This window comes from Agromyces kandeliae (genome assembly GCF_009674665.1).
GTDB classification, from domain to species: Bacteria; Actinomycetota; Actinomycetes; order Actinomycetales; family Microbacteriaceae; genus Agromyces; species Agromyces kandeliae.
The window spans coordinates 113859-171529 of the sequence record NZ_WKJD01000009.1 but is presented as its reverse complement, the minus strand read 5'-3'; the positions used below and the strand labels follow the sequence as shown (position 1 = coordinate 171529).

Genomic DNA, 57671 nt, shown 5'->3' with positions numbered 1-57671 from the left:
GTACCAGTTGGAGGTGAGCACCCGCACGTCGCGGACCCGCACGCGCGGGTTCCGGTCGAGGTCGCGGCCGACCCGGTCGAGGCCGGTGCGCCCGCGACGATCGGGCACGTCGACGCCGGGCTGCGGCGCGGGCGTCTCCGCTGCGACGCCGGCTCGCGGCATCCGCTCGCTCTCGCTCGTCATGAGGTGGTGGTCGGGTCGGTGGGTCGGTGGGTCGGTGGGTCGGTGGGTCGGTGGGTCGGTGCGTCAGTGCGTCTGCGCGTCGCGCGTCAGCGGAAGTTGACGAACTGGAGGTCGACGTCGAGGTCGGCGGCCTTCAGCACGCGGATGGTCTCCTGCAGGTCGTCGCGGCTCTTCGACGAGACGCGCAGCTCGTCGCCCTGGATCTGCGACTTGACCGACTTGGGCGCCTCGTCGCGGATCAGCTTGTTGATCTTCTTCGCGTGCTCCTGGTCGATGCCGTTCTTCAGGCCGATCTCGATGCGGAACTCCTTGCCCGACGGGTAGGGCTCACCCGAGTCGAGCGACTTCAGCGAGATGCCGCGCTTGATGAACTTCGACTGCACCACGTCGAGCACGGCCTTCACGCGCTCGTCGGTCGAGGCCTTCAGCAGGATCTTCTCGCCCGACCACTCGACCGACGCCCCCACGCCCTTGAAGTCGTAGCGCTGCTCGACCTCCTTGCGGGCCTGGTTGACGGCGTTCTCCGCCTCCATCTTGTCGACCTTGCTCACGATGTCGAACGTCGAATCAGCCATGCGCGTCAGTCTAGCGAGGGGGTGCTGGGCCGTTGGAGTGCGGATTCTGGGTTCGAGGTCCGTTTCGAATCGCACTCGAACCGAGAAGCTGCACTCCGATGCGCGCCACCGCAGGCAGGTCCCGTGCCCGGGTGGGGCCCGGGAGGCGGCGGGGGACTCGGCCTGCACACGTGGATGGTGCGCCGCGCGATCCCACCCCGGACACCGCCCCGGCGCCATCTGCCGCGGACGGTTCACGATCGGTGCGTGGCCGAGACGTTTCCGATGACCGCGCACGGGTTCGTGCTGGCGCGCGACGCGCGCGCGGCCGGTCGCGAGGCCGAACTGTACGCCGCTGCAGAGGCGGGGCGACTCAGTCGCGTCCGGGTCGGCGTGTTCCGTGAGGTGGAGGGCGAGGTGGCGGCATCCGGGCCCGAACGCGACGCGGCACGCTATCGCGACCTCGTCCGAGCCGCGGGCATCTCGCTCGCCGCGCCGGTCTTCACCTCGTACGCGGCGGTCGCACTCGCGGGCCTGCCCATCGTGGGCGCCTGGCCGTGCGTCGTCCACGTCATGTCGCGGGACGAGCATGGAAGTCGCCGCGGCGACATCGTCAGGGTCGCGCGCACCGCCGAGATCCAGACCGTTCCGAGCGACGGGCTGACGGCCACATCGATCGAGTTCAGTCTCATCCAGTTGGCGCGTCACGCTTCGCTCGCAGCGGCGCTGGTGGCGACGGATGCCGCGCTGCACGTGTCGCGGTCGGCCGCCGCACCGCCGCCGCTCATCACGCTCGCGGCGCTCCGGGCGGAGCACGAACGACTCCTCCCGTACCACGGGAGCCGGCGAGTGGGAGAAGTGCTGTCGCGTGCGACGACCGACGCCGACAGTCCGCTCGAGACGATGAGCCGGCTCGTCGTCGAGGAGTGCGGCCTTCCGGACCCCGTGCTCCAGCACCGGATGCGCCTGGCCGACCTCGATCGCGACGCGTACCTCGATTTCTGGTGGCCCGACCACGGAATCGTGGGGGAAGCCGACGGGCGTGGCAAGTACCTGAGCGGCGATGCCGGCACGGCGGTCGCCGCGGTGCTCGCCGAGAAGGCGCGCGAGGACGCCATTCGCGCATCGGTCGTCGGCTTCGTGCGGTGGGACTGGAGCGACATGTGGCGGCGCGCCCCGATCCGCGATCGACTGGTCGCGGCGGGGCTCCCGATCGTGCGGAAGCCGGTGCGCCTCATCGTCGTGTAGGCCGTGGCTCGCAATGGAGTGCGATTTGTGGGGTGGAGTGCGAGGCCAATGCGTACTCCACCCCAGAAATCGTGCGCGAACGGTGTGCGGGGCGCGAGGCGCGAGGCGCGGGGCGCGAGGCGCGGGGCGCGAGGCGCGGGGCGCGCGCCCCGCGGGTCAGCGGAGCCAGAGGGTGGCCTCGGCGGGGACGACGGACGGGGCGCCGGCGGGGCGAGGGGCGCTCGAGAGGAGCACCTCGAGGCCGGCGAGTTCCGCGGGCAGCGCGAACGGCGTCGTGCCGAAGTTCGTCACCACGGTCCATCCGGTCGGGCGCTGGAAGGCGAGCACGTCGGCCGCGGAGGCCGTGCCGGCCGCCCCCGCGGAGGCGGCGTCGTCCGCGTCGGCGCCCGCGTCGAGCGAGATCCACGCGAGCTTCTCGGCACCCTGCAGCTCGTGCCGAAGCGCGAGCGCCCGGCGGTACATCGAGAGCGTCGACGAGGGGTCCGCCTCCTGCGAGGAGACCGCGTACGACGCGAACCACGACGGCTGCGGCAGGTGCGAGGCGTCCGACCCGGCCGGCCCGAAGCCGAACGACGGCGCGTCGGCGATCCAGGGCAGCGGCACGCGGCATCCGTCACGCCCGACCTCGACGCCGGCGTTGCGGAAGAAGGACGGGTCCTGTCGGTCGTCCGGAGCGATCTCGCCGACCTCGGGCAGCCCGAGTTCCTCGCCCTGGTAGAGGTAGGCGCTGCCGGGCAGGGCCAGCAGGAACAGCGTCGCGGCGCGCGCTCGCCGCAGGCCGAGGGCCGCATCGACCTCCGCCGGCGATCCGCCGCGCAGCAGCCACTCCCTGCCGACCGAACCGTCACCGTCGGGGTCGGCGGGCAGCCCGTACCGCGTCGCATGCCGCACGACGTCGTGGTTGGAGAACACCCACGTGTTCGACGAGCCCGTCTCGGCGGAGAAGACCATGTTCCGGTCGACGATGTCGTGGAACTCGGCGGCGTCGAAGTTCGCCCGCAGCAGGTCGAAGTTGAACGCCTGTCCGAGGCTCGTCGGCGCCGCGTAGCGGTGCCGGCGGGTGGGCTCGACCCATGCCTCGGCGACCGCGATGCGCGGCGGGTCGTACTCGTCGAACACCGCGCGCCACTCGGCGTAGATCTCGTCGAGTTCCTCGCGATCCCAGAGCGGGTGCGAGCCGTCGGTCGCGAGCTTCGTCGCCTCGAGCTCGGCGTGCGAGCGGAGCGGGTAGGTGAGGTCCTTCGCGAGGGCGTGCGCGACGTCCACGCGGAAGCCGTCGACGCCCCGGTCCGACCAGAAGCGCAGGGTGCGCAGGAAGTCGTCGCGCACCTCGCGGTTCGCCCAGTTGAGGTCGGGTTGCTCGGGCGCGAACAGGTGCAGGTAGAACTGCCCGTCGCCGACGGGCTCCCACGCCGAGCCGCCGAAGATCGACTGCCAGTCGCTCGGCGGCTCCGTGCCGTCGGGGCCCTCGCCGTCGCGGAAGAGGTAGCGCTCGCGCGCCGCCGAGCCGCGCGGCGACGCGAGCGCCTCGCGGAACCACTCGTGCCGGTTCGACGAGTGGTTCGGCACGATGTCGGCGATGAGGCGGATGCCCGCCGCGTGCAGTGCCGCGATCATCTCGTCGAACTCGGCGAGCGTGCCGATCCTGGGGTCGACGTCGCGGTAGTCGTCGACGTCGTACCCGCCGTCGGCCAGCGCCGACGGGTAGAACGGCGAGAGCCATACCGCGTCGACGCCGAGCTCGATGAGGTAGGGGATGCGCGACGTGATCCCGCGGAGGTCGCCGATGCCGTCGCCGTTCGCGTCGGCGAAGCTGCGCGGGTAGATCTGGTAGACGGCGGCCTGGCGCCACCAGTCGGGGTCGGCGGCGAGCACGGTGGCGTCGGCGAGCGAGGAGGTCGTGGCGTGCGCGGCGAGCGCGGCGTGCGCGTCGAGCCCCGACGGGCGGGCGTCGGTCATCGGGATGGTTCCTTTCGATGCGGTCGAACGGATGCCGCGGGGCGGGGCCTGCACGAGAGGCCCGCCCCGCGGCATCCGCGCAGGTTACTTGATGGAGCCTCGGGTCACGCCCGAGATCACCCAACGCTGGCTGAAGACGTACACGATCAGCAGCGGCGCCATCGCCATGAGGTACGACGCGAATGCCACCGTGTAGTCGGTGTTGAACTGCCCCTGGAACACGTACTGCGCGAGCGGCAGCGTCCGCGCGGCGGGGTCGGTCAGCACGACCAGCGGCATGATGAAGTCGTTCCACGCCCAGACGCACGTGAGGATGCCGACCGTCGCGTTCATGGGCGTCAGCAGCGGGAAGATCACCTGCCAGAACACCCGCCACGTCGAGGCGCCGTCGACGCGCGCCGCCTCCTCGAGCTCGATCGGGATCGAGCGGATGTAGGCGGTGTAGATGAAGACGTTCAGCGAGAGCCCGTAGATCGTGTAGAGCACGATCATGCCGGCCTGGTTGTCGAGGCCGAGGATCGCGGTCTGCTTCACGAGCGGAAGCATGATGATCGGGAACGGAATGAACAGCGCGGCGAGCAGGTAGAAGAACACGCCCTTGAAGAAGGGCCGATGGATGTTGCGGGCCAGTGCGTACGCGACGATCGAGCTCGTCAGCAACGTGAACACGACCGAGCCGACCGTGATGAGCGCGGTGTTCGCGAGCGCCTGCGGGAAGCTCGTGCGCTCCCACGCCTCCGCGAAGTTGCCCCAGTTCACCGGGTTCGGCCACTCGAAGCCCGTGCCCGACACCAGCTGGTCGGGTGTCTTCAGGGCCACGACGACCGCGAGGTAGAGCGGGACGAGCACGGTGAGCGAGCAGACCGCGATGAGCGCGGTGGCCCACCAGTTGATGCGGCGCGTGTCGTCGTCCTCGCCGGCGCGACGTCGCCGGGGGCGACGCCCGCCGCCGACGGCGTCGGTGCTGCCCGTGGGCAGGGCCTCCTCGGCCTGGGCGAGCGTGGTGGTTGCGGTGGTCATCAGAAATCGGCCTCTCTGCGCTGAAGGACCCGGAATTGGAAGAGCGAGACGACCGTGATCACGATGAAGAAGATCACCGCGTTCGCCGTCTGGTAGGCGAACTCGCCGCCCGAGAAGCCGCCCCGGAAGATGAGCAGCGTCACCGACTCGGTGGACGTGCCCGGCCCGCCGTTGGTGAGCGAGACGATCGGGTCGAACACCTGGAGGAAGCCCTTGAGGCTCAGCACGACGTTGATCGTGAAGAACGCCCCGATGAGCGGGAACGTGATCGACCGGAACTGGCGCCATGCGCCCGCGCCGTCGAGCGACGCGGCCTCGTAGAGCTCGCCGGGGATGGTCTGGAGCCCCGAGAGGTAGATGATGATCGCGAACGCGCAGGCCTGCCACACGGCGAGCACGACGATCGCGGTCCAGGCCCAGTCGGGGCTCGTGAGGATGTTGTCGCGGAACAGCGGGATGCCCGAGAGGATCTTCGGCAGCGAGTTCGAGAAGAAGAACTGGAACACGTAGCCGATCACCAGGATCGCGAGCACGTAGGGCACGAAGTACACGCCGCGGAAGAAGTTCCGCCCGATGATCTTCGAGTTCAAGCCGAGCGCGATCGCGAGCGAGATCACGTTCGTGAGGATCGTCGCGACGATCGCGAACAGGAACGAGAACCCGTACGCCGCGAGCACGCGGTCGTCGCGGAACAGGTTGGCGTAGTTCGACAGGCCCACGAAGTTCCACGCGCCGTAGCCCGCGTAGTTCGTGAAGCTGAAGAAGATCCCGATCAGCACCGGCAGGGTGTGGAACGCGGCGAACGCGATCACGGCGGGCCACACCATCCAGTAGAACGCGGGCATCGCGCGGCGGGTCTCGACGCGCGTGCGCGTGGCCCGCCGTCGCTTGGTGCCGCCCGTCGAGGACGTGCGCACCGCTTGGGTCAGCGTGGACATGGTCACTCTCCCGTCACGGGGATCGTGCGAGCGGCGACCTTCGCCCACTCGCGGTCGAGGGTGGCGAGCGCGGACTGCGGGTCGCCGGTGAAGAGGGCCTCCTGCACCGTGGCATCGAGCGGGATGCCGGGCGGGACCTGGTGGTCGATGAAGCCCGTGATGCGGCCGTCCTCGAACCACGGCGCGACCGACTGGATCGCGGCGGAGTCGCTGAGCTCGGCGCCCTCGACGGAGGGGACCATGTTCTGCGATGCCGCGAACGCCTCGATGACGTCGGGCCGGAAGAGGTAGTCGATGAAGCGTTGGGCCTCCGCCTGGTGCGGTCCGTCCTTGCCCATCGTCACGACGACGTCGACGCCGGAGACGAGAAGGCGGTCGTCGGGGTCGTCGGTGCCCGGGTACGGGAAGATGCCGAGGTTCACGTCGGGGTTGATCCCCTGGATCGGGTTGACGGCCCAGATGCCCTGCATGAGCATCGCCGCATCGCCGTTCGCGAACGCGGCGTTGCCGTCGTCGTACGTGCGGCCGCGGTATCCCTCCTGGGCGTAGGAGTAGAGCTCGGCCTGCTGCTCCATCGCGGTCGGGAAGTCCTTCTCGAACGACACCGGCGAGTCGGGACCGACGTCCTCGCCCTCGGCGCGCATCTCGTCGAAGAACCCGCCCTGCGCGGGGTACGCGCCGAGCGCGTTCCACGACGGCAGCACGGTCCACGAGTCGGCGAGCGTGCCGTAGAACGGCGTGATGCCGGCGTCCTGCAGCTGGTCGCACACCGCGATGAGCTCGTCGAACGTCTCGGGCACCTCGAGGCCCTGCTCCTCGAAGATGTCGCGGTTGTAGATGATGCCGTTGGCGTTGTTCACGTAGCCGAGCCCGTTCACCTCGTCGTCGTACGTGCCGAGGTCGGCGAGGATCTGCTGCACCGCCGGGTTGATCGTGTCGAGCAACGGGTCGCCGGTGAAGTCGTGGAACACGCCCGCCTGCGCGAGTCGGCCGAAGTTGCCGTTCGCGTTGAGGGTGATGACGTCGGGGGTGCGGTCCTTCACGAGCAGGGTGCGGATCAGCGTGTCGGCGTCGGCGACCTGGTTCTGCACGACGTCGATGTCGGGGTTCTCGGCCTCGAAGTCGGCGATGATCTGCTCGAAGTCCTCGAGGGCCTCGCCCTTGAACTGGAAGAAGTCGAGCTTCACGCGGTCGTCGCCGGGGCTCGCGCATCCGACGAGCCCGAGGCTCACGGCGACGGTCGCGACGACGGATGCCGCGGCGAGCGCTGCGCGTCGGCGTGGGCGTCGTCTCCGATGCGGCTGCCGGCGGGTGGGGTGGTCGGTCATGTCAGCGCCTCCTTGCGCGAGGTGGTCGGTTCGGTCGGTCCGTGCGGTGCGGGTGTCGGGTCGGTGCGGTCGGGCGGGGTGAGTTCGAGCAGCACGAGCTGCGCGGGGAAGAGCACCGGGGCCTGGAGGCCCACGGTGCCGAGCTGGCGACCGGTCAGCGTGGTCGGATGCTCGGCCCAGGGCAGCGGGGACTGGCCGGGACCGTCGTCCGGGCTGCCGGCGGCGACGCGCACGGTGTAGCGGCGGTCGGGGTCGAGGCCGGGCAGCGTGAAGCGGCCGGGCGGGTGGGTCACGCCGGTGGTCACCTGCGTGAACGTGAAGATGGCGGATGCTCCGTCGCGCGCGACCACGCCGCGGACGTCGGTCGCGGCATCCGTCGTGTCGCCGTGGACGAGCGCACCGGAGTGGATCAGGTCGCGGTGGCGCGTGTGGTGCGCGACCCACGCCGCGACGGCGTCGAGGCCGTCGTCGTCGAGGTCGGTGAGGTTCCACTCGATGCCGAGGTGCCCGAGCAGTGCGACGCCCGCGCTGAGGCCGAGGCTCACCGAGCGCCCGGTCGAGTGGACGTCGGGGCTCGTGAGGTGCGCGCCCATCATCTCGGCGGGCACGAGCAGCCCGGTGTACTTCTGGATCTGCAGGCGCTCGATCGGGTCGAGCGTGTCGGAGGTCCAGATCCGGTCGGTGTGCTCGAGGATCCCGAGGTCGACGCGCGCGCCGCCCGACGCGCACGACTCGATCTCGAGCCCCGGGTGGCGGCGCTTGAGGGCCGCGAGCAGGCGGTAGAGCGCGAGCACGTTCTCGTGCACGCGCGGGCGGCCGGTGTCGGCGGCGCCGGCCTCGAGCAGGTCGCGGTTGTGGTCCCACTTGAGGTAGGCGATGTCGTACTCGGCGAGCAGCGCGTCGAGCCGATCGAGGAGGTACTGCCATGCCTCGGGGTTGGCGAGGTCGAGGACGTGCTGCTGCCGCGCGGGCACGGGGAGCTCGTCGCGGCCGCGGAGGATCCAGTCGGGGTGCTCGCGGGCCAGGTCGCTGTCGAGGTTGACCATCTCGGGCTCGACCCAGAGGCCGAACTCCATGCCGAGCCCGCGGACGCGGTCGATGAGCGGCCCGAGCCCGTCGGGCCAGACGTCGGCGTCGACGCACCAGTCGCCGAGCCCCGCGGTGTCGTCGCGGCGCCCCCGGAACCAGCCGTCGTCGAGCACGAACCGCTCGACGCCGACCCTCGCCGCCCGGTCGGCGAGGGCGCTCAGCGTGTCGAGGTCGTGGTCGAAGTAGACGGCCTCCCACGTGTTGAGCGTGACCGGGCGGGGGCGGCGCGGATGCTGCGGCCGGGCGCGGAGCTCGTCGTGGAATCGCTTCGACAGCTCGTTGAGGCCGTCGCCCCACGAGCCGATCGCCCACGGCGTCGTGTAGGACTCGCCCTCGGCGAGTTCGATCTCGCCCGGCACGAGCAACTCGCCCGCGGCGAGGAACGCCTCGCCGGTCGGCGTGCGCTCGGCGAGCAGGCGGTGGTTGCCGCTCCAGGCCGTGTGCACGGCGAACACGAGGCCGCGCTCGAAGCCGAAGCCGGTGCGACCGGCGGCGAGCAGGAGGCTGGCGTCCGCTCCGGGTCGGCCGCGCCGGCTCTCGCGGAGGTGCGTGCCGATGGTGAAGGCGTGACGCTGCGGGCTGCGCTCGCGGAGGTGCCTGCCGGTCGTGTCGAGGAGTTCGTCCGCGTCGAGCGGGACGGGGAAGGTCGGAGTGAGCGCGGTGAGCGCGTAGGCCTCGGGTGCGAGGTTCTCGAGCGTGATGCGCTGGCGGAGGAGTCCGGCGTCGGTCACGTGCATCTCGACCGTCGCGGCGAGGCCGGCCGAGGCATCCGTCGCTCGGATCTCGGCTGACGCACCGTCGACCTCGATGGCCTCGGTGACCAGCTTCGTCGAGAACACGCGGCCGCCTCGGTGGCCGGCGAGCCCGGGGGTGCCGAGCCAGCCCGAGGATTCCTGGGGGATCACGGTGAGCGGGGCGGGGTGGTCGAGTCCGCCGGAGACGCGCTGGGGCAACGCCGCGAGCGCCATCGCGGCGAGGTCGTCGGTCGAGGCGGCGCCGAGGTCGGCACCCCAGTGCACGATCGTGGGCAGCGCCGAACGGGCTGGGTCGAGCACCACGCTGGTGCCGCCGTTGCGGAGGTGGATCGGCGCTGATCGGAGCATGCGTTATTTCTACGACAGAAATAACGGAGTGTCAATACTCACTTCGTTCTGGCTTTTCGCTCCGTGGAACACGTCGGTTCATGCCATGATGGAAGGAAACGCGGTGAGGAGGCGGCGTGACCCAACTGGAACTCGGCGATTCCGCCCGCGAACTCGCCCGCGAGGTGCTCATCCACGGCCCGATCTCCCGCGCCGACCTCGGCCGCCGGCTCGGACTCTCGCCGGCGAGCCTCACCCGGCTGTCGAAGCCGTTCCTCGACCGCGGGCTGTTCGTCGAGGCCGCCGAGGCCGTGCAGGGCGCCACGGGCAGGCCCGCCAGGCCGCTCGACGTACGGGTCGATGCCCAGCGGTTCATCGGGATCAAGCTCACGGGCGAGGCGGCGCACGGCGTGCTCACCGACCTCCGCGCGAGCTCGCTCGCGCAGGCCGAGCAGCCGCTCGACGGCCACGACGTCGACCGGGTGGTCGAGGCGATCTCGCGACTCGTCGACGGGCTGCGCGGTGTCGCCGGAGCCGGAGCCGTCGGCGGTGTCGGACTCAGCGTCGGCGGCAACGTCGCCGGTCAGCGCGTCGTGACCCGTGCGCCGTTCCTCGGCTGGCGCGACGTCGCCCTCGCCGACCTGCTCGAGGCGAGGCTCGGCCTGCCGATCGACATCGAGAACGACGTGACCGCGCTGACGACCGCCGAGCAGTGGTTCGGACCCGCCCGCGCGCACGACGCGTTCGCGGTCGTCACCGTCGGCGCCGGCGTCGGCTACGGCCTCGTGATGCACGACCGCGTCGTCACCACCCCCGACACCGGCCTCGGCCTCGGCGGGCACCTGCCGCTCGACCCGAACGGTCCGCTCTGCCTCGACGGACATCGCGGCTGCTCGACGGCGATGCTGTCGATCCCGAGCATCTGCGCGCAGGTCGGCATCGCGCTCGGGCGCGAGGTCGCCTACGACGAGGTGCTCGACCTGGCCGCGGCGGGCCACCCGGCGGCCCGATCGGTGACGGATGCCGCAGGCCGCGCCCTCGGCCGCATGATGGGGTACATCGCGAATCTCACGATGGTCGAGGCGATCGTGCTCTCGGGCGAGGGTGTCGGGCTCTGGCGGGTCGCCGGGGAGACGGCGCTCGCCGCGCTCGCCGCAGACCGCGACCCCGAGGCGACCCCGGTCGAGGTCCACGTGGATTCGGCCGGGTTCGGGTCGTGGGCCCGCGGCGCAGCCGCGGTCGCCATCCAGGGCTCGCTCGGCCGGCTCCGTCTCTCCGCCTGACGCGTCCGTCGCCCGGCGCCCCGCGTTCACCCGCCCCGCCCGCGCGTGCTCGCGATTCGAGTCCCGATTCTCGGGTGGAGTTCGGGCTCCGGGCGTACTCCAGCCCGGAAACCGCCCGTGAATGTGTGCGACCCGAGCCGTCAGCGCTCGGGCGGGACCGCCGTGGAGGAGCGCACGCGGAGCTCGAACGGGAGGGGCGTGGCGGCCGGCGGCGCGGCATCCGGACCGGGCTCGAGCTGCTCCATGAGGATCTCGACCGCCTTCTCGCCCTGGCCGCGCGGGAACTGGGCCACTGTGGAGAGGCCGAAGAACTCCGACAGGTCGTAGTCGTCGATGCCGATCACCGAGACGTCGCGCGGCACGACCATGCCGAGGTCGCGAGCGGCGAGGATCGAGCCGATCGCCATCTCGTCGGACGCGGCGAAGATCGCGGTGGGCCGGTCGTGCGGGACGCCGAGCAGCTGCTTGGCGGCGTGGTAGCCGCCCTGGATCGTGAAGTCCGCCGGGGCGAAGATGCGGGGGTCGGGCTCGACGCCCGCGTCGCGCAGCGCGGCCTCGTATCCGAGCCGCCGGTTCGTCGGCAGGTGGAAGTCGAGGTCGAACTCGAGGTCGCCGCCGATATGGGCGATGCGGCGGTGCCCGAGGGCGATGAGGTGCTCGGTCGCGAGCCGGGCGACCGCGGCGTCGTCGATCGTGAGCGTGCGGACGCCCGGGATCGGGCCGCCGACGCCGACCAGGGGCTTGCCGAGGTCGTGCAGCCGCTGGACCTCGTGCTCGGTGAGCTCGAGCGAGACCGCGACGACCGCATCGACGCGCTGGCGGAGCAGGAAGTGCTCGAACACGCTCGAGCGCTCGCGGCCGTCGCCCGAGAGGTTGTACAGCGTGACGTCGTAGCCGTGCCGGAGCAGCGCCTGCTGCGCGCCCTCCAGCACCGATGCGAAGAACCACCGGTTGAGGAACGGGATCACGACGCCCACGTTGCGCGTGCGACCCGACGCGAGGCTCGACGCGTTGGACGAGACGACGTAGCCGAGCTGCGCCGCGGCATCCACGACCTTGGCCTTCGACGCGGGCGAGACGTGGCCACGACCGCTCAGGGCGCGCGAGACCGTCGCGGTGGAGACCCCCGCGAGCTTGGCCACCTCTTCGATGCCGACCATGGATTCCTCGCCTGACGCCGTCCGCCTGGAGCGCGGACCGGGACAGCCGATCCTATCGCCGAGCGGAGTGGCGCGTTGAGGGCCGCCCCGGCGTGCGGTAGAAAAGAGCGGGTCCGGGGCGGGCCTTCGGGGGGCCTGGCTTGCCCACACCCACCTCTACTCGAAGGGACCACCGCCGTGAAGTGGGTCAAGCGCATCGCCATCGGGCTCGTCATCGGGTTCGCCCTGTTCTACACGATCACGAGGCCCGAGGATGCCGCGAACGCGGTCCAGGGCGCCTTCGCCGCCGTCTGGGGCGCCGCCGAGGCGGTCGGCCGGTTCTTCACCTCGCTCGCATCCTGACGGAGCGCACGTGACCGCCGACGCCCGCAGCATCTTCGACCCCCGCGTCGAGCGGTTCCTCATCGCCGACGAGGGCGAGGTCGTCGTGGACGAGGTCGCGAAGCACTGGGCGGCGATCGTCAAGCCCGTGCTCGGGCTCGTGGCATCCGTGCCGCTGCTGCTGCTCGCGTTCGTGGTGCCGCCGCAGGCGTGGTGGCTGCCGGCGGTGCTCGCGATCGGCCTCGCCTGCTACTGCCTGTGGCGCATCCTCCAGGCGCAGATGGACCGGTTCGTCATCACCAACATGAGGGTGTTCCGGGTGCACGGGATCCTGACCCAGAACATCGCCACGATGCCCCTCTCGCGGATCCTCGACATCTCGGTCCACCGGCCCGTCCTCGGCCGCATCTTCGGGTTCGGCCACATCGTGTTCGAGTCGGCCGCGCAGCGGCAGGGGCTGAACGAGATCCGATATGTAGGCTCGCCGAACGAGCGCGACCTCACGATCCAGCGCGTCATCGCCCGGGCCGGCCTGCGCGGGCCGGTCAACCGGGCGACGGGGGTGCCGCTGGGCGGCGGGCCCGGCGCGGCGGGCGGCGGGTCGCAGGCGTCGTCGGCGACCGGATCGGCGCCCAGGGTCGCCCCGGCGACGAGCGAGCGCGCCGACGGACTCGGCCCCAACGACACGGTCCCGATCGAGCGGATCTGACGCTCGCGGGGCCGCGCCGGGCTCGATTTCTCGCATCGGCCGACCGCGGGTATCCTTGTGTGGCCCCCGGTCATGTGAACAACGTGGTCGGGCGTTCGGCGAGTTACCCAAGCGGCCAAAGGGATCTGACTGTAAATCAGCTGTCTACGACTTCGGGGGTTCGAATCCCTCACTCGCCACCATGTCGAAGCCCCGGTTCGCCGGGGCTTCTTCCGTTGGCGGGCTGCTGACGTCGCTTCGCCGGCGCCCGCGCCCGCCCGCGCCCGGGCCCTCGTCTCGCCGCCGGCTCGCGGCGCCTCGGCCCGCGCGTCGCCGCGCCGCGCCGCGACGCGCCTGTTGCGATGTCGTCCACCGATCGTCTACGCTGATCAAACGATTGATCTGATCAACCGATTGACCATCCATCCGACCTCCACGGCCGACGCACTGCCGCGACCGAGCCGGGCGGTCGAAGACACCCGAAGGCCCTTGCATGAACGCACCGCAGCCCCTGCCGCTCGACGGCATCCTCGTGCTCGACTTCAGCCAGTTCCTGGCCGGGCCGGTCGCGGCGATGCGGCTCGCCGACCTCGGCGCGAGGGTGATCAAGATCGAGCGACCCGGTACCGGCGACATCGGTCGGACCCTCGCCTTCGCGGGCCGCACGGCCGACGGCGACACCGTCTCGTTCCACGCCATGAACCGGAACAAGGAGTCGATCACCGCCGACCTCAAGTCGCCCGTCGACCTCGCCTACGTGAAGCAGCTCGTCGCGCGGGCGGATGTCGTCATCCAGAACTTCCGCCCGGGCGTGATGGAGCGCATCGGGCTCGATTACGAGTCGGTGCGCGAGATCAACCCGTCGATCGTGTACGCGAGCGCCACCGGATACGGCACCGAGGGTCCGTGGAAGGACCGCCCGGGACAGGACCTGCTCGCGCAGTCCGTCTCCGGCCTGCCGTGGCTGAGCGGCGGCCATGAGGACGGCCCGGTGCCGGTCGGCCTCTCGATCGCCGACCACCTGCTCAGCTGCCACATCGCGCAGGGCGTCACGGCGCTCCTCGTCCGGCGATTCCGCACCGGTGAGGGCGGTCACGCCGAGTCGAGCCTCCTCGAGGCGATGCTCGACCTGCAGTTCGAGCTGCTCAGCACGAGGCTCAACGACGACAGCATCCACGTGCGGCGCGGCGGCCCGCACTCCGCACATGCGTTCCTCGCCGCTCCGTACGGGACCTACCCGACCTCCGACGGATACCTCGCGCTCGCGATGAACCCGATCCCGAGGATCGGCGAGCTCCTCGGCCTGCCCGAGCTCGCGGCCATGGTCGACCCGCAGGAGGCGTGGGACCGCCAGGAGGAGATCGAGGCCGTGCTCGCGGCCCGCTTCGCGACCGGCACGACGCAGTCGTGGCTCGACATCCTCGATGCCGCCGACGTGTGGTGCGCGCCCGTGCTGACGCTCGACGAGCTCCTCGAGTCGGACGGCTTCGCCGCCATCCGGATGACGCAGCAGGTGCGACGCGGAGAGACCACGCTCGCCACGACGCGCGGGCCGATCCGCATCGACGGACAGGTGCTCACGAGCGCGAAGGCGGCGCCGCGCCTCGGAGAGGACGACGCGAGGATCCGCGCCGAGTTCCCGCCCGTCGAGGTGACCGCATGACCACGGTGCTCCGCGGCATCACCTGGGAGCACGAGCGCGGATACGGCAGCGTCGCCGCGGCAGCCGCGGCGTACCGGGCAGTGGCCCCCGAGGTCGAGGTGACCTGGGAGTACCGCTCGCTCCTCGCCTTCGGAGACCAGGGGCTCGACGAGCTCGTCGAGGGCCACGACCTGCTCGTCATCGACCACCCGCACATCCCGTTCGCGGCGGAGCGCGGGCTGCTGCTCCCGCTCGACGGCCAGGGCCACGACGACGAGCTCGCCGTGCTCGCCGGGCAGTCGGTGGGTGCCTCGCACGCGTCGTACCGGCATGAGGGGCGGCAGTGGGGTCTGGCGACGGATGCCGCGGCCCAGGTCGCGGCATGGCGGCCCGACCTCCTCGACGCACCGCCGACGACCTGGGAGGAGGTGCTGGCGCTCGCGGCCGAGGGTCGCGTGCTCTGGCCGGCCAAGCCCGTCGACGCCTTCTCGAGCCTCGTCACGATCGCGGCGAGCCACGGCACCGAGCCGATGCGGCAGCCCGGCGTCTTCCTGCCGCGCGAGGCGGCACTGGAATCGCTCGCGCTCATGCGGCGCCTCGCCGAGCTGACGCCCGAGGACAACCTCGGCCTCAATCCGATCGACGTCGCCGACCGGCTCGCCGAGGGGGATCGGTACGCCTACAGCCCGCTCCTGTTCGGCTACACCAACTACTCGCGCGCCGGCTTCCGCGAGCATCGCCTCGCCTACGTCGACATCCCTGCGGGATCGGCCGGGGTCCGCGGGTCGCTGCTCGGCGGCGCCGGCATCGCGGTGTCGGCGCGCACGCGGCATCCGGAGGCGGCGATCTCGCACGCGTTCTGGCTCGACTCCGCAGCCGTGCAGGAGGGCGTCTACTTCGACGGCGGCGGGCAGCCCGGCAACGCCGTCGCGTGGGACTCCGACCGGGCGAACGAGGCGACCCTCGACTTCTTCCGCGGGACGCGGGCGACCCTCGAATCGGCGTACGTGCGACCGCGGCACCCCGACTATCCCGAACTGCAGAACGAGATCGGGCCGCTCATCACTGCCGCCCTCGCCGGGCGGCTGACCGACGACGACCTCATCGCACGCCTCGACGAGGCGACCGAGCGCCACCTGGAGGGCTGACATGCAGACCATCGACCGCTGGTTCGAGGACATCGAGCTCGGGGAACGCCGGGAGAGCGTCGGGCGGACGATCACCGAGGCGGACATCGTCCTGCACGCCGGGCAGACCGGCGACTTCTTCCCGCACCACATGGACGCGGAATGGATGGCGACGCAGCCGGCCGGGCAGCGGATCGCCCACGGCACGCTGATCCTGTCGGTCGCGGTCGGCATGACGGCGGGCGACATCAACCCCCAGGCGATGAGCTACGGGTACGAACGGATCCGATTCATCCGCCCGGTGTTCATCGGCGACACCATCACCGTCACCGCGGAGATCACGGACAAGTCGGACCATGCGAAGCGGCCGGACGAGTTCGGGTACGTGCACGAACTCGTGTCGGTCGTGAACCAGCGCGGCGAGACGGTACTGGTGCTCACGCACCTGTACCTCGTCAACCGTCGTGTCGGGGTCGAGTCCCTACACTGAGCGCATGGCCACCCTGAGCGATGTCGCTGCCCGGGCGGGAGTCTCGGTCTCAGCCGTCTCCCGCGTCCTGAGCGATGCGCCGAGCGCACGGGTGAGCGCCGCCACGAGGCAGCGGATCCACGAGGCCGCGCGCGAGCTCGGCTACCGCCCGAACTTCGCGGCCCGCGCGTTGAAGTCGGCGCGGACGAACGTGATCGGACTCGTCGTGCCGGACGTCACGAACGCGATCTTCGCCGAGCTGATGCGCGGCGTGGAGGAGGAGGCGCTGCGCCGTGGGAACATGGTGCTGATCGCCCGGACCGAGGGCATGCCCGACGGCGAGGACACGATCCCACGGCTCATCGGCGAGGGGCGCGTCGACGGCGTGCTGCTGCAGGTCGGAGACGCGATGCGCGCGGAGGACATGCGCGCCCTCGTCGAGGCGCCGCTGCCGCTCGTCTTCATCAACTCGATCCATCCCGATCACGTCGGGTCGGTGACGCTCGAGGACGCCCGGGGCATCAGGATCGCGACCGAGCACCTGATCGGGCTGGGGCACCGGCGCATCGGGTTCGTGGGCGGGCTCCCGCGCTCCGACTCGGGGCAGCGGCGCGAGGCGGGATTCCGGGCGGCGATGGCGGATGCCGGCCTCGAGGTCGCCGGCGAACTCGTCACGCGCCTCGGGTACGAGCCGAAGCAGGGCGGAGCCGCCATGGCGGCCCTCGCCGCGCTCGAGGAGCCGCCGACCGCCATCGTGGTCGCGAACGTCAACGCGGCCCACGGGGCGCTGCTGGAGGCCCGGCGCCTCGGTCTCGGCGTCCCGCAGGACCTGTCGATCGTGGCGATGCACGACGCCTGGACGGCCGCGAACGCGTGGCCGCCCCTGACGACGGTGCGGATGCCGCTCGCGGAACTCGGACGTCGCGCGGTCGAGGACCTCCTGCAGCGGATCGAGACCGGCGTCCTCGCCGACCACGTCGTGCGCGAGCCCGCGCCCGAGCTCGTCATCCGCGAGTCGACCGCGGCTCCGCGCCGATAGAGCCGATCTATTTGCGACCTGGCGGGTCGTCGTGTGGTCTGCTGCCCGAAAAATCCGCGAATTCATCCAATGAATCCGCTAGAGTGAACGCACTGCCGAACGCCGCACGATGCGTGACCCCGCGAAGAGGCGCGGTCGCGCGGCCCGTCGGCATCCCGCATGACCCCAATCGCCCACCCCGACTCGCAGTGCAGCGACCCCGCCGCCCCGGGCCAGATCCAGGAAGTCCACGACATGACCACGATCACCGCCGTGACCGCCCACGACGTCAGGTTCCCCACCTCGCTGAGCATGGACGGGTCCGACGCCATGAACAAGGACGGCGACTACTCCGCCGCGTACGTGGTCATCCACACCGACGACCCCGAGGTGCGCGGCTACGGCTTCACGTTCACGATCGGCCGCGGCAACGACCTGTGCGTCGAGGCCGCGCGCCAGCGCGGTCTGCCCCTCGTCGGCCGTTCCGTCGACGAGGCCGTCGCGGACCTCGGCTCCGTCTACCGGGAGCTCTCGTCGGACTCGCAGCTGCGCTGGCTCGGTCCCGAGAAGGGCGTCGTGCACCTCGCGATGGCCGCGGTCATGAACGCGATGTGGGACCTCGCGGCACGCGTCGCGAAGAAGCCGCTCTGGCGGCTGCTCGCCGAGATGACGCCCGAGCAGCTCGTCGACGCCGCCGACCTCCGCTACCTCTCCGACGCGCTCACGCGCGAGGAGGCGATCGCGATCCTCGCCGAGAAGGCGCCGACCCGTGCCGCCCGCATCGCCGACCTCGAGGCGCGCGGCGGCTACCCCTGCTACACGACCAGCGCCGGCTGGCTCGGCTACTCCGACGAGAAGCTGCGTCGTCTGCTCCAGGAGGCGGTCGACGAGGGCTACCGCCACGTGAAGCTGAAGGTGGGCTCCGACGTCGAGGACGACATCCGTCGACTTCGCATCGCCCGCGAGGTGATCGGCTGGGACGCGAACCTGATGATCGACGCGAACCAGGTGTGGGACGTGCCCGAGGCGATCGAGTGGGTGGGCCGGCTCGCGGAGTTCCGGCCGATGTGGATCGAGGAGCCGACCAGCCCCGACGACGTGCTCGGGCACGCGGCCGTGCGGCGCGCGGTCGCGCCGATCGGCGTCGCCACGGGCGAGCACGGTATGAACCGCGTGCTCTTCAAGCAGATGTTCCAGGCGGAGGCGATCGACTACTGCCAGCTCGACTCCGCGCGGCTCGCGAGCATCAACGAGATCCTCGCGGTCTACCTCATGGCGCAGAAGTTCGGGGTGCCCGTGTGCCCGCACGCCGGCGGCGTCGGGCTGTGCGAGCTCGTGCAGCACCTGTCGATCTTCGACTACGTGTGCGTGTCGGGCACGCTCGAGAACCGGGTGACCGAGTTCGTCGACCACCTCCATGAGCACTTCGTCGACCCGTGCATCGTCGAGAACGGCCACTACGCGATGCCGTCGCAGCCGGGGTACAGCGCCGAGATGCACGAGGCGTCCGTCGCGCGGTTCGCGTTCCCGACGGGCGGCTACTGGGCGGAGGCCGTCGCCTAGCTCCCCGACCGGGCCCCGACCGTGCGGGTCGGAGGGCGCGTCCGGGGCGGGCGTCGCGATCGGCTCAGCCGGCCTCGGGATCCTCGTCGGCGTGCTCGGCGCTGAACTGCTCGACGCCGAGCAGGTGCGTCGACATCCGGATGCTCGCCCTGCCGGGGTCGCGCCTCGCGAGCTCGTGGAGGATGGCCCGATGCTCGCGCTGGGCCTCGCGCACCGAGCCGCGGTTGCTGATCGCGCGCCAGAGGCGAGCGCGGAACGTCCGTCCGACGAGGGCGTCGACGAGCGCCGCGAGGGGCGGGTTCCCGCTCGCCGCAGCGATGGTCCGATGGAACTCGGTGTCCGTGTTGATGAATTCCTCGAGGTCCATCCGGTCCTCGTCCTCGAGCGCGCGGTCGACGCGCGCGAGGATCGCCTCGAGGTCGGCGAGCTGGTCGTCGGTGATCCGGGTCGCGGCCAGGGAGACGCTCTCCGCCTCGAGCACGCGCCGCACGGCGAGGAGGTCTGCGGCATGCGCGGGCTGCTGCAGGTCCGCGAGGAAGCCGAGCGGGCTGAGGAGCGCCGCAGGATCGAGCGCCGTGACGTAGGTGCCGTCGCCCTGCCGGGTCTCGAGGACGCCGAGCGTCGCGAGTGCGCGGACGCCCTCTCGGAGCGACCCGCGGGACACGCTGAGCTGGGCGGCGAGGTCCTTCTCGATGGGCAGCCGGGACCCGGGCTTCAGGTCGCCCCGCGTGAGCATGTCCTTGATGCCCTGGATGACGACATCGGTCTGCGAACGAGTGGGCACGGGCACGTCGGACATGGCGCCATCCTAGGTGCGCGGGGCGTTTCATCCGATCAATTCTTGCGATCAAACGTTTGAGCAACTATCGTCGCAGCGAAACGTCCGATCTGATCCCTAGGAGCGCCTCGACGATGAGCGACCATTCCGCATCCGTCCGACATGTCAGAGCCGTGCTGCTCTCGCACCGCTACGACCCCGGCGACGAGCTCGTCTGGGTCGGCGGCACGATCCGTTCGTGGGACGCCGCGCTCGTCGAGGTCGAGCTCGCCGACGGCACGCGCGGCATCGGCGAGGCCGGCGCGGGCATCATGGCCGCGACGGCCGTGCCCGGCATCCTGGACGCGTTCCGCCCCTACCTCCTCGACGTCCCGTTCGCGTCGCCGCTCGACGTGGGCGACCACCTCCGCGCCTACACCGCGTTCTGGTCGCGCGGGGGCATCCTGAGCGGCGTCGCCGGCGCCATCGAGACCGCCGTGCTGGACGCGGTCGCACTGCGCGAGGGCGTGCCGGCGTACGAGGTCCTCGGCGGTGCCGCGCGCGAGCGCATCGAGGCGTACGCGAGCGGCGGTCTCGGCACCACGTTCGAGGAGGTCGCCGGCTGGGCCGCGTCCCAGTTCGACGCCGGATTCGGAACCGTGAAGTTCCGGGCGATGTCCGACCCCGACACCACGATCGAGCTGCTCGATCACGTCGTCGGCGGCCTGCCGTCGGGAGCGCGATTCATCATCGACGCCGTGCAGGCGTGCGCATCGTCGCCCTGGGCGCCCGAGGACGCGATCCGCGTCGGCCGGCATGCCGCGGCGCTCGGGGCGCGCTGGTACGAGGAGCCCTGCCAGGCCGACGACGTCGCCGGGTTCGCGCAGGTCCGCCGGGCGGTCGACGTCCCGATCTCGGGGGTCGAATCCAACGGCACCGTTCGCGAGTTCGCCGAGCTCATCGCGCGGGACGCGGTCGACATCGTGCAGCCCGACGTCACCTTCGTCGGCGGGCCGCGCGCGTTCTCCCGGGTCGCCGCGCTCGCGAGCGAGGCGTCGATCGACTGCGTGCCCCACGTGTGGGGGAGCGGCGTGACCTTCGCTGCGAACCTGCACACGGTGCTCGCCGAGCCGTCCGTGGAGCTGTTCGAGTACTGCACGCTGCCCAACCCGCTGCGCGATGCGCTCCAGGTCGCGCCGGTCGACTTCGCCGGCGGGAGCATCGGGGCTCCGACGGCGCCCGGCCTCGGCGTGCGGTTGACCGAGGACATCGAGCGACGGTTCGCGTTCCGCCCCGGAGGTGGACATGTCATCCGCTGACCTCGGCTTCACGCCGCTGCCCGGCGACGATCGACTCTCGACGGCGATCCTCAGCGACTCGTGCGACGCGGCCGGCCTCCGTCACCAGGTGCTCCGGCATCGACTCGCGCCGATCGTGCCCGGCTCGCGTGCCATCGGACGGGCCCGCACCGTTCGCTTCGCACCGGCGCTGGAGGACGACCCCGACGACCCGTACCGGGATGCCATCGAGTTCATCGACGGAATCGGCCCGGGGCAGTTCGTCGTGGTCGCGACCGATCGCAGCAACGATTCCGCGTTCTGGGGCGAGCTGTTCAGCGCCGCGGCGCTGGGATCCGGCGCGTCGGGCGTCGTCACGGACGGGAACCTGCGCGACACCGACCGGATCGCCGCGCTCGGGTTCCCGGCGTTCTCCGCCTCCCGTCGACCGATCGACTACCGCGCGCGCATGCGCGTGATCGCCCACGACGTCGCCGTCGTGCTCGGCGGCGTCCGCATCGCGCCCGGCGACCTGCTCATGGCGGACGACGACGGCGTGGTGGTCGTGCCGCGCGAGCACGAGGCATCCGTTCTCGCCCTGGCCCGCGAGCGTGCGGCGCGCGAGTCGACGGTGCTCGCGGAGCTCCTCGCCGGGGAGTCGCTCCGGGCGGTCTGGGAGCGGCACCGCGTGCTCTGAGTGCGGCGATGCTTCACCGCAGGGGCCGTTCCGATCCGATTTATCCAATCTCTTCGGACAATTCGCCGGGTTTCGGAGCGTTCTCGGATTCTCTCTCCCATATTCATCTGATCTCTAGTACCATCGACCGCGCCGGGACCCCAGACTCGGCACTGAAGTTGCTCAAACGTTTGCTTTCGAGGTGACGACTGGTATAACGTTTGAGCACCCCAGGCCGGTGGCCCGCAAGCACCGACCGACCACGACAACCACGACGGCGTGATGTCCGCGCCACCTCATCCAAGGAGTGTCAATGAAGACCACGAGGTTCCTCTCGGCGAGCGCGGGGGTTGCGGCGATCGCCGCGGCTGCGCTCGTCCTGTCCGGGTGCGCCGCCGGCGATGCCGCCGAGTCGTCGACCCAGACCGACTCCGGTGGCAAGATCACCGTCTGGGTCGACCCGCCCCGCGTGCCCGCGGCCGAGGCCTTCCAGGAGGCCTACCCCGACATCGAGATCGACGTCGTCCAGATCGACGGCACCGTCGGAGGCAAGACGGTCAAGCAGTCCTTCGCCAACTTCGACTCGGCCGGCTCCGGCTGGCCCGATGCCATCTTCTTCCCGTCGAACGACGACATCGCATGGGCGACCAGCTCCTCGAGCAACTACGCCGCCGACCTGACGGACCTGCTGCCGGACGTCATCGAGGGGTACGACCCGGCCGTCCTCTCGTTCTGCGACATCGACGGCCAGATCCGATGCCTGCGCAACGACGCCGCCCCGGACGTGTTCTGGTACAACAAGGCGTTCTTCGATGAGAACGGCTACACGCTGCCCACCACGTGGGAGGAGTACGGCGAACTCGCCGTCACCATCGCCGAGGAGCACCCCGGCAAGATCAGCGGGTTCCTCGGCGACGCCTATGCGATCAACCGCTACCTCCAGGGCGCGAACTGCCCGACCAACGACCGCGTGTCGGAGACGGAAGCGCACATCGACCTCTCCGACCCGAACTGCGAGCGTGCCACCGAGCTGCTGACCGAGATGTACGACGGCGGAGCGCTCTCGACCCAGGGCATCTTCGACGGCGATGCCGCCGAGGCCGGCGTCAACCTCGTGATGAGCCCGGGTGCCGTCTGGTGGGGCAACTACCTCTTCCGCGACACGTGGAAGATCCCGGCAGGCGAGATGAGCGCCGTCGCGCCGCTGGCCTGGGAGGGCGAGTCGTCGCCGTCGACCGGCAACGAGGGCGGCGGCCTGTGGGGCGTCTCGTCCCACATCACGGGCAAGCAGCTCGAGAACACGCTCACCTTCGCCACGTTCGTCGCCACCGACCCGCGCTGGCAGGTCGACCTCTCGACCGGCCTGCCCGGCTACGGCCCCGTGCAGGACGCCTGGCTCGCCAAGATCGAGGCGGACGCCTACTTCGCCGACATCCCCTCGGTGCAGCAGGCGTTCAAGGATGCCGCGGGCGCCGTGCAGCCCTACGCGTACATGCTCTACGACACCGGGTCGGTGTGGACCGAGAAGGTGAGCCCCACGCTCATCTCCGGCGGCACCGTGCCCGACGCGATCGACGCGTTCGGCGAGGAACTGGTCAACCAGGCCCAGTCGGTGGGCTATACCGTCCAGTGACGACACTGCTCCCCGGGGCGTCGGAGGACGCCCCGGGGGGCACCCCACTCGTTCCGCATCACAGAGGATGACGACATGACGACAGCGACCACCCAGGCCGAGCGGCCTCGAACGGCGGAGCGGTCGCGCGCGGCCGCACCCGCCGCGAAGCGCCGGGCGGCGAAGCGCCGGGCGCCGCACCGCGTCGAACGGCGCGGCGCCTTCATCCTCATGGCGCCGTACCTGCTGTTGTTCATCGTCGCCGCGGCGATCCCGATCGGGTACGCCTTCTGGATCAGCCTGCAGAAGGCGCCGACCCTCGTGAATCCGCAGACCGGATTCGGGGGGATCGAGTCCTTCGTGACGGTGGTCACCGACTACCGGTTCTTCGGCACCTTCGTGAACATCTTCACGGTCATGATCATCTGGCTGCCGATCATGATCCTCGGCATCGTCGCGATGGCGCTGCTCATCCACGCGAGCCCCGGGCGCTTCGGGGGCGCCATGCGCTTCGTCTACTACATCCCCGGCGCCCTCGCCGGAATCGCGAACTTCGTGCTCTGGGTGTACCTGCTGAACCCCTCGCAGTCGCCCATCGCATTCCTCTGGCAGGACCTCGGGATGACCACGCTCAAGGAGGTCGTCACCACCGAGAACCTGCCGCTCATCCTGACCGCGATGCTGTTCTTCCAGGGCCTCGGGACCTGGATCGTCATCGTGAACGGCGGCCTGAACGGCATCCCCGACGAGATCTTCGAGGCCGCGGCGCTCGACGGAGCCAACGCGTGGCAGCTGGCCTGGCGCGTGAAGCTGCCCCTGATCCGCCCGTGGATCGGATACGCCGCACTGATGAACCTCGCGTACGGGTTCCAGCTCTTCCTCGAGCCGTACCTGCTGCGGCAGATCTCCTCCGGCTCGATCGACAGCGAATGGGCGCCGACCCAGCTCGGCTACGCATTCGCCTTCACCAACCGCAACTTCCCCGCCGCCGCGGCGATGTCGATCATCCTGCTCGTCATCACCCTCGCGATCGGCATCGTGATCGTCTTCCGGAGCGGGCTCTTCGGCGAGTCAGAGGAGAAGGCCCGATGACCACCATGTCGCACGAGACCCACGAGATCGTCGGCTCGCGCCGCTGGGGCGTCGGGCGCGTCTCGCGGATCGTCGTCATGCTCGTGGTCGCCGGCCTGTTCGTGCTGCCGATCCTCGGCTTCATCGCCATGGCCTTCCGGAGCCAGGAGGGGATCGAGGCCGGCGGCGACGGCTTCCTCGGACTCGGCGGGATGTCCTGGGAGAACGTCGTCTACAGCTGGGGCCAGCTCATGGGCTTCGGTCCGGGCGGCGGCGGAGTGTTCCTGCGCTGGATCATGAACTCGCTCATCGTCGCCGTCGTCGGCGGGGTGCTCGCGCTCATCGCCGCCCTGCCCGCGGGCTACGCCCTCGCGCGCCTGCGCTTCGGTTCGCGGCGGTTCTGGCTGTTCGCCACGCTGCTCGCGATGGTCATGCCGAACACCGTGCTCGTCATCCCGCTGTTCCTCGAGGTGAACGCCATCGGCGCCGTCGGCCAGCTGTGGCCCGTGGCCGTCATCATGGGCTTCTTCCCGTTCGGCGTGTACCTCAGCTACATCCACTTCATGACGACCATGCCGCCCGAACTCGTCGAGGCCGCCCGCATCGACGGGCTCGGCGAGGTCGCGATCTTCTTCCAGGTCGCGCTGCCGATCGCCAAGCAGGTCGTGGCGCTCATCGCGTTCTTCTCGTTCGTCGCGAACTGGACGAACTTCTTCCTGCCGCTCGCGCTGCTCACGTCGAACCAGGACAACAAGACGATCTCGATCGGCATCCAGGAGCTCATCGGCGCCAGCCCGCTGTTCAACGCGACCGTCGCGGCGGGCCTCGACGTGAAGCTCTACATGCCGCAGCTCGCGCTGGCGACCGTGATCTCCATGATTCCGCTCCTGGTGGTGTTCCTCGGTGCGCAGCGCTTCCTGATCCGTGGACAGACCGTCGGAGCGGTGAAGGGATGAGCGCGATGTCCGACCTGCCCGAGTTCCATCCGGCCGAGGCGTACACGCTCGAGCTGCCGCGGCATCCGCGCCCGATCGTCATCATCGGCACCGGCGGCATCGTCAAGGACGCGCACCTTCCCGCGTACCGGAAGGCCGGCTACCCGGTGTGGGGGCTCGTGAACCGCACCGTCGCGCGCGCCCGGGCGCTCGCCGACGAGTACGGCATCGAGCACGTGTTCGGCACGGTCGCCGAGGCCGTCGCCGCGGCTCCGGCCGACGCCGTGTACGACATCGCGCTCATGCCCGAGCAGTACCTCGAGACGCTCGAGCAGCTGCCCGACGGCGCCCCCGTCCTGATCCAGAAGCCGCTCGGCCAGACCTACGAGCAGGGGGTCGAGCTGCGCGACCTCTGCCGCAGCAAGGGCCTCGTCGCCGCCGTGAACGCGCAGCTGCGGTTCGCGCCGTACGTGGCCGCGGCCCGCCGGCTCATCGCCGAGGGCGTCATCGGAGAGCTGTACGACCTCGAGATCCGCGTGTCGGTGGACACGCCGTGGCACCTGTTCCCGCACGTGTTCGGGCTCGAGCGGCTCGAGATCAACATGCACTCGGTGCACTACGTCGACCTCATCCGCTCGTTCCTCGGCGACCCCGACTCGGTGAGCGCGGTCACGTCGCGCCATCCGGAGAAGGCGGATGTCGCGAACACGCGCTCGCTCATCGTCATGCGCTACCGCGACCGTCCGATCCGGGTGACCGTGAGCACGAACCACGACCACGCGTACGGGCCGGCCCACGAGGAGAGCTTCATCAAGTGGGAGGGCACCAAGGGCGCCATCCGCGCCCAGATGGGCCTCCTGCTCGACTACCCCGTCGGCGGGCCCGACGCGCTCGAGCTGGCCCTGCTCGCCGAGAAGGAGCGGGGCTGGGTCGCCGTGCCGTTCGAGGGCTCGTGGTTCCCGGACGCCTTCATCGGCTCGATGGGTGCCGTGCAGCGGTACGCAGAGGGGTCGGTGCCGACCCTTCCCACCTCCGTCGACGACGTGCTGCACACCATGGCGGTCGTCGAGGCGGCCTACGAGTCGGAGGAGCGCGAGGGCGTGCCGCTGCGGGTGAGCGAGGCGGTGCTCCCGCAGTAGCGTGGGGGCATGACCGAGAACGCCGCCGCTGCGGCATCCGTCGACCTGCTCGCCATCGCCCGCCGGATCGCCCTCGCGGCCGCCGACGCGGCCCTCGAGGAACGCCGGAAGGGCATCAGCGTCGCGGCGACGAAGTCGACGCCGACCGACGTCGTGACCGCCGTCGATCGCGACACCGAGGAGCGCATCCGTGCGATGATCCTCGACGCGCGCCCCGACGACGGGATCTTCGGCGAGGAGGACGACACGCACGTCGGTTCGAGCGGCCTGAACTGGGTGGTCGACCCGATCGACGGCACGGTCAACCTGCTCTACGACATCCCGGCGTGGTCGGTGAGCATCGCGGTCGTCGACGGACCGCCCGACCCCGCGCACTGGCACGGGCTCGCCGGGGTCGTCGTCAACCCAGTGACGGGTGAGGTGTTCGAGGCGAGCGTCGGCGGCGGGGCCCGGCTCGTCGACGGGCTCGGGGAGCGCGAGCTCCGGGTGAACGACGACGTGCACCTGTCGCGGGCGCTTGTCGCGACGGGATTCGGGTACGCAGCGGACCGGCGCGCCGACCAGGCGGCGGTGCTCGTCGACGTGCTGCCGCGCATCCGCGACATCCGTCGGATCGGGTCGGCCGCGCTGGACCTGGGCGCGGTCGCCGCGGGCCGCCTCGACGCGTTCTACGAGCTCGGCCTGAACCCGTGGGACCATGCGGCGGGCGCGCTCATCGTGCGCGAGGCGGGCGGACGGGTCGGCGGGCTCGGAGGGGCGGCCGAGAGCGATCGGATGCTCGTCGCGGCGGCGCCGTCCCTGTTCGAGGACCTGACCGCGCTGCTCGAGCAGGCCGGGGCCTGACGTTCCGCGGGCCCGGGCGCGAATGCCCGGCGTCGGCCCGGCGTCATCCGGTCGCGCTCGCGCGGGGTCCTGCACGGCCCTATCCGGACGACCCTCTCCGCATGCCGCCCGACATGGCGATCCGGCGATCGACCGGTTACGCTTTATCGATCCGTGATCTCGGCCCGCCCGGAGATGACGAGCCCCCCGTCAGCCCCCGAACGAGCGAAAGTCCCCCACGTGCCCGAGTCCCCCCTCGTGCCCGACCATTCAGCGCCAGGCACCAGAGACCGCTTGCGGTCCGAGCGCACACCGACGCGCCGCGAACTGCGGGACCGCTCCTCATCCTCCTCACCGGCCGAGCCGGCCGACCGCCGGGTCGGCGACTCGGCCGTCGGCGTATCCGGAGGCGTCTCGTTCGAGTCGTACCTGCCGTCGCACGGCCCGTCGGCATCGGTGGCGGGTCCTGCGAGCGAACCCAGACGGCGGGCGGATGCCACGGGGCCGCTGCGTCCGCGCGATCGCCGCGAGGCGGCGGCCGACGCCGGCCCGGCCCACGGGCAGTCGGGCGCGCCCCGTCCGTCGACGCCGCCCGCCGCCCCGACGGCGTCGCGCCGAATGCGCCGCGACCCCCTGCCCCCGCAGGAACCGGCCCCCACCCGACCCGACTCCGCCGCGACGCCGGCGAGCCCGGCCAGGCGGGCTGCTCCCGCTCCGACCACCGCCCCGGCGGCACCCGCGAACCCCGCACCCCGGACGGGCCGCCGCGCGGCCGCCGGACCGATCGACGTCCCGGGTTCGGGGCTTCGCGCCGACCGGCCCGGGTCCGCACCGCGGGCCTCAGCCGCTCCTGCTCCCGCTCCCGCGGCTCCATCGGCTCCGACTCGGTCGGCGCCGGCGCCGGCGCCTGCCGACCGGCCGCGGCGCACCGAACCGGGCGCGCCGGCACCCGAGTGGACCCCGCAGCGTCGCCCCGACCCCGCCCGCACCCGCGATGCCGACCAGCGGGGCCCGGCTCCGCGCACCGCGCCCGCGCCGCGCCCCGAGCGCGCACAGCCCGGACCCCAGCAGGCCGTCGCTCCGGCCGGCCGCCGCTCCGACGACCCGCGTGTCGGGCCGCAGCCCCAGGGCGCGCCGCGATCGTCCCAGCAGGGGTCGACGGGTGCGCCGGGCCCTCGCCCGGCTCCGACCTCGCGTCCGGCCTCGAACGGCCCTGCCGGCACGGAGCCGTCGGATCGTGCGCGGCCGAACGCGGCCGCTGACCCGTCCCGCGGTCCGATCCCCGGGCGCACGCCGGCCCCGCCGTCGCCGGGTCGCACCGAGGACCGCGCGCCGGGTCATCCCCGGGCCGACCCGCGCGTCGGCCCGAGAGCCGTCCGCCCCGAGCAGGCTCCGGGCGCGCCCCAGCGTCACGGTGCCCCGCGCTCCGCGCCGCACGCGCCCGCCGGACCCCGCGATCCCCGCCTCGCCGGACGGGAGGACGCCCAGCAGCGTGCGCGGCGTCCCGGCGACGTCGAGCGCTCCGGCGACCGGGCCGTGGATCGCCCCGCCGGCCGACCGGCGTCCCCGCTCGACTCGCTCCCCGCCGACACGCGCCGCTCCGCGGCATCCGACCCCGCCGTCATCACCGCGAACGACGTGAGCGACCTGTTCGGCCTCGGCCACCGCGAGGACCGGGACATCGACGCCGGCATCGAGGCCCGTGGCGGCAAGCCCGCGGCATCCGCCCACCGCACGCCCGTCGGCCGACGGACCCCCGCCGACCGGCGGGCGCCGCAGCGACCCGAGGGGCGCCCCGAGGAGGGGCCCTTCGCATCGAAGGCGGCCCCGCGCCGATCCCGGAAGCGAGCGCTGACCACGCGTTTCGCGAGCGTCGTCGCCATGGGGTTCGTCGCGATGCTCGCCGTCGCGACATCCGTCCCCTCGCTCTCGCTGCTCACTCCGGCGGAGGTGCAGGCGATGGCGCTCTCGCAGACCACGGGCACGACGCTCGACGGCCAGCGCGTCGACATCTCCGGCGGCGCGCTCGCCGCGGGCGTCGGGCGCGAGGACTACCAGGCGCAGACCATCGAGGAGTACGCGCAGGCCGCGGGCATCCGCGCCGAGGCGACCTTCACGAACAATCCGCTCGGCACGATCCAGTGGCCCTTCGCGGTCGGCGTGCACATCGGCGACCGGTTCGGCTACCGCAACTGCTACGGCTGCTCGTCCGACCACCACGGCCAGGACTTCAACCCCGGCCTGGGTGCGCAGATCCAGTCCATCGCCGACGGCGTGGTGTCCAACTCGACGGATTCGGGCGGTTCGCTCGGCGTCGTGACCATGGTCGACCACGTCATCGACGGCCAGGTCGTCACGAGCGTGTACGCGCACATGGAGTACGGCTCGCGCCGCTTCGAGGTCGGCGACACGGTCGAGGTCGGCGACGTCCTCGGCACGACCGGCAACACGGGCATGTCCACGGGGCCGCACCTGCACTTCGAGATCCGCATCGGCGGGATCGACGGCTACTGGGTCGACCCGCTCGAGTGGCTGTACGCGAACACGAACTGACGCGGCATCCGTCGTCTCTGCGTTTCGCCCATCCGTGCCGCATTCGCAGGATTTGGACGGAACGTCGTGCTCTCCGGTCGACCGTGACGCGTGTCGTCCTGCGAACTCCGCTCCGGTGACATCTCGCGGGCCCGTGTGTGGAGTCGTGCACAGTCCGGGTCGGCCTCGAACCCGGTCGGCCAGGCTCCAGGGCGTGCCCGACCCGCCCTCCGCTGCCCCCGCCAGCCGGCCGCACGCCGCTCGACCGCGCGGCTCACGGCGTCTGCGTGCACTACCGGACGGTTCCCGGCCGCGCGACCGCACGTGACGGGGTGGTGCTCGCCTTGGCCGAGATGGCGGCGTGCGCGCCGCGGCTCGACGCACAGATCGCGGTCGACTCCGCATTATCGCTCGGCAGGATCACGAGCGACGACCTCTGGGTGCTCCGCGGCATGCTCGGTGCGAGTCGTCGGCGGATCGCGGACGAGGCCGACGCCGGGTGCCAGTCCGGGACCGAGACGATCGTGCGACTGCTCCTGCGTGGACGGAGGCTGCCGCATCGCACGCAGGCATGGATCCCGGGCGTCGGCTACGTCGATGTGCTCGTCGGGGACCGGCTGGTGATCGAGATCGACGGCGAGGGATTCCACACCGGGTCCGAATTCGAGCGTGATCGGCGTCGTGACTTCGAACTGACCATGCGGGGGTACCTGGTCTTCAGGCTGAGCTACTCGATGGTGATGCACGAGTGGGCCGCTGTACGCGAGGGCCGAGTTCGCAGGATGACGGGCATCGAGCGCTTCCCATGGCGGGCATGGGGTGTGTCATCCTGCGAACTCGCAAGCTCGACTCGCCCGGCGCGCGGCTACGCGGCGAGCCAGGCGGTGGTGTCGCCGGGGAGCGTGCGGCCGTCGAGGTCGGCGCTCGCGAGGATCACGTCGCCGGCGGGGAGTTCGACGGGGTCGCTTCCCGTGTTCGCCACGACGAGCACGCTGCCGTTGCGGACGGCGAGGACGCCGTCGCCGAGGCCTTCGATCCACTCGAGCTCGCCGGTCGCGAGCGAGCGCGCGCGACGCTCGGCGAGCAGCGACCGGTACAGCTCGAGCGTCGAACCGGCGACGCCCCGTTGGCGGTCGCGGGCGAACTCCGCCCACTGGCCGGGCTGCGGGAGCCACGTCGTGTCGGTCGGGCCGAAGCCGTAGGACGGCGCGTCGGCCTCCCACGGCAGCGGCACGCGGCATCCGTCTCGGCCGTACCGCTCGCCGCCGGTGCGGAACCAGGTCGGGTCCTGGCGCGCCTCATCGGGCAGGTCGATGGCCTCGGGCAGGCCGAGCTCCTCGCCCTGGTAGAGGTAGGCGGAGCCGGGCAGCGCGAGCATGAGCGTCGTTGCAGCGCGGGCGCGACGGAGGCCGACGACGGGGTCGGGCAGGCCGGGACTCCTCGGCCCGATGCCGTGGCCCTGGAGGCTGTCGGCGGTGAGCGCGAGGCGCGAGGCGTGGCGGATGACGTCGTGGTTCGAGAGCACCCACGTCGACGGTGCGCCGACGGCGCCGAACGTCTCGATCGAGTGGTCGATCACGGCGCGGAGCGGGGCGGCCTCGAACGGCGTCTCGAGGTAGGCGAAGTTGAACGCCTGGTGCATCTCGTCGGGGCGGACCCACTTCGCGACGCGAGAGAGCGGGTCGACCCATGCCTCCGCGGCGAGGATCCGCTCACCGTCGTACTCCTCGAGCACCTTCCGCCAGTCGCGGTAGACCTCGTGGACGGGCTCCTGGCCCCAGTACGGCGCGCCGACGTTCTCGTCGTGGATCTCGGGCTCCAGCGGAACGCCGGCCTCGAGACCGTGCTGGTTGCCGCCCATCGATCCGGCGTCGGCCGGCGGGGTGTAGTCGGGGAGGCCCTCGGCCTTGATGAGCCCGTGCGCCACGTCGACGCGGAACCCGTCGACGCCGCGATCGAGCCAGAAGCGCAGGATGCGGCGGAACTCCTCGCGGACCTCCTCCCGCTCCCAGTCGAAGTCGGGCTGCGAGCTGTCGAAGATGTGCAGGTACCACTGGCCGGGGGTGCCGTCGGGGTCGGTCGTGCGGGTCCACATCGACCCGCCGAACACGGACTCCCAGTTGTTGGGCGGGAGCTCGCCGTGCTCGCCCTTCCCGTCGCGGAAGATGTAGCGGGCCCGCTCGGGGCTGCCGGGGGCGGCGGCGAGCGCCTCCTGGAACCACACGTGGCGGTCGCTGGAGTGGTTCGGGACGAGGTCGACGATGACCTTCAGTCCGAGCCGGTGCGCTTCGGCGAGCATGTCGTCGAAGTCGGCGAGCGTGCCGAAGAGCGGGTCGACGTCGCAGTAGTCCGCCACGTCGTAGCCGGCGTCCTTCTGGGGCGACGTGTAGAACGGCGACAGCCAGATCGCGTCGACGCCGAGGTCGGCGAGTTCGGGCAGGCGCGAGCGGATGCCGGCCAGGTCGCCCATGCCGTCGCCGTTCGCGTCGGCGAAGGACCGGGGGTAGATCTGGTAGATCGCGGCGGTGCGCCACCATTCGGAAGTCATGGAGAAAACCTTAAGCCAATCTCAGTTATCTGGAAGCGCTTGCACGTTCAGGCGCCCCGCAGGAGCCTACCAAGCCGGTATCGATCATGTAACGCCGAGTTGTCAATGTGACGCGAAGCAGGTATACCTGAAACCGCTTGCAATCACATCGCGGGCAATCACATACGGAAGAACGGCCTTTCGAGCACGGTGCGCGGAACTCCCCACCAGGCGAAGGCGCCGATCTCACGCACACTGAGAAGGGCACACCAATGCGGGTGAACAAGAAGAGCCTCCTCGCGGCCGGCGCTGTCGCCGTCGTCGCGACCCTGGGTCTCGCTGGCTGCGCCGGCGGCGACTCCGGCGAGGGCGACAACGGCGCATCGGCCGGCGGCACGCTGACCGTCTGGGTCGACGCCGAGCGCGTCGACGCACTGAAGGGCGCGGCCGAGGCCTACACCGAGGAGACCGGCGTCGAGGTCGACCTCGTCGGCAAGGACAACGCGACCATCAAGGACGACTTCATCCAGCAGGTGCCGACGGGCGAGGGCCCCGACATCACCATGGGTGCGCACGACTGGCTCGGCGAGCTGTCGACCAACGGCGTCGTGGCTCCGCTCGAGCTCGGCGACTCGGCCGCCGACTACCTCCCCGTCGCGATCGACGCGGCGACCTACGAGGGCACCGTCTACATGCTCCCCTACGCGGTCGAGAACATCGCCGTGCTGCGCAACGCCGACCTCGTCGCCGAGGCCGCGACGAGCTTCGACGACATGATCGCCAAGGGCGAGGCCGCCGGCCTCGACCAGCCGTTCGTCGTCGAGCAGGGCGCCGAGGGCAACCCCTACCACCTCTACCCGTTCCAGACGGCGTTCGGCGCACCGGTCTTCGGCAGCGGCGCAGAGGGCTACGACCCCACCGACCTGCAGCTCGGCAACGAGGGCGGCATGGAGTTCGCGAACTGGCTCGCCGGCCAGGGCAAGAACGGCACCGGCGTCTTCAACACCGACATCGACGGCGACATCGCCAAGCAGTCCTTCCTCGACGGCACCGCCGCATTCTGGCTGACCGGGCCGTGGAACGTCGGCTCGGCCATCGACGCCGGCCTGAACGTCGCGATCGACACCGTGCCCAGCCCGACCGGCGACGCGGCCTCGCCGTTCGCCGGCGTCAAGGGCTTCTTCGTCTCCTCGGAGTCGGAGAACAAGGTCGCCGCGAACGACTTCCTCGTGAACTACATCGGCACCGAGGACGTCCAGCTCGAGCTGTTCGAGGCGGGCAACATCCTGCCCGCGCTCTCGGCCGCCGCTGAGAGCGCCTCGAGCGACCCGATCATCGAGGGCTTCGCGGCCGTCGGCCAGGAGGCCGTCCCGATGCCGGCCATCCCCGCGATGGGTTCGGTGTGGCAGTACTGGGGCATCGCCGAGGCCTCGATCATCAACGGCGAGGACCCGACGGCGACCTGGGAGAAGCTCGCCGCCGACGTCCAGGCTGCGATCGACGCCAAGTAACGCCTGGGGCTCCGGGCCGGATGCCGCGACGCATCCGGCCCGGAGCCACTCGCATCCCGAGCGTTCAACGAGAGAGCAGCAGATGAGCACCACGATCGACGAGGACGTCGCCACCGGGTCGGCGACTCCGCCCACGAAGCGGCAGAAGCGTGCCGCACGCATCGCGGACGCCGCGTCAGGCGGCATCCGCTCCATCCTGGTCAAGCTCCTGCTGCTCGGCATCGTCGACGCGATCGCGGTCTACGCGATCCTCGTCCTCGCGCTCTCGCAGGACTGGCTCGTGCTGGCGATCGTCGCCGGCGTCACCGTCCTCGTCAACTGGATCTACTTCTCGAGGCGGACCCTGCCCGCGAAGTACCTGACGCCGGGCGTGATCTTCCTGGTGCTGTTCCAGGTGTTCGTGCTGGTCTACACCGGCTACATCGCCTTCACGAACTACGGCACGGGACACAACGGCTCCAAGGAGCAGGCGGTCAGCTCGCTCATGGCCGCCTCGCTCGAGCGCGTCCCCGACTCGCCCACCTACCGGGTCACGGTCGTCGACCAGCTCGGCACGCTCGGCCTGCTCGTCACCGACCCGAACGGCGACGCGAGCCTCGGCACCACGGAGCAGCCGCTGCAGCCCGTCGACCCGAGCGAGGTCGACGGCGGCAAGGCGGTCGCCGTCGACGGCTGGACCACGCTCCAGTTCAGCGACGTCATCGCGCGCACGAACGAGATCACCGAGCTCGCAGTGCCGTTCTCCGATGACCCGAACGACGGGGCCATCCGGACCCCCGACGGCTCGAGCGGCTACCTCTACACGTCGAACCTCGAGTACGACGAGGCCGCGGGCACCATGACCGACCTCTCGACGGGCACGGTCTACTCCGACATCGGCACGGGCGCCTTCACGGCCGAGGACGGCTCCGAGATCCTGCCCGGCTGGCAGATCACCGTCGGCTTCGACAACTTCGTCCGCGCCGTCACCGACACCCGCCTCGCGGGGCCGCTCGTGTACGTCACGCTCTGGACCTTCGCGTTCGCGCTCATCTCGGTCGCCACGACGTTCTTCCTCGGCCTGTTCCTGGCGATCGTCTTCAACGACATGCGCATGAAGGGCCGGCGCTACTACCGCGTCGCCATGATCATCCCGTACGCGATCCCGTCGTTCCTCTCGGCCCTCGTCTGGGCGGGAATGATGAACGAGAGCTTCGGCTTCATCAACCAGGTGATCTTCGGCGGGGCCTCGATCCCATGGCTCACCGATCCATGGATGGCCAAGCTCTCCGTGATCATCGTGAACCTGTGGCTCGGCTTCCCGTACATGTTCCTCATCTGCACGGGCGCCCTGCAGTCGATCCCGGACGACGTGAACGAGGCCTCCAGCATCGACGGCGCCTCGGCGTGGCAGACGTTCCGGCACATCAAGCTGCCGCTGCTGCTCGTCTCCGTCGCGCCGCTGCTCATCGCGTCGTTCGCGTTCAACTTCAACAACTTCAACGTCATCTACATGTTGACGAACGGCGGGCCGCGCGACACCGGCGCGCCGATCCCGGTCGGCTTCACCGACATCCTCATCTCGATGGTCTACAAGGTGGCCTTCACCGGCCAGAACCGCGACTACGGCCTCGCCGCGGCCTACTCGATCATCATCTTCATCGTGGTCGCGGTGATCTCGATCATCGCGTTCCGCCGCACCAAGTCGCTCGAGGAGATCAACTGATGTCGAACCAGCAGCCGATCCCCGGGTCGGAGACCGGCCTCCTCGAGGGAGAACTGGGCGAGGAGCGGGACGCCGTCCGCGCCGGCGGCGACCCCGCCCTCGCACGCCGGGCCGCAGGCCCGAAGCGCCCCTTCCGCTTCGGCAAGTGGTTCGCGGCGACCGGATGGCGCCACCTCGTCGGCCTCGTCGTCGTGGCGTTCGCGCTCTTCCCGGTCGTGTTCGTGATCTCGTCGTCGCTGAACCCGAACGGCACCCTGACCGGCTCGAACGCGTTGTTCTCGCAGATCGGGTTCGACGCCTACGCGCGGATCCTGACGAACCCGCAGGTGCCGTTCACGACCTGGTTCGCGAACACGCTCATCATCGCGGGCGTCACGGCGATCCTCACGGTGTTCCTCGGCGCGCTCGCCGCATACGCGTTCTCGCGCATGCGCTTCACGGGACGCCGGTTCGGCCTCATCACGATCGTCGTCGTGCAGATGTTCCCGCAGATGCTCGCCGTCGTCGCGATCTTCCTCGTGATGAGCGCGATCAGCGACTGGTTCCCCGCGATCGGCCTGAACACCCACATCGGCCTGATCATGGTCTACCTCGGCGGCGCGCTCGGCGTGAACACGTACCTCATGTACGGGTACTTCAACACGATCCCGGCGTCGATCGACGAGGCGGCGAAGATCGACGGCGCCGGCCACGCGCGCATCTTCTTCACGATCATCCTGCGCCTGGTCGCCCCGATCCTCGCGGTCGTCGCACTGCTGTCCTTCATCTTCTCGGTCAACGAGTACGTCGTGGCATCCGTGATCCTGATCGACACCGAGAACCAGACGCTCGCGGTGGGCCTCACGAAGCTCGTCTCGAACCCGCGCTACGCGGACTGGGCGGCGTTCTCGGCGGGAGCGGTCATCGCGGCGCTGCCGGTCGTGCTGCTGTTCCTGTACCTGCAGAAGTACATCGTGGGCGGGCTCTCCGCCGGTGCCGTCAAGTAGGCGGGGCTCAGGGCGACGACGGATGCCGCGCGCCGAGGCCCCGCGTCGCGGCATCCGTCGTCATCGGCTCACCCGAACACGAAGTCGAGGGGCTGGATCTCGGTCGCATCCCAGCGGATCGGCCATCCACCGGGCACGTCCGCCCCGCCGGTGAGGTCCCGCTCGTCCTCCGGCGGGTAGGTGAGCACGCTCGCCTTCGCGAGCAGGTCGGCGTGGTCCGTCCCATCGAACGTCGCATCGTCGTCGACCGAGAACGTCAGCTCGATGTCGGGGAGTTCGCCGTCCGCCGGTGCGTCGAGGGTGCACACGCGCTCGCGCGCGTCGTAGGTCGCACATCCGATCGGGTCGTCGGTCAGGTCGATCCGATCCGACCAGTCGAACTTCACCTCGATCAGACGGGAGCCGTCCTCGGCGGCGCTCCGGTCGTCGAAGATCGCGGCCGTCAGCTCCACCGTCGCCTGCACCTCGTCGCCGGCCGCGGCGGAGGCGGGATCGAACTCGACGTCGACCGGGAAGACGTCGGCACCCAGCACGAGGGGGCCCGTCGCCGGCGGGACGAGTCCTTCGTCCAGCTCCTCGTCACCCTCGGTGATGCCCACCGCTTCGAGCGAGATGAGTCCTGCGACCGATTCGCCGGTCGGAACGCGGATCGGAACGAAGATCCACTGCGTCTCGAGCGCGCCGCCCACCCACCGGCCGCTTCCCTGCTCGCCCGGCGGGACATCGACCGGGAAGTCGACGACGCAGACGTCGTCCTCGACCGATACGCACGCGCCTGCGCCGTTCTGGAGGAAGGCGCCGAAGAGGTTGGGCGGCTCGACGAAGTCCGGCGCGGAGATCCGGAACGCGAACCGTGCGTCGTCGGAGTTCGCATCGAGCGAGCGATGCACCGCCATGACGTACTGGCGCGTGGTCGACTCCGGGTCGGGCCGGTACGCCTCGACCTGCATCCAGTACGGCGGCGCGTCGGTCGCGATCTCGACCCGCTCCGCGAAGCTCGGGCTGATGCCGGGATCGACCTCGGAGACGCGGCTGTCGTCGACGCTCACGAGTCGGGTCGGCTTGGCGCTCACGGTGCCCGAGAACCCCTCGGGAGGCACCGTGAACTCCAGGTCCGCCTCCGAACGGAGCGCACCCGGGTCGATGAGGCACTGGTCGCCGGGTCGTACGAGCCCGGGTGAGCCGGGCGGCTGGAGCTCGTCGGTCGAGGCATCGAGCCATCCGAGACACGAATCGCCCGCGAGGGCGAGCTGGTCGGGCCAGGTCACTGCGACGGCGACGAGCGCGTCCTGCGGAGCATCCGCTGCATCGACCGCGACGGTGGCGACGACGCTGCCGGCGGCGGTGTCGGGCTCCGCCGGCGCGGTCAACTCCGTGACGACGCTCACCGGCTCCGCGGTCGGCGTGGGCGTCGGCGTCCCGGTCGCGGCCTCGGTCGTGGCGACCGGCCGCGCGATGCCGGTGAGGCCGTTCCACAGGAGGACCGCCATCCCGATGAACACGCCCAGCCCGATCACGGCGGCCGCGACGATCGCCGCGATGAACGTCCAGCCGGGCAGGAGCGGGAGCTGTCGGAACGTGCCCTCGAGCGTCGCCGACGGTTGACCCTCCGGCGTCACCGTGACCGTGAAGTCGTGCTGCTCGGGGTCGCCCCGCCACAGCACGCCGCGGGCGTGCACCCGGAGCCCGACCTCCTGGGTGGACCCGGCCGGGAGCGCCACGCGCGGCCGGTCGATGGTCAGCTCGAGGTTGCCCGCCGAGACGGCGAGGTCGGCATCGGCGTGGGCGTTTCCGGCGTTCGTCACCGAGATGCGGGTGGATGCGCCGCGGCGCCCCTCGAGCGCAGGCGGCGACAGCACGGCCGCGACGTCGCTGAACGACTGGATCGTCGCGATCGCCTCGAGCACGAGGAAGTCGTCGGGGTTGCCCGCGGGGACGACCCGGAAGCGCACGACCATCTCGCCCACGGCCCAGTTCCCGCTGTGCGCCAGCTGCATGGTGGCGACCGCGGTTCCGGTGTCGCCGGGGTGGACGAGCACCGTGTCCGGCTCGATGACGATGAGGTCGGCCGCGTCGTCGATCGCGGTGAGCCGGTACGCCTCGACGTCGTCGCCCTCGTTGCGGAGCGTCAGCGTGAACTGCTCCGCCGTGCCTGGAGTGATCGTGAGCGAGGCAGGCTCGATGTCGGCGACCGTGGCCATGCATCCGACGCTACGAACGGGCGCGCCGCACGTGTCGGCCCTCCGACCCGCCTTCCGGGCACGAGACGTGCCCTTTCGGTCATCCGCCGATGATCACCGTCGCGGCGCCGGGGCCGGGGACGATGGGGACGCCGTGCATTGACGTGTCGCCGACCCTCGCGGCCGGGAACCCGCCGATCAGCACCGTCGTGCTGCCCATCACGATGCCGTTCGGCGCCGGTGAGGCGCAGACGATCCCGCCGGGAATGCCGTTCGCCACCGCCGCGGGCATGCCTGCGATCAGCACGGTCGCGATCGACGCGACGGGCGTGATCGGTCCGCCCACGTGCGGGGTGACGCCGTCGACGAGCGGGCACACGGCCATGTCGCCGACTCGGAGCGCGGGACCGACGGGCATGCACGAACGCTACCGATCGCGCCGGCGCGCCGCCGGGCTCGGGGGCGGGCGAAGGGGCAACGTCGCCGCCCGTTGAGGACACGTTGAGTGCGCGGAGAGCGGTCGCCGCGATGATGCTCGCGACGGCACCCGATCATGCCGTCCGACAGCGCCGAGGAGGAAGCCATGTCCCGCATCGCCGTCCGCGTGTACGCGCGGGATCCGATCTCCGAGGCCGGAGTGACGAGTGCGCTCCGACCTCGACCCGAGGTCCGGGTCGTCTCAGCCGAGGAACAGGACGCCCCGGACGTCGTGCTCGTGATCGTCGACGCGGTCGACGACGAGTCGCTCAACACGCTGCGCTTCGTCCGCCGCAACGGCGAGGCCAGGGTCATCCTGATCGCCGCGGAGCTCGACGACCAGGACCTGGTCCGCGCCGTCGAGAGCGGCGCGGTCGGGTTCGTCCGCCGATCCGAGGCGACGACCGACCGTCTCGTGTCGTGCATCGTCGCGGCGGCGGCGGGGGAGGGCACCGTCCCGCCCGACCTGCTCGGGCGGCTGCTCGACCAGGTCGGCCGGCTCCAGCGCACGGTGCTGGACCCGCGCGGCATCGCCTTCACCGGTCTCGCGTCCAGGGAGATCGAGGTGCTCCGGCTCGTGGCAGACGGATGGGACACGGCCCACATCGCGGCCGAGCTCTGCTACTCGGAGCGCACCGTGAAGAACGTGCTGCACGACGTCACGACCCGCCTGCAGCTCAGGAACCGCTCGCACGCCGTCGCGTACGCCATGCGCGAGGGCCTGATCTGACGCTCCGGCGTCCCTGCGGCTTGCCCGAGGAGGAATCCGACGCTGCCCCCGTGGATGCCCCGGCTCCGCCGACCGGTGCACGGCGCCGGACCACACTTGACGCATGATCGGCGAGATCGACGACGCGATCCGTGCCCTCGTGCGGCGGTCCGAGGGGATCGCCGCGGACATCGAGGTCGCCCTGGACGCGCCCACGAAGGAGTGGGCGGCACGCCGCAACGCGCCGACGGTCGACCTGTTCCTGTACGACATCCGCGAGGACATGCGTCGTCGTGAACACGGCTTCACCGAGGTCCGGGACGAGCACGGCGTCGTCACGAACCGCGTGCCCGCACCTCGGTTCTTCAAGCTCTCGTACCTGGTGACGGCGTGGACGCAACGACCCGACGACGAGCATCGCCTGCTCGACGCGCTGCTGCGGTGCTTCCTCCAGTACGACGCGGTACCGGATTCGTTCGTCGTCGACACGCTGGCCGAGACGGGCCTTCCGTGCTCGATCAACGTGGCGCTGCCCCCGCCGGAGGACCGGGCGTTCGCCGACGTCTGGTCGTCGCTCGGCGGCGAGCTGAAGCCGTCGCTGGACGTCGTCATCACCGCGCCGATGACGCGCGGGATCTCGTACCCCGTCGGCCCGCCGGTCGATCGCGTCGAGACGCGTCTCAGCGCCGCCTCGCTCGGCGTGACCGACGAGGTCCGGAACCTGCCGCGTGTCGGCCCAGACCGTGCGCGCCCGAGGAGGTGACATGATCTCCGACCCCGGCATCGTGCACCTGCTGGGTCGGGTCGGCGTCATCGAGGACCGGATCCGACGACTGGTGGCCGCGCGGCGCGCGGTCGACCCGCAGCCGGACGACCCGTTCCGCGGGCTCTACCTGAGCGACGAGATGGTCGATCGGCTGCTGGCGGGCGCACCGGGGGTGCCCGACTGGTCGGATGCCTCGGCGCGACTCGCCGAGACCGAACAGGCCGCCGACCTCGCCGAGGCCGCGGGGCATGCGCTTCGCCTCAGGCGCCTGTCGCAGGCGTTCGGACTGGGCCCGATCGACGAGGACCTGCTCGTGATCGCGTTGGCGGCCGACCTGGATCCGAGGTTCGAGCGGTTCTTCGGCTACCTCAACGACGATGTCGGGCGCCGCCGGCCGTCGTTCGCGCTCGCACTCGAGCTCTGCGGCGTGCCGCTCACGTCTGCGGCCGACCGGGCCCGCCTCATCTCCGGGCCGCTCGTGTCGGGCGGGCTGGTCGTGGTCGAGGACGACGACCGTCCATTGCCGGGTCGGGCGGTGCGGGTGCCGGATCGCGTGGTCGGGCACCTGCTCGGCGACGACGGACCCGATCGCGCACTCGAAGGGGTGCTGCGCGATCCGTCGTCGGTCGAATGGGGCGACCCGAGCCGGGTGTCGGCCGCGCTCGCGGCGGGCATCCGTCTCATCCACCTCCGCGAGCCGGCGACCGGGTCGGGCGAGGCCGTCGCGCATCGAGGCCTCCGGTCCCGAGGCCTCGGCGCACTCTTCCTCGACCTGTCGCGCCTCGGCGCCGAGCACGAGGCGATCCCGCTCGCGCGTGCCGCCGTCCGGGAGGCGCGGCTGCGCGGCTGCGGCCTCATCGTCGGGCCGCTCACCGACCAGACCCCTGCAGGCCTCGTCGAGGTGCTCGCCGACTCGCCGCAGCCGACGGTCTTCGTCGGCGACACGACCTGGAACCCGACATGGTGGCGCGAGCTGCCGGCGATGATCGACGTCGAACCGTCGACGGTCGACGACCGCGCCCGACTGTGGCGCGACCTGCTCGGGCCGGTCGCCGAGTCCATCGACGTCGCCGAGGTCACCGGCCAGTTCCGGCTCCGACCCGAACAGGTGCAGCGCGCCGCGCGCACCGCGCGCACCCAGGCGACGGTGTCGAGGACCGGGGAGCTCACGGCCGACGACCTCGCGGCCGGGGCCCGGGCCGAGAACGCGTCGGCGCTCGACCGGCTCGCGCGTCGCGTCGACCCGAGGGTCGGCTGGGACGACCTCGTCCTGCCGGCGGCGCCCATGAACGCCCTCCATGAGATCGAGCTGCGGGCTCGGCACCGGGAGCAGGTGCTCGGCGACTGGGGGATGCGACCGGGCGGCGGCCGCGGCCACGGCGTCGTCGCGCTCTTCGCCGGCGACTCCGGCACGGGCAAGACGATGTCGGCCGAGGTGGTCGCGGGCGGGCTCGGGCTGGACCTCTACGTCATCGACCTGTCGACGGTCATCGACAAGTACATCGGAGAGACCGAGAAGAACCTCGAGCGGATCTTCCGCGCCGCGACCGGCACGAACGCGGTGCTGCTGTTCGATGAGGCCGACGCGGTGTTCGGCAAGCGCAGCGACGTGAAGGACGCGCACGACCGCTACGCCAACGTCGAGAGCGCCTACCTCCTGCAGCGCATGGAGACGTTCGACGGCCTCGCGATCCTCGCCACGAACCTCCGGGCGAACATCGACGAGGCCTTCACGCGGCGTCTCGACGTCATCGTCGACTTCCCGATGCCGGATGCCGCGCACCGCTCGAGGCTCTGGGACCGCAGCCTCGGCAGCCGGTTGGGCCGCGACGACGACATCGACCTGGAGTTCCTCGGGCAGTCGTTCGAGCTGGCCGGGGGAGCCATCCGCTCGGCCGCCATCACCGCCGCGTACCTCGCGGCGGCCGAGCACGGCACCGTGCGGATGAAGCACCTGATCGTCGCGGTGCACCGCGAGTACCGCAAGCTGGGCCGGCTCGTCGTCGAGCGCGAGTTCGGTCGCTACTGGGCCGAGGTGGCGAGCGGATGACGGAACTCGCGTCAGGAGCCGCCGTGCGGCCGCACGGGCGGTTCGACGTGCCCGAAAGGGCAGACCTCGCCCGTGACGGCCGCTGCGGCGGTCCAATGGAATCGGGCGACCGTGGAGGTGGACCATGCACGCACACGACTGGGATCCCGCCGAACCGGCGACGGTCCGGAAGGCGGAGACCGCTCGCGAGGCATCGGCGTCCGCCGCTGCGGCGGGCCTGGCCGCTCGACGGCCTGAGGCGATCGGACCGGCCGGGATGCTCCGCCTGCAGCGCGAGGCGGGCAACGGCGCGGTCAGCGACCTCGTGGAGGAGGGGCGGTCGCCTGTACACGACGTGATCTCGTCGGGCGGCGCCGCGCTGGAGCCCGGACTGCGGACCGACATGGAACAGCGATTGGGTGCCGACTTCGGCGACGTCAAGGTGCACACGGATGCTCCGGCGCACGAGTCCGCGCGCTCCGTGAACGCGCACGCGTACACCGTCGGGTCGCACGTCGTGTTCCAGCGGGACGCGTACGATCCCTCGACCACCGCGGGTCGGACCACGATCGCGCACGAGCTCACGCACGTGGTGCAGCAGCGTTCGGGGCCCGTCGACGGGTCTCCCGCCGGCGGCGGCATCAGCGTGAGCGACCCGGGCGACCGGTTCGAGCGGGCCGCGGCAGACAATGCTGCGCGGGCGATGAGCGATCCTGCGCCGGTGCAACGTCAGGCGGATGACTCGGGCGCGACCCCGACCGTGCAACGCCAGGGCGAAGAGGACGAGGAGGAGTCCGTGCAGGGCCTCTTCGTGCAGCGCCAGGAATCCGAGGAGCCGGAGGAGGAAGCGGCGACCTGAGTTGCGACCGGCCATGGTTCGGACCTCCGCACCTCCCCGACCGACGCCCGCCCCCTGACCGGAGCCGACGCCGATGACGCTCGCCGCGGAGACGAAACGCGATCGACCGCCCGCCGGTCGACGCCCGCCGGGCGGCATCCGCTCGGCGTCGACCACCGCGCTCGCCGCAGCCCGCCGGAGCCTCGACGCACGCCCGGCACCGCCGCCCGGCGTCGAGTCGATCCTCGCGCTGCAGCGTGCTGCCGGCAACGCCGCGGTCAGCGCCCTCGTGGCCGCGAAGTGGCGGCGACCTGGCGGCGACGCGATCGCCGAGATCGACGGAGCCCTCGTCGAGCTGCGTCGCGACGAACCCGACATCGATCGCGTGGAACGCGGGCTCAAGCAGGCGAAGGCGGCCGGGATCCCGGTCGACCTCGAGGGCATGAAGCCGCCGGCCTCGGCGCTCGCGGTGCGGATCACCGGCTTCGGCCCGGGCTCGGTGCCGGCGAAGAAGCCCGTCCCGCCGCCGAAGCCCGTGCCGGCCACGTCGCCGCTCGGGAAGGCCGTGGCCAAGCGCTCGAAGGTCAAGCACAGGGCGACGGCCGCGGGTCCACGCGCTGCGGGAGGCGGCGGGCCGGCGCCCGCAGCGGGACCGAAGCCGCTGACGGCCGACAAGCTGCTCCTTCCGCCGGTGCCGCCCACCGGCGTCGCGCCGACCAGGGACCCGGCCTTCGCGCGGGTTGCGGGCGGTGTGAAGTCGTTCGGGGCGGCGAAGCGCGCCCACCCGCCCGCAGCGTCGAAGGCGAAGGAGGCGCAGGACGCCGCCGTCGCCCCGAGCGACGACCTCGCGGGCCAGGCCAAGGCCGCCAAGGCCGATTCGATGGACGCCCAGCAGCCGGGCACCTTCGACAAGAAGGCGTTCATCGCGGCCGTCAAGTCGGCGATCGAGGCGAAGTCGCCGAAGACCCTGAAGGAGGCCGACGACTACGCGAAGTCGGGGAAGGCCGGCGAGGTCAAGGGCGAGGTCAAGGGGCTCGTCGGGCAGGGAAAGGAAGGCGCGGCGCACGACATCGAGGCGGCCACGGCGGCGCCGCCCGACCAGTCGAAGGCCGTGCCGAAGCCCGTCACGCCGATGGCGACCGAGAACCCGGGCCAGGTCGCGCAGATCCCCGCCGCGGGAGCCGCGCCGAAGCCCGCGCCGGCGGAGCAGCTCAACCTCGAGGCGGGCAAGCACGAGGTCGACCAGGAGATGGTCGACGCCGACGTCACGGACGAGCAGCTCGCGAAGTCGGGCGAGCCCGAGTTCGAGGGTGCGCTCGCCGACAAGCGGACGGCAGCGGCGCACGCGGACTCGGCGCCGGGCGAGTACCGGGCCGTGGAGCAGTCGACCATCGCGCAGGGCAGGGCCCAGGCCGGCGCGGCCACTGCGGCCGGCGTGCAGGGCATGCAGGGGACCAAGGCGGCGGCGCTCGCCAAGCTCGTCGCCGACAAGGGGCGGACGAAGACGAAGGACGAGCAGCGCCGGGCCGAAGTCACCGCGAAGATCCAGGGCATCTTCACCGCCACCGAGACCGACGTGAAGAAGATCCTCAACGGCATCGACCCGAAGGTCGAGGCGGAGTTCGAACGGGGCGAGGCCGCTGCGAGGGCGCGCTTCGAGACGTACGTCGCGGCGAAGATGTCGGCCTACAAGCGAGACCGGTACGGCGGATGGCTCGGCGGCCTCCGCTGGGCCAAGGACAAGTTGTTCGGCATGCCCGACAAGGTCAACGAGTTCTACGTCGCCGGGCGCGAGCTCTACCTCGCGCAGATGGACGGCGTGATCGACCGCGTCGCGAACATCGTGGGCGGAGCCCTGACCTCCGCGAAGCAGCGCATCGCGAAGGGTCGCGGCGAGATCGCCTCCTACGTGAAGTCGCTGCCGAAGGACCTGAAGCGGGTGGGGTCGGAGGCCGCCGAGGAGATCGCCGACCGCTTCGATCAGCTCGAGAGCGAGGTCAAGGACAAGGAGAACGACGTCGTCCAGACCATCGCGACCAGGTACGTCGAGGCGCGGAAGGGACTCGACGAGCGGATCGAAGCCCTGCAGGCGGAGAACCGGGGGCTCGTCGACAAGGCGATCGGTGCGATCAAGGCCGTCATCAACACCATCCGCGAGCTCGCCGCGATGCTCCGGAACGCCCTCGCCCGGGCCGCGAGCGTCGTGGGCGACATCGTCGGCGACCCCGTCGGGTTCCTGGGCAACCTCATCAGCGGCATCAAGGGCGGCATCGACAAGTTCTTCGCCAACATCACCACCCACCTCAAGAAGGGCCTCATGGGATGGCTCTTCGGACAGCTCGGCGAGGCGGGCATCGAGATCCCCGACACCTTCGACCTCAAGGGCGTGGTGAAGCTGCTCGCATCGGTGTTCGGCCTCACCTGGGCGAACATCCGCAACCGCCTCGTCCGGCAGATCGGCGAGACGGCCATGGCGGCCGTCGAGCGCGGCGTCGAGGTCTTCCAGGTCATCAAGGACCAGGGCGTCGCCGGGCTCTGGGACAAGCTCGTCGAGAAGATCGGCGACGTCAAGGCGATGATCGTGGACCAGCTCCAGGACTTCGTGATCACCAGGATCATCACCGCGGGGATCACGTGGTTGATCAGCCTGCTCAACCCGGCCGCCGCGTTCATCAAGGCGTGCAAGCTCATCTACGACGTGGTGATGTTCTTCGTGAACAACGCCGCCCGCATCGCGCAGTTCGTCAACACCGTCATCGACGGCGTGATCGACATCGCGAAGGGCCGCGTCGGCGTGGTCGTCGACAAGATCGAGAGCGCGCTGAGCCAGATGGTGCCGATCCTCATCGGCTTCATCGCCAGCGTCCTCGGCATCGGCGGCATCGGCGAGAAGATCCGGTCGATCATGAAGGCCATCCAGCGCCCCATCAACAAGGCGCTCGACGCCATCATCAAGACCGGCCTGAAGGTCGCCGGTCCCATCATCCGCGGCATCAAGGGCATCAGCACGAAGGTGAAGGCGAAGGTCGCGGCGGGCAAGGCGTGGGCGAAGGGGAAGGTCGAGGCCGGCAAGCAGCGGATTCGGGACCTCGCAGCGGTGATCCCGTCGGCGTTCGGCTTCTCTGCCGGCGGCAAGCCGCACCGAGTCTGGATCGAGCACGCCGCAGGACATCGGATCATGGTCGCGAGCGCGCCGACCGAAGCAAGCGTGCTGCTCGACCACTACGCGGCACAGGTGGCCGAGTTCCCCGACAACACCCCGAAGCGGCAGAGGGACAAGGCGGCTCTCAGCGGCCGTGTCGTCATCGCGCGCAATCGACACGACGCAGTCCGGGGGGAGGTCGCGCTCCTGCAGAACGTGCGTGACATGGTCGCCGAACGGAACCGCCTCACGAGCAGGCAACGACGGTTCGCGGAGAGCCTCATCCAGCTGTTCGACGCCGTGCACAGGCAACGCATGAAGCTCGCGAAGGACGCGCCGAAGTACACGACACCGGGCGGCAAGGCGTCGGCCGGATCCGTCCAATGCGTCGCGCGGTTCCTCGTGGACTGCGCACCTGGCGAGCGGGCGTACCCGACCCGAGGAGGCGCCGCGCCGGTGGGATCCCGCGGCGCACCTGGAAGGAAGAAGGGCGGCCGGACGTTTCACGGCCTCGAATCCCCCGAGAGCGGCCTCACCGGTCAGATAGGCGGCTACGCGGTCGAGAGTGCCCAGGCCGCGAGGCACATCGAGCAGCGGGCGGAGTTCATCACCCGAGCCACCGGAGACGAATCGCCGTCGACCCATGCCGAAGCTCGACTGCTCGCGCAGGTGGAGCGCATGGTCGCAGTGGACCCGGACTGGAAGCGGCGGGTTCGGACCGTCGAGATCCACGTCTCGCACAGTCCGTGCCCCAATTGCTCGGAGCGCCTCATCGCGCTCCACGAGATCTTGGAGAGCCCGACCCTGAGGTTGGCGATCGTGCAGTGGGGTAAGCGCTACGAGGGGCCGTATCCGACGACCGGTCAGTCCATAGGCGCGCTGCGTCGCAAGTACTCCGTCATCGGACCCTGACCTCAACTGAGCCACTGCCCGATCGCGCAGCCACGACTACCCACCCGCACGCACGCACAGACTGCACCTCGAGGCACGCGCGCGCGGACGCTGGAACCACGTGATCCAGCGAAGGAGCCTCCGATGCCCACCTACCTCTCTCCCGGTGTGTACGTGCAGGAGATCGAGGCCGGCACCCGGCCGATCGAGGGTGTCGGCACCGCGGTCGCCGCGTTCATCGGCCTGGCGCCGAAGGGTCCAGAGAACGAGCCCACGCTCGTGTCGAACTGGACCCAGTACGTCGAGAAGTTCGGCGGCCTCGTCGAGGGCGCATACCTCGCCTACGCCGTCTACGGCTACTTCCTCAACGGCGGCGGGAACTGCTACGTCGTGCGGATCGGCGCAGGCTCCGGCGACGGGCATTCGAGCAAGGGCCGCAAGGGGTCCCAGAAGCAGCTCCCCGCGGGCCCGCAGACCGCCAAGATCGGCAACTACGTCTTCACCGCGAAGAACGCGTCCCCGAACGCGAAGCCGGTCAAGGTCGAGGTGAGCGACGCCGAGGCCGAGGGCGCCGAGGAGGGCAGCTTCAAGATCGCCGTGACCGTCGAGGGTCGCTCGCCCGAGGTGTACGACGGCGTGTCGGCGAGTCCCGCGAGCCCGAACTTCGTCGTGACGAAGCTCGCGGAGTCGAAGGCGGTCGTCGTCGAGGAGGCGGACGCCGCGGCAGGCGCCATCCGCCCGCAGAACGGCACGTTCGACCTGGAAGTGCCCGAACCGGAGGAACAGCCCGTCGTGCACGAGGGCCTCGCCGCCTCGGACTACATCGGCGACTCTGCCGACCGCACCGGCTTCAGCGGCCTCGAGGAGGTCGAGGAGGTCACGATGGTCGCGATCCCCGACCTGATGGCGGCCTTCCAGCAGGGCGCCGTCGACCTCAAGACGGTCAAGGCGGTGCAACTCGCCGTGATCGCCCATTGTGAGCTGATGGGCGACCGGATGGCGATCCTCGACCCCCCGCCGGACCTGTCGGCGCAGGAGGTCGTCGGGTGGCGACGGAACGACGCCGGATACGACTCGAAGTTCGCCGCGCTGTACTACCCGTGGTTCACGGTGCTCGACCCGGCGACCGGGGCGAACCGCTACGTTCCGCCCTCGGGCCACATCGCGGGCCTCTGGGCGCGCAGCGACAGCGAGCGAGGGGTGCACAAGGCGCCGGCGAACGAGGTCGTCCGCGGCGCCGTCGAGCTGCAGACCCAGCTCACCCGCACCGAGCAGGAGCTGCTCAACCCGATCGGCGTGAACGCGATCCGCAGCTTCCCGGGCCGGGGAATCCGGGTCTGGGGCGCGCGAACCCTGTCGAGCGACTCGGCCTGGCGGTACGTCAACATCCGCCGCCTGTTCAACTACCTCGAGAAGTCGATCCTCAACGCCACCCAGTTCGCGGTGTTCGAGCCGAACGACCCGGCGCTGTGGGGCAAGCTCACCCGCTCGATCTCGGCGTTCCTGATCGGCGAATGGCGCAAGGGAGCCCTGTTCGGGCGCACGCCGGACGAGGCGTTCTTCGTCAAGTGCGACGACGAGACCAACCCCGCCGACGTCATCGACTCGGGCCAGGTGGTGTGCCAGATCGGCGTCGCGCCGGTGAAGCCCGCCGAGTTCGTCGTCTTCCAGCTCTCGCAGTTCTCGGGCGGCACGAGCCTCGTGACCGAGTGACCGCCGGAGCGACCAGGACCACCACCCCACCCGGACCACCATCCGACCGAACCGAACCCAGGAGCACGCCATGGCACTCGCCGATTCCTTCGACTCCTCACCGGCCTATGCCTTCAAGGTCACGATCGACGGCATCGAGATCCCGAAGGTCACCGAGGTCACCGGCCTCAAGAACGAGGTCGACAAGATCGAGCTCAAGCAGCAGCTCGCCGACGGCAAGTACGTCGCCCGCCAGCTGATCGGTCGCGCGAAGACGGGCGAGTTCACGGTCACCCGTGGCCTCACCGAGTCCAAGACGATCAGCGACTGGCTGAAGGTCGTGATGAACGGCGACGTCGCCGGGGCGCGCAAGAACGCCTCGGTCGAACTGCTCGACTACGAGGGCAGCACCCTCAAGAAGTACGAGTTCCGCAACTGCTGGGTCCGCTCGGTGGAGATCAACTCGTTGAAGGCGGGCGCGACCGAGCAGGCGACCGAGAAGTTCACCGTCTGCTTCGACGAGTCCGAGGTGACCTGATGCAGCGGGTCATCGCGACGATGCCGAGCACGGCGGCATCCGGCGCCGAGGAGGCGCAGGGGCCGGCCGGCGCTGCGGGCCCCGGGGCGGGGGACGACGGGGTCATGCGCACCGAGTTCGCGTTCGAGCTGCCGCGCGGCTACGTGGGTCCCGACGGGACCGTGCACCGGCGCGGCGTCATGCGCCTCGCGACGGCGCGCGACGAACTGCTGCCGCTGTACGACGCGCGCGTGCAGGAGAACGCGGCGTACACGACGGTCGTCCTGCTCGGACGGGTGATCACCTCGCTCGGCACCCTGCCGTCGGTCGACGGTTCGGTGATCGAGAACATGTTCGCATCGGATGTCGCGTTCCTGCAGGACTTCTACCGTCGGATCAACGCCGAGGGCCACACCCGAATCGCCGTGACGTGCCCCGAGTGCTCGCACCGCTTCACGGCCGACCTCGCTGGTGGGCGCCTGGGGGAATCATGACGTACCCGGCCGACCGCATCCATGAGGAGGTCGCGTACGTCGCCTATCACTTCCACTGGTCGCTCGACGACATCCTCGACATGGAGCACACGGCGCGTCGGCGCTACGTGCAGGAGATCGCGGCGATCAACACGCGACTGAACGAGGGCGGTTGAGCGGTGCGGTGGCCGTGGCAGCGAACCGAACGGACGGGCACGGCTGCGGCCGGCCCCGTTCCGACGGATGCCGCGAGCGCCGCGGCCGGGTCGACGCAGCCGGATCCCGGGCCGGTCGCGCCCGCCGGCTGGGCCTTCCTCCCGGCGTTGCAGCGGGAGGTCGACCGCACGCCGCCGGCCGCCCTGCGCCCGGGCTTCGTCGATGCCCTTCCGACCCGGGTCGTGCCGGCGTCGCTCGGGACGATGGGGCACCTGGTCGACGCCCGCGCGCCCGCCGGAACGGTCGCCGTCGACGATGCGGCGCTCGGCGCGCCGATCCAGCGTGCGACGGCGGTCGACCTGCCGTTGCGTCCGGCGCGCCCGGAGGGCGGTGCGGGGTCCGGTCATCGGTCGGGCCCGGCGGTCTCGGTCCAGCGCGCCGCCGTGAGCCAGGTGCCGGTGGAGGATGCCGCGGACGTGACGGGGGTCGCGGACGTGACGGATGCCGAGGAGGCGACGAGCTCCGCGGCGCCCATCGCCGCCCGGCCGGATCAGCTCGCGACGCATCCTCCGGTCCCGTCCGCCGAGCCGGGCTCCCCGAGCAGCGAGGCACCGGCGACGGATGTCCCGACGCTCGGCGCAGCGGGGGAGGCGGCCGACGTCGAGACCGGTGCGGTGGCGGCGGGAGGCCTCGACGGCGCCGGTCGCGGCGACGGGCTGCCGGTGACCCGAGACGCCTCGCGCGGTCCCGGCGCAGCTGACCTCCCCGTGCAACGCACGATCGCTCCGGGCCGCGAACCCGCCGCCCACGAGCGCTCCGCAGATGATCGGCAGGCCGGCCATGGTGAGCGGGGGACCGTGTCCGGCGCGGGGTCGGGGGAGCACTCGGCCCCGACGATCGCGGCGCGGTCCATCGATCGCCCCGCGCCGCCGCCGACCTCGGCGCCGACCGCACCGTCGGTCCTCCCATCGGAGGCACGCCGGCCCGGCCTCGGGCCGCCGCTCGCACCGGCTGCCGTGCAGCGCATCGCCGGGTCGAGCGACATCCGCGCCGCGGAGGACGCGTTCGGAACCGGCGCCGGAGTCGGCCCCGTCGTTGCGGGCGCATCGGCTGGGACGATCGAGGGCCTCGCCGCGCCGGAGCATCCGCACGATTCGGACGATGTCTTCGCGGCGGCGCCCGACGCCGGGGCCGGCACGTCGGCACTCGGCCACGCCCCAGGCGAGGGGGTGCCGTTCCTCGGCGACGAGACGAGCACGGACGCGCCGATCCTCGCCGACCGGGACCTCGCCGCGCCGGGCGGGTTCACGCCGACGCCGGAGGTCGCGTCGACGGCTCCATCCCACGGGGCGGAGCTGACGATCGCGACCGGACCGCAGTCGGCCGACACGGCCGCTCCGACACCCGGCGCACCCTCGGATGCGCCGAGCATCTCGCGGACGACGGAGGCTCCGGGACGTCGGGCCGCCGGCGGGTCGGGGGCGGGCGCCGCCGTCTCCGTCCAGCGACGCGTCCCGCTCGACTCCGCCGAAGACGGAGCACGGTCGGCGGCGCTCGCGATGACCTCGCTCACTCCGTCCCGGCGCATCGTGCCGTCGCTGGGAGCATCGTCGCCGTCGTCGCACGGTACCGGCGCCGCCGGACGCCGCGTCGTCGTGGCGCGGGTGATCGCGCCGGACGCGTCACCGTCCGTGCACGCGCAGCGCGACCTCCAGCCCGGCGACGCGCCGGGCGCAGGCGCGGACCGCGCGCCCGGCTCCGTCGGGTTCGGCGGAGCGCGATCGACGCACCGCTCGGACGCGGCCGGTCCGGGCCGTGCGGGTCCGTCGCTGCCGTCCCTGGCGACCGAGTCGTTCGGCTCCCCGCATGCCGAGGCATCCGTCGCCTGGACCTCGGCGGCGGACCCGGCGGCGCACACGACGGCGCAGCGATCCGCCGCGGGCGTCGGGCGTGGCGCCGCCGAGTCCGCGCCCGCGACGCCGGCGCCCGGCGGGTCGCTCGCGGTGCAGCGCTTCGGCCTGCCGTCGCTTCCGTCGGTGCCCGGCGCGGGCGACCTGCCCGACCTGCCCGACCTCTCGACGCTCCGCCGACGCGTGCCCGGCATGCCCGACGTGCCCGACCTGGCCGAGGCCGCCGGCGACGCGAGGTCGCGAGCCGAGGACGCGGCGTCCGGCGCGATCGCGACGGCGCGCGATGCCGTGCCGAGCGCGTCGGAACTCCGCGACCGCGCCGAGCAGGCGGCCGGCTCGGCCGGCGGCGCGGCCGCCGCGGCCGCCGCCGCCGTGGGCGACGCCGCTGCCGCGGCCGGCGCGGCGCTCGGCGGGGGTGCAGCGGGCGCCGGCGACGTGGAACAGCTCGTGCGGCGGCTCTACGGGCCGCTCGTCCGGCGAATCAAGGCGGAACTCCTGCTCGATCGCGAGCGCCGGGGCATCCGCATCGATGGGATCTGACCGTCGACGCCACCGCGCCGTCGACGGGACCTGAACGAAGGAGGCGACATGCTCACCGACACCGAGATCGCCGTCGGCGTGCACTACCTCGTGCATCTCGACGAGCACGACCTGGGCGACTTCGCGACCTGCGACGGCCTCGGGGTCGAGGTGGTGCTCGAGTCCAGGGAGGAAGGCGGCAACAACGGCTTCGTCTGGCAGTTCCCGACGCGCCTCAAGTACCCGAACATCAAGCTCTCGCGGCCGGTGAGCAAGGACACCGCCGACACCATCGTGAACTGGGTCGTCGCGGCGGTGACCGGCCCGTCCCGCGGCACGGGGCGAATCGAGATCCGCAGCGCCGACAACAAGCCCGTCGCGGCCTACGACCTGCACGACGTCATCCCGGTGCGGTGGTCGGGTCCGGCGCTGAGCCCGGACCAGCCCAAGGTGCTCGTCGAGACGCTCGAGATCGCCCACAACGGCTTCGTTCGCACCGGCTCGACGTACTGAGGCGGACGACATGCCGATCACGACGACCGCCTCCGACACGACGAGCCTCGTGCACGCCGCCATCGACGTGCACGAGCCGGGGCAGAAGCCCGGCAAGGTCGGCGCCCTCATCACGACGATCGACTTCCAGCTCAACCCCAAGGAGCTGACCGTCACCAAGTCGGCGAAGTGGGAGAGCAAGAGCCAGAAGAAGTCCGCCTCCGCGCCGCCGACGACGTACCAGGGACCCGACCCGCAGAAGATGAGCGTCGAGATGTACTTCGACGAGACCCGGCAGCGCGACGGGAGCGTCGTCAAGCGGGTCGAGGCGCTCTTCGAGGCGTGCACCCCGACCAGCGCATCGGTCGACGGCAACCGTCCCTCGGCGCCGTGGGTCAAGTTCCGCTGGGGCGTGCTCACGGGCTTCGTCGGATACATCAAGAGCGTCGCCGCGAAGTACACGCTGTTCTCGCCCGACGGCACGCCCCTGCGCGCCGTGTGCACGGTCGCGCTCGAGGAGCTCGCGAACGAGCCGTCGAAGCAGAACCCCACCTCCGGCGGGCTGCAGCCGCGGCACTCGCACGTGGTGCGCGAGGGCGACTCGCTCGCGGCCATCGCGTACGCGGAATACGGCGATCCCGCCCGTTGGCGCGACCTCGCGGACGTCAACGGCATCGACGACCCCCTGCGACTGCGCCCGGGCGCCACGGTGCTGATCCCGACGCTCGAGGAGCTCTCGCGCGCGGACGGTCGCGTCATCGCCAGGAGGGAGATCGCCCGTGCCCTCGTCCGTTGACGCCTACACGAGCCTCGTGCTCGTCTCGGTCGGCGGCTCGACGCTGCCGCCCGAGGTCTCCGCCCTGCTCGCGAGCAGTCGGGTGACGGATGCCGCGAACCTGCCCGACTCGTTCGAGCTCGAGTTCCTCGACACCGCCGGCACGGCCCTCGCGCAGGGCGGATTCGAGATCGGGGCGGCGGTCGTGATCAGCGTCTCGCAGAACGGCGCCGAGGGGCAGCGGAAGCTCCTCGAGGGCGAGGTCACCGCGCTCGATCGCGAGGACATCGGCGGGGAGCTCCGCACGAGGGTCCGCGGACTGGACGCCTCCCACCGACTGTTCCGGGGCCGCCGGATCGCCGCGTACGTCGACATGTCGACTGCCGACATCGTGCGCAAGGTCGCCGAACGCGCCGGGCTGCGCACGGGCACGATCTCGGGACCGCCCACGGTGCGGCCGCACACCACGCAGGACAACGTGAGCGACTGGGTCTTCCTCAAGCGACTCGCGGATGACTCGGGCTGCGTGTTCGCCGTCACGGAGGGCCGGCTCGACTTCGGGCCCCCGACGGCCGCATCCACCGCGTCGGACGACTCGGCCACGGCGGTCGACGATCCGATCGTCATCGAGCACGGGCGCAACACGATCTACCTCCGATCCACGATCACGAGCGCCGAGCAGGTGCCCGAGGTCGAGGTCCGCGGCTGGGACGTCGCGGCGAAGCAGAAGGTCGTGTCGACGGCGCCCGCGAAGACGGAGTCGGCCGACCTGCCCACCGTCGACCCGGTGAAGGTCGCGAACGTGTTCTCCAGCCCCCGGTACGTGAGCGGTGCGGGAACGGGCTCCCAGCAGCCCCAGGATCGACTCGCCCAGTCGCTCTCGGCACGGATCGCCGGCGGATTCGCGGAGATCGAGGCGCAGATCCTCGGCAATCCCGGGATCCGGTCGGGCACCGCGGTGCGGCTGCAGGGCTTCGGCGCACCGTTCGACGGCCGCTACGTCGTCACGGAGTCGCGACACGAGTTCACCCCGGAGCAGGGGTACACGACGTCGTTCACCGTGAGCGATGCGTCCGACCGGTCCCTGCTCGGCGCCGGGACCAGGCCCGACCGCGGCGGCGCCTCGGCGATGCAGGGGGTCGTCACCGCGCTCGTCAGCGACGTCCACGGCAGCGGCGGGGCGGAGGAGGAGGGCCGGGTCCGGCTCACCTTCCCGATCCTCTCCGACGAGTACGTGAGCGGATGGGCTCGGGTCGTGCAGGCGGGCGCCGGCGGCGACCGGGGGTCGATGATCATGCCGGAGGTGGGCGACGAGGTGCTCGTGGCCTTCGAGGCGGGGTCGTTCGATCGTCCGGTGGTGCTCGGCGGGCTGTACAACGGCCTCGACCAGCCGAGTGGCGGGTGGGCGTCGGCCGTCGAGTCGGGCTCGGTCGTCCGCCGGAGCTTCGCGTCCCGCACGGGCATGGTGGTGGAGTTCCTCGAGCGTCCCGGTGAGGAGTCCGTCCGCATCTCGACGAACGAGGGCAGCCAGCACGTGACGCTCACGCAGACCGCGGAGAAGGGGATCCGGATCGTCGCGGCGGGCCCGGTCGAGGTCACGGCCGAGGGCGACGCCACCGTCACCGCGGGCGGCGACGCCTCCGTCTCCGGCACGAAGGTGGAGGTCGCGGCGAGGTCCGAGCTGACGCTCTCGGCCCCGAAGGTCGCGATCGAGGGCGCGACGTCGCTCGACCTGAGCGGCGCGAAGGTCTCCCTGAAGGGCAAGGCCTCGGCCGAGCTGTCGTCGTCCGGCTCGACCGTCGTGTCCGGCAGCCTCGTGAAGATCAACTGAGGTCGAGACGGGATCGGAGGGCCGGAGATGTCGCAGGAGTTCGTCGGACGGGGCTGGTCGTTCCCCGTCCGCGCAGACACGGGCGGCCGGATCGCACTGTCCTCGGACGACCACGAGATCGAGGAGAGCATCCGGTTGATCCTCGCGACGGCGCCCGGTGAGCGACCCATGCGCCCCGAGTTCGGGTGCGCCGTGCACGACTACGTCTTCGCGCCGGCGGATGCGGCGACCGCGGGAGCCGTGGGCGACGCGGTGCGCACCGCGCTCCGCCAGTGGGAGCCGCGGATCGACGTCACCCGGGTGGCCGTCTCGTACGGTCGCGCCGACGAGGGGCTGCTCCTGATCGACATCGGCTACGCCATCCGCGGCTCGAACGACCCGCGCAACCTCGTCTTCCCGTTCTACGTGATCCCGGAGCGCGCATCGGAGGCGACGCCATGAGCCTGCCAGCACCGAACCTCGACGACCGCCGATTCCAGGACCTCGTCGACGACGCGAAGCGGCTCGTCGCGCTGCGCTGCCCGGAGTGGACGGACCACAACGTCTCCGACCCCGGAGTCACGCTCATCGAGGCGTTCGCGTTCATGGCCGACGAGCTCTTCTACCGGCTGAACCGCGTGCCCGACAAGCTGTACGTCGCCTTCCTCGACCTCATCGGGATCACGCTCTACCCGCCGACGGCGGCGACCGCCGATGTCGTGATGTGGCTCGCTGCGCCGCGCACGGACGTCGTCGTCGTCCCAGCCCGCACGGAGGTCGGGACGCCGCGGAACGAGCAGGCCGAGTCGGTGGTGTTCCAGACCACCGTCGAACTGCAGATCCCGCCGCGCTCGCTCGCCCACGTCGGCAGCCGGTCGGGGAACGCGACGACGGTCCGGGGTGCGCGACTCGGCGCCGACCCGATCGAGGCGTTCTCGACGCCCCCGAAGGTGGGCGACGAACTCCTCGTCGGCCTCGACCAGCCGGCGCCCGGGCTCGCGATCGGCATCCGCCTCGACTGCACCGTCCGCGGCGTGGGCGTCGACCCGCTCGACCCGCCCACCGTGTGGGAGTCCTGGAACGGCTCGGGGTGGACCCCGTGCGACCTCGTCTCCGACCGCACCGGCGGGCTCAACCAGCCCGGCGAGGTCCGACTCATCGTGGCGCGCGACCACGTGGCATCCGTCATCGGCGACGAGCGCGCCGGGTGGATCCGGTGCCGCATCGTCGAGCGCGAGGAGGGGGTGCCGACCTACAAGCAGCCGCCGCTCGTGCGCGAGGCGTCGGCCGACACGGTGGGCGGCGTCGCCGTCGCGATGCACGCGCGGACCGTCGACGAGGAGGTCCTGGGGCTCTCCGAGGGCGTGCCCGGGCAGTCGTTCGCGCTCCAGGAGCGGCCGGTCGTGGACGACGGCGAGGCGTTCGTCGTCGAGGTCGGCTCTGGGAGCGGATGGCACGAGTGGTCCGAGGTCGACTCGTTCGCCGGGTCGGCGGAGGACGACCGGCACGTCGTCGTCGACCGCGCGACCGGCACGGTGGCGTTCCCGCCCGCCGTCCGGGAGCAGGACGGGAGCCTCCGTCGCTACGGCGCGGTCCCACCGAAGGGCGCGCCCCTGCGCGTGCCGCGGTACCGGGTCGGAGGCGGACTGCACGGGAACGTCTCGGCCGGCAGCCTCTCGGTGCTCCGTTCCACCGTGCCGTTCGTCAGCGGCGCGATCAATCGCAAGGCGGCCCACGACGGCACCGACGGCGAGACGGTCGAGGAGGCGAAGGTGCGCGGTCCGCTCGCGCTCCGCACGCGGGATCGTGCGGTGACGCTCGGGGACTTCGAGCAGCTCGCCAAGCGCGCCGCGCCAGGCGTCGGCAGGACCCGCGCGCTCGCGGTCGACGACGGCGGCGGTGCGGGGGTCCGGCTGCTCGTGGTGCCGACCGTCTCCGTCGGCCCGGGCGGGCGGATCGAGTACGCCGACCTGCAGCCCGGTCCGGAGCTGCTGGAGGCGATCTCCGACGACCTCGAGACGCGACGGATCGCGGGCACCCGGCTCCTCATCGAGCCGCCCGAGTACCGCGGTG

47 protein-coding genes, 1 tRNA gene and 1 pseudogene (2 of these 49 cut by a window edge) are annotated in these 57671 nt (G+C 71.3%); 37 read left to right on the top strand and 12 right to left on the bottom strand.

Annotated features, from left to right (window positions below; translation table 11 throughout):
- Together GJR97_RS06150 and GJR97_RS06145 are read right to left on the bottom strand one after the other, a co-directional pair.
- On the bottom strand, positions 1-183 hold the start of the coding sequence (locus GJR97_RS06150) for an NUDIX domain-containing protein (protein WP_229276022.1). It extends 540 nt beyond the left edge of the window; the window shows 183 of its 723 coding nt (coding positions 1-183); its start codon is at positions 181-183; its stop codon lies off the left edge, out of view.
- Positions 184-269: 86 nt separating this feature from the next.
- Entirely contained in the window at positions 270-758 is a 489-nt protein-coding gene (locus tag GJR97_RS06145; protein ID WP_154345621.1) for a YajQ family cyclic di-GMP-binding protein, read from the bottom strand.
- Positions 759-1004: 246 nt separating this feature from the next.
- Here GJR97_RS06145 and GJR97_RS06140 point away from each other — a divergent pair, with 246 nt between their 5' ends.
- Entirely contained in the window at positions 1005-1985 is a 981-nt protein-coding gene (locus GJR97_RS06140; protein WP_154345620.1) for a hypothetical protein, read from the top strand.
- Positions 1986-2141: 156 nt separating this feature from the next.
- Here GJR97_RS06140 and GJR97_RS06135 read toward each other — a convergent pair whose 3' ends face one another.
- The 5 genes from GJR97_RS06135 to GJR97_RS06115 all read right to left on the bottom strand — a co-directional run bounded on the left by GJR97_RS06135 (position 2142) and on the right by GJR97_RS06115 (position 9422).
- Positions 2142-3944 (bottom strand): glycoside hydrolase family 13 protein, encoded by a 1803-nt coding sequence (locus GJR97_RS06135; protein WP_154345619.1) that lies wholly within the window; start codon positions 3942-3944, stop codon positions 2142-2144.
- Positions 3945-4028: 84 nt separating this feature from the next.
- Positions 4029-4964: a carbohydrate ABC transporter permease gene (locus tag GJR97_RS06130; protein WP_154345618.1), complete on the bottom strand. Its 936-nt coding sequence runs from the start codon at positions 4962-4964 to the stop codon at positions 4029-4031.
- A complete protein-coding gene (locus tag GJR97_RS06125; RefSeq protein WP_154345617.1) occupies positions 4964-5902 on the bottom strand; it encodes a carbohydrate ABC transporter permease in 939 nt (312 codons plus the stop codon). The genes GJR97_RS06130 and GJR97_RS06125 overlap by 1 nt, the downstream gene beginning before the upstream one ends.
- Before the next feature lie 2 nt (positions 5903-5904).
- Positions 5905-7230, bottom strand: a complete 1326-nt coding sequence (locus tag GJR97_RS06120; RefSeq protein WP_154345616.1) for an ABC transporter substrate-binding protein — start codon at positions 7228-7230, stop codon at positions 5905-5907.
- Positions 7227-9422 (bottom strand): alpha-galactosidase, encoded by a 2196-nt coding sequence (locus GJR97_RS06115; RefSeq protein ID WP_154345615.1) that lies wholly within the window; start codon positions 9420-9422, stop codon positions 7227-7229. Before GJR97_RS06115 ends, GJR97_RS06120 begins: the two co-directional genes overlap by 4 nt.
- A gap of 116 nt (positions 9423-9538) precedes the next feature.
- Here GJR97_RS06115 and GJR97_RS06110 point away from each other — a divergent pair, with 116 nt between their 5' ends.
- Positions 9539-10684 (top strand): ROK family transcriptional regulator, encoded by a 1146-nt coding sequence (locus GJR97_RS06110; RefSeq protein ID WP_324613211.1) that lies wholly within the window; start codon positions 9539-9541, stop codon positions 10682-10684.
- Positions 10685-10824: 140 nt separating this feature from the next.
- On the opposite strand, the gene GJR97_RS06105 is transcribed toward GJR97_RS06110, so the two are convergent.
- Complete coding sequence (locus GJR97_RS06105; protein WP_154345614.1) at positions 10825-11844, bottom strand: LacI family DNA-binding transcriptional regulator; 1020 nt, start codon at positions 11842-11844, stop codon at positions 10825-10827.
- 177 nt (positions 11845-12021) lie between these two features.
- Here GJR97_RS06105 and GJR97_RS06100 point away from each other — a divergent pair, with 177 nt between their 5' ends.
- The 8 genes from GJR97_RS06100 (at position 12022) to GJR97_RS06065 (ending at position 18672) form a co-directional block, all read left to right on the top strand.
- Positions 12022-12186 carry a hypothetical protein gene (locus GJR97_RS06100; RefSeq protein WP_165307681.1) on the top strand — a complete coding sequence of 55 codons (165 nt, stop codon included), beginning with the start codon at positions 12022-12024 and terminating at the stop codon, positions 12184-12186.
- A 10-nt stretch (positions 12187-12196) separates the two neighbouring features.
- Positions 12197-12874: a PH domain-containing protein gene (locus GJR97_RS18705; RefSeq protein WP_324613210.1), complete on the top strand. Its 678-nt coding sequence runs from the start codon at positions 12197-12199 to the stop codon at positions 12872-12874.
- 97 nt (positions 12875-12971) lie between these two features.
- Positions 12972-13056: transfer RNA gene (locus GJR97_RS06090), tRNA-Tyr, on the top strand.
- Between the two features lie 290 nt (positions 13057-13346).
- Positions 13347-14516: a CaiB/BaiF CoA transferase family protein gene (locus GJR97_RS06085; protein ID WP_154345612.1), complete on the top strand. Its 1170-nt coding sequence runs from the start codon at positions 13347-13349 to the stop codon at positions 14514-14516.
- Positions 14513-15643, top strand: a complete 1131-nt coding sequence (locus GJR97_RS06080; RefSeq protein ID WP_154345611.1) for an extracellular solute-binding protein — start codon at positions 14513-14515, stop codon at positions 15641-15643. The genes GJR97_RS06085 and GJR97_RS06080 overlap by 4 nt, the downstream gene beginning before the upstream one ends.
- 1 nt (position 15644) lies before the next feature.
- On the top strand, positions 15645-16112 hold the full coding sequence (locus GJR97_RS06075; RefSeq protein ID WP_154345610.1) for a MaoC family dehydratase: 468 nt from the start codon (positions 15645-15647) through the stop codon (positions 16110-16112).
- A 4-nt stretch (positions 16113-16116) separates the two neighbouring features.
- Complete coding sequence (locus tag GJR97_RS06070; protein WP_154345609.1) at positions 16117-17130, top strand: LacI family DNA-binding transcriptional regulator; 1014 nt, start codon at positions 16117-16119, stop codon at positions 17128-17130.
- Between the two features lie 234 nt (positions 17131-17364).
- Positions 17365-18672: an L-fuconate dehydratase gene (locus tag GJR97_RS06065; protein WP_154345671.1), complete on the top strand. Its 1308-nt coding sequence runs from the start codon at positions 17365-17367 to the stop codon at positions 18670-18672.
- A 64-nt stretch (positions 18673-18736) separates the two neighbouring features.
- On the opposite strand, the gene GJR97_RS06060 is transcribed toward GJR97_RS06065, so the two are convergent.
- Entirely contained in the window at positions 18737-19471 is a 735-nt protein-coding gene (locus GJR97_RS06060) for a FadR/GntR family transcriptional regulator (protein ID WP_154345608.1), read from the bottom strand.
- A gap of 113 nt (positions 19472-19584) precedes the next feature.
- Here GJR97_RS06060 and GJR97_RS06055 point away from each other — a divergent pair, with 113 nt between their 5' ends.
- The 9 genes and pseudogenes from GJR97_RS06055 to GJR97_RS18885 all read left to right on the top strand — a co-directional run.
- A complete protein-coding gene (locus GJR97_RS06055) occupies positions 19585-20748 on the top strand; it encodes a mandelate racemase/muconate lactonizing enzyme family protein (RefSeq protein WP_154345607.1) in 1164 nt (387 codons plus the stop codon).
- A complete protein-coding gene (locus GJR97_RS06050; protein ID WP_154345606.1) occupies positions 20735-21403 on the top strand; it encodes an RraA family protein in 669 nt (222 codons plus the stop codon). The genes GJR97_RS06055 and GJR97_RS06050 overlap by 14 nt, the downstream gene beginning before the upstream one ends.
- 292 nt (positions 21404-21695) lie before the next feature.
- On the top strand, positions 21696-23015 hold the full coding sequence (locus tag GJR97_RS06045; RefSeq protein ID WP_154345605.1) for an ABC transporter substrate-binding protein: 1320 nt from the start codon (positions 21696-21698) through the stop codon (positions 23013-23015).
- 75 nt (positions 23016-23090) lie between these two features.
- Entirely contained in the window at positions 23091-24086 is a 996-nt protein-coding gene (locus GJR97_RS06040) for a carbohydrate ABC transporter permease (RefSeq protein WP_154345604.1), read from the top strand.
- A complete protein-coding gene (locus tag GJR97_RS06035; protein WP_229276021.1) occupies positions 24083-25021 on the top strand; it encodes a carbohydrate ABC transporter permease in 939 nt (312 codons plus the stop codon). The genes GJR97_RS06040 and GJR97_RS06035 overlap by 4 nt, the downstream gene beginning before the upstream one ends.
- Positions 25022-25026: 5 nt before the next feature.
- The gene (locus tag GJR97_RS06030) at positions 25027-26139 is read left to right on the top strand and encodes a Gfo/Idh/MocA family protein (RefSeq protein ID WP_154345603.1); all 1113 of its coding nucleotides are present in this window, start codon (positions 25027-25029) and stop codon (positions 26137-26139) included.
- 9 nt (positions 26140-26148) lie between these two features.
- The gene (locus GJR97_RS06025) at positions 26149-26982 is read left to right on the top strand and encodes an inositol monophosphatase family protein (RefSeq protein ID WP_154345602.1); all 834 of its coding nucleotides are present in this window, start codon (positions 26149-26151) and stop codon (positions 26980-26982) included.
- Positions 26983-28497: 1515 nt separating this feature from the next.
- A complete protein-coding gene (locus GJR97_RS18700) occupies positions 28498-29514 on the top strand; it encodes a M23 family metallopeptidase (RefSeq protein WP_154345601.1) in 1017 nt (338 codons plus the stop codon).
- Between the two features lie 332 nt (positions 29515-29846).
- Positions 29847-30245: pseudogene (locus GJR97_RS18885) on the top strand (endonuclease domain-containing protein); the annotation flags it as partial.
- Positions 30246-30358: 113 nt separating this feature from the next.
- Here GJR97_RS18885 and GJR97_RS06010 read toward each other — a convergent pair.
- The gene (locus tag GJR97_RS06010) at positions 30359-32041 is read right to left on the bottom strand and encodes a glycoside hydrolase family 13 protein (RefSeq protein WP_154345599.1); all 1683 of its coding nucleotides are present in this window, start codon (positions 32039-32041) and stop codon (positions 30359-30361) included.
- A 251-nt stretch (positions 32042-32292) separates the two neighbouring features.
- Between GJR97_RS06010 and GJR97_RS06005 the strand changes: the two genes are divergently transcribed.
- The 3 genes from GJR97_RS06005 (at position 32293) to GJR97_RS05995 (ending at position 36222) form a co-directional block, all read left to right on the top strand.
- Complete coding sequence (locus GJR97_RS06005) at positions 32293-33531, top strand: sugar ABC transporter substrate-binding protein (RefSeq protein WP_154345598.1); 1239 nt, start codon at positions 32293-32295, stop codon at positions 33529-33531.
- 82 nt (positions 33532-33613) lie between these two features.
- Positions 33614-35236 carry an ABC transporter permease subunit gene (locus GJR97_RS06000; RefSeq protein WP_154345597.1) on the top strand — a complete coding sequence of 541 codons (1623 nt, stop codon included), beginning with the start codon at positions 33614-33616 and terminating at the stop codon, positions 35234-35236.
- Positions 35236-36222, top strand: coding sequence for a sugar ABC transporter permease (locus tag GJR97_RS05995; protein ID WP_154345596.1), 987 nt, complete (start codon positions 35236-35238; stop codon positions 36220-36222). The genes GJR97_RS06000 and GJR97_RS05995 overlap by 1 nt, the downstream gene beginning before the upstream one ends.
- A 68-nt stretch (positions 36223-36290) precedes the next feature.
- Here the strand turns inward: GJR97_RS05995 and GJR97_RS05990 are convergent, their stop codons facing one another.
- Together GJR97_RS05990 and GJR97_RS05985 are read right to left on the bottom strand one after the other, a co-directional pair.
- The gene (locus GJR97_RS05990) at positions 36291-38423 is read right to left on the bottom strand and encodes a COG1470 family protein (protein ID WP_154345595.1); all 2133 of its coding nucleotides are present in this window, start codon (positions 38421-38423) and stop codon (positions 36291-36293) included.
- A gap of 79 nt (positions 38424-38502) precedes the next feature.
- Positions 38503-38820, bottom strand: coding sequence for a PAAR domain-containing protein (locus GJR97_RS05985; protein ID WP_154345594.1), 318 nt, complete (start codon positions 38818-38820; stop codon positions 38503-38505).
- A 165-nt stretch (positions 38821-38985) separates the two neighbouring features.
- Here GJR97_RS05985 and GJR97_RS05980 point away from each other — a divergent pair, with 165 nt between their 5' ends.
- The 15 genes from GJR97_RS05980 to GJR97_RS05915 form a co-directional block, all read left to right on the top strand.
- Complete coding sequence (locus GJR97_RS05980; RefSeq protein WP_154345593.1) at positions 38986-39609, top strand: response regulator transcription factor; 624 nt, start codon at positions 38986-38988, stop codon at positions 39607-39609.
- A gap of 103 nt (positions 39610-39712) precedes the next feature.
- Complete coding sequence (locus GJR97_RS05975) at positions 39713-40351, top strand: DUF4255 domain-containing protein (protein WP_154345592.1); 639 nt, start codon at positions 39713-39715, stop codon at positions 40349-40351.
- Between the two features lies 1 nt (position 40352).
- Positions 40353-42404: an ATP-binding protein gene (locus GJR97_RS05970; RefSeq protein ID WP_154345591.1), complete on the top strand. Its 2052-nt coding sequence runs from the start codon at positions 40353-40355 to the stop codon at positions 42402-42404.
- Positions 42405-42528: 124 nt separating this feature from the next.
- Positions 42529-43242 (top strand): eCIS core domain-containing protein, encoded by a 714-nt coding sequence (locus GJR97_RS05965; RefSeq protein ID WP_154345590.1) that lies wholly within the window; start codon positions 42529-42531, stop codon positions 43240-43242.
- Positions 43243-43315: 73 nt separating this feature from the next.
- Positions 43316-47275, top strand: coding sequence for a hypothetical protein (locus GJR97_RS05960; protein WP_154345589.1), 3960 nt, complete (start codon positions 43316-43318; stop codon positions 47273-47275).
- A gap of 123 nt (positions 47276-47398) precedes the next feature.
- Complete coding sequence (locus tag GJR97_RS05955; protein WP_154345588.1) at positions 47399-48967, top strand: phage tail sheath family protein; 1569 nt, start codon at positions 47399-47401, stop codon at positions 48965-48967.
- A gap of 70 nt (positions 48968-49037) precedes the next feature.
- Positions 49038-49484: a phage tail protein gene (locus tag GJR97_RS05950; RefSeq protein ID WP_154345587.1), complete on the top strand. Its 447-nt coding sequence runs from the start codon at positions 49038-49040 to the stop codon at positions 49482-49484.
- Complete coding sequence (locus GJR97_RS05945) at positions 49484-49957, top strand: hypothetical protein (RefSeq protein WP_154345586.1); 474 nt, start codon at positions 49484-49486, stop codon at positions 49955-49957. The genes GJR97_RS05950 and GJR97_RS05945 overlap by 1 nt, the downstream gene beginning before the upstream one ends.
- The gene (locus tag GJR97_RS17845; RefSeq protein ID WP_195760621.1) at positions 49954-50112 is read left to right on the top strand and encodes a DUF6760 family protein; all 159 of its coding nucleotides are present in this window, start codon (positions 49954-49956) and stop codon (positions 50110-50112) included. The genes GJR97_RS05945 and GJR97_RS17845 overlap by 4 nt, the downstream gene beginning before the upstream one ends.
- Before the next feature lie 3 nt (positions 50113-50115).
- Entirely contained in the window at positions 50116-52542 is a 2427-nt protein-coding gene (locus tag GJR97_RS05940; RefSeq protein WP_154345585.1) for a hypothetical protein, read from the top strand.
- A gap of 48 nt (positions 52543-52590) precedes the next feature.
- Positions 52591-53034: a phage tail protein gene (locus GJR97_RS05935; protein ID WP_154345584.1), complete on the top strand. Its 444-nt coding sequence runs from the start codon at positions 52591-52593 to the stop codon at positions 53032-53034.
- A 10-nt stretch (positions 53035-53044) separates the two neighbouring features.
- Entirely contained in the window at positions 53045-53809 is a 765-nt protein-coding gene (locus GJR97_RS05930; protein ID WP_154345583.1) for a CIS tube protein, read from the top strand.
- A complete protein-coding gene (locus GJR97_RS05925) occupies positions 53793-55619 on the top strand; it encodes a VgrG-related protein (protein WP_154345582.1) in 1827 nt (608 codons plus the stop codon). The genes GJR97_RS05930 and GJR97_RS05925 overlap by 17 nt, the downstream gene beginning before the upstream one ends.
- Before the next feature lie 27 nt (positions 55620-55646).
- Positions 55647-56060, top strand: a complete 414-nt coding sequence (locus GJR97_RS05920) for a GPW/gp25 family protein (protein ID WP_129234379.1) — start codon at positions 55647-55649, stop codon at positions 56058-56060.
- Positions 56057-57671: the 5' portion of a putative baseplate assembly protein gene (locus GJR97_RS05915; protein WP_154345581.1), read on the top strand. 329 nt of this gene lie beyond the right edge of the window; the window shows 1615 of its 1944 coding nt (coding positions 1-1615); it begins with the start codon at positions 56057-56059; its stop codon lies off the right edge, out of view. Before GJR97_RS05920 ends, GJR97_RS05915 begins: the two co-directional genes overlap by 4 nt.

Excerpts from the sequence above, each read along its gene's own strand:
- GJR97_RS06145 (WP_154345621.1), bottom strand. The coding sequence starts at position 758 with ATGGCTGATTCGACGTTCGACATCGTGAGCAAGGTCGACAAGATGGAG.
- GJR97_RS06135 (WP_154345619.1), bottom strand. The coding sequence starts at position 3,944 with ATGACCGACGCCCGCCCGTCGGGGCTCGACGCGCACGCCGCGCTCGCC.
- GJR97_RS06130 (WP_154345618.1), bottom strand. The coding sequence starts at position 4,964 with ATGACCACCGCAACCACCACGCTCGCCCAGGCCGAGGAGGCCCTGCCC.
- GJR97_RS06125 (WP_154345617.1), bottom strand. The coding sequence starts at position 5,902 with ATGTCCACGCTGACCCAAGCGGTGCGCACGTCCTCGACGGGCGGCACC.
- GJR97_RS06120 (WP_154345616.1), bottom strand. The coding sequence starts at position 7,230 with ATGACCGACCACCCCACCCGCCGGCAGCCGCATCGGAGACGACGCCCA.
- GJR97_RS06115 (WP_154345615.1), bottom strand. The coding sequence starts at position 9,422 with ATGCTCCGATCAGCGCCGATCCACCTCCGCAACGGCGGCACCAGCGTG.
- GJR97_RS06105 (WP_154345614.1), bottom strand. The coding sequence starts at position 11,844 with ATGGTCGGCATCGAAGAGGTGGCCAAGCTCGCGGGGGTCTCCACCGCG.
- GJR97_RS06085 (WP_154345612.1), top strand. The coding sequence starts at position 13,347 with ATGAACGCACCGCAGCCCCTGCCGCTCGACGGCATCCTCGTGCTCGAC.
- GJR97_RS06080 (WP_154345611.1), top strand. The coding sequence starts at position 14,513 with ATGACCACGGTGCTCCGCGGCATCACCTGGGAGCACGAGCGCGGATAC.
- GJR97_RS06075 (WP_154345610.1), top strand. The coding sequence starts at position 15,645 with ATGCAGACCATCGACCGCTGGTTCGAGGACATCGAGCTCGGGGAACGC.
- GJR97_RS06070 (WP_154345609.1), top strand. The coding sequence starts at position 16,117 with ATGGCCACCCTGAGCGATGTCGCTGCCCGGGCGGGAGTCTCGGTCTCA.
- GJR97_RS06065 (WP_154345671.1), top strand. The coding sequence starts at position 17,365 with ATGACCACGATCACCGCCGTGACCGCCCACGACGTCAGGTTCCCCACC.
- GJR97_RS06060 (WP_154345608.1), bottom strand. The coding sequence starts at position 19,471 with ATGTCCGACGTGCCCGTGCCCACTCGTTCGCAGACCGATGTCGTCATC.
- GJR97_RS06055 (WP_154345607.1), top strand. The coding sequence starts at position 19,585 with ATGAGCGACCATTCCGCATCCGTCCGACATGTCAGAGCCGTGCTGCTC.
- GJR97_RS06050 (WP_154345606.1), top strand. The coding sequence starts at position 20,735 with ATGTCATCCGCTGACCTCGGCTTCACGCCGCTGCCCGGCGACGATCGA.
- GJR97_RS06045 (WP_154345605.1), top strand. The coding sequence starts at position 21,696 with ATGAAGACCACGAGGTTCCTCTCGGCGAGCGCGGGGGTTGCGGCGATC.
- GJR97_RS06040 (WP_154345604.1), top strand. The coding sequence starts at position 23,091 with ATGACGACAGCGACCACCCAGGCCGAGCGGCCTCGAACGGCGGAGCGG.
- GJR97_RS06035 (WP_229276021.1), top strand. The coding sequence starts at position 24,083 with ATGACCACCATGTCGCACGAGACCCACGAGATCGTCGGCTCGCGCCGC.
- GJR97_RS06030 (WP_154345603.1), top strand. The coding sequence starts at position 25,027 with ATGTCCGACCTGCCCGAGTTCCATCCGGCCGAGGCGTACACGCTCGAG.
- GJR97_RS06025 (WP_154345602.1), top strand. The coding sequence starts at position 26,149 with ATGACCGAGAACGCCGCCGCTGCGGCATCCGTCGACCTGCTCGCCATC.
- GJR97_RS06010 (WP_154345599.1), bottom strand. The coding sequence starts at position 32,041 with ATGACTTCCGAATGGTGGCGCACCGCCGCGATCTACCAGATCTACCCC.
- GJR97_RS06005 (WP_154345598.1), top strand. The coding sequence starts at position 32,293 with ATGCGGGTGAACAAGAAGAGCCTCCTCGCGGCCGGCGCTGTCGCCGTC.
- GJR97_RS06000 (WP_154345597.1), top strand. The coding sequence starts at position 33,614 with ATGAGCACCACGATCGACGAGGACGTCGCCACCGGGTCGGCGACTCCG.
- GJR97_RS05995 (WP_154345596.1), top strand. The coding sequence starts at position 35,236 with ATGTCGAACCAGCAGCCGATCCCCGGGTCGGAGACCGGCCTCCTCGAG.
- GJR97_RS05990 (WP_154345595.1), bottom strand. The coding sequence starts at position 38,423 with ATGGCCACGGTCGCCGACATCGAGCCTGCCTCGCTCACGATCACTCCA.
- GJR97_RS05985 (WP_154345594.1), bottom strand. The coding sequence starts at position 38,820 with ATGCCCGTCGGTCCCGCGCTCCGAGTCGGCGACATGGCCGTGTGCCCG.
- GJR97_RS05980 (WP_154345593.1), top strand. The coding sequence starts at position 38,986 with ATGTCCCGCATCGCCGTCCGCGTGTACGCGCGGGATCCGATCTCCGAG.
- GJR97_RS05975 (WP_154345592.1), top strand. The coding sequence starts at position 39,713 with ATGATCGGCGAGATCGACGACGCGATCCGTGCCCTCGTGCGGCGGTCC.
- GJR97_RS05970 (WP_154345591.1), top strand. The coding sequence starts at position 40,353 with ATGATCTCCGACCCCGGCATCGTGCACCTGCTGGGTCGGGTCGGCGTC.
- GJR97_RS05965 (WP_154345590.1), top strand. The coding sequence starts at position 42,529 with ATGCACGCACACGACTGGGATCCCGCCGAACCGGCGACGGTCCGGAAG.
- GJR97_RS05960 (WP_154345589.1), top strand. The coding sequence starts at position 43,316 with ATGACGCTCGCCGCGGAGACGAAACGCGATCGACCGCCCGCCGGTCGA.
- GJR97_RS05955 (WP_154345588.1), top strand. The coding sequence starts at position 47,399 with ATGCCCACCTACCTCTCTCCCGGTGTGTACGTGCAGGAGATCGAGGCC.
- GJR97_RS05950 (WP_154345587.1), top strand. The coding sequence starts at position 49,038 with ATGGCACTCGCCGATTCCTTCGACTCCTCACCGGCCTATGCCTTCAAG.
- GJR97_RS05945 (WP_154345586.1), top strand. The coding sequence starts at position 49,484 with ATGCAGCGGGTCATCGCGACGATGCCGAGCACGGCGGCATCCGGCGCC.
- GJR97_RS17845 (WP_195760621.1), top strand. The coding sequence starts at position 49,954 with ATGACGTACCCGGCCGACCGCATCCATGAGGAGGTCGCGTACGTCGCC.
- GJR97_RS05935 (WP_154345584.1), top strand. The coding sequence starts at position 52,591 with ATGCTCACCGACACCGAGATCGCCGTCGGCGTGCACTACCTCGTGCAT.
- GJR97_RS05930 (WP_154345583.1), top strand. The coding sequence starts at position 53,045 with ATGCCGATCACGACGACCGCCTCCGACACGACGAGCCTCGTGCACGCC.
- GJR97_RS05920 (WP_129234379.1), top strand. The coding sequence starts at position 55,647 with ATGTCGCAGGAGTTCGTCGGACGGGGCTGGTCGTTCCCCGTCCGCGCA.